Below are 51314 nucleotides of genomic sequence, written 5' to 3' on the forward strand. Positions count from 1 at the left end.
TCCACCAGTTCCAGATACCCGCCTACGCGGAAATGAAGAAACGCGATGCGGATTTCTATGACGGGCTTGAAAAGGCCGGTTTCTGGCTGGACTGGGGCGATGACGACAGCGGCCTCTTCATGAAATACCTGCGCCGGGGTTCGGGGTACTACATCGATATCGGCGCAAGCCAGCTCATCATCGACGGTGACATCAAGTTGAAGCGCGGGCAGGTCACCGAGGTCGTTGAAGACGGCGTGGTGCTGGATGACGGCAGCAAGCTGGAGGCGGATGTCATCGTCTACGCGACCGGCTATGGCTCGATGAATGGCTGGGTCGCCGACCTGATGGGCCAGGACATGGCCGACAGGGTCGGCAAGGTCTGGGGTCTGGGCTCCGACACGACCAAGGATCCCGGGCCCTGGGAAGGCGAACAGCGCAACATGTGGAAACCGACCCAGCAGCAGGCGCTTTGGTTCCATGGCGGCAACCTGCACCAGTCGCGGCACTATTCGCAGTTCCTGTCACTCCAGCTGAAAGCGCGCATGGAAGGCCTCGACACACCGGTCTACGGGCTCCAGGAGGTTTATCATCTGTCGTGATGTGTTGGGAAAAGTCTTCCCGGGCAAGAAAAGTCCGGGGAGACTGCTCACCCCCATCGCTGACAAAGAGTTTCAGAAACGTGGTTTCGATCCTCGATGCGGTCGGCAACGGGTGTTCGATTTCGCTATCGAAGTTTCTTCCGTTCGCACAACAGAACAGCGAGTTCAACGGCACGATCCCATGAAATTCCTTCGCGCTGGTCTAAAGCAAGCGGATGATCCTGATCGTCGTGAATTTGGATCTCGGGGCGCTCTGTTCCCCAATGAACGTTGGTCGGAAGATCAATGAACTTTGCGCCCTCTTTCGTGTAGCCGGGCATCGACACGGTCAACCATCCGAAAGATCCGTCCCCTGTCTGATCTTCGTTGAAAGTCTCGATGTAACGATCGAAGCTTTCCTTGCTCTGAGAGACCCACACACCCCAAAGAAAGCTGTCACGGGTGTCCTTGATCGGCACTTCGAGCGTGGCTCTGATAAAAAATTGCTCCTCGTCAAGCACGCAGAGATCGCTGTTCAACCTGACGCGTTTTTCCTTTTCTTCATCCGGAATTGCTGACGTGTGGCAAGGTTCGTTGTAAGCGAATGAAGGACCACCCTCGCAAATCTCGCCGCAGCAGATGCACTTGTAAGAGAACGTCCGTTTTTCATCGTCGATCGCAATGATCATGTCTCAAAGCCCTTCAAACAGCGCTGTCGACAGGTAGCGTTCGGCGAAAGAGGGGATGATCACGACAATGGTCTTGCCGTCCATGTCGGCGTCCTGGCCGATCCTGATCGCGGCGGTCAGGGCCGCCCCGGAAGAAATACCAACCGGAATCCCCTCGGTTCTTGCGACCTCGCGCGCCATGGCAAACGCGTCTTCGTTGGAGACGGTACGGACTTCGTCATAAGCACCGGTATCGAGCACGCCGGGCACGAACCCGGCGCCGATACCCTGGATCTTGTGCGGGCCGGGCTCTCCGCCGGACAGGATCGGGCTGTCTGCGGGCTCGACCGCGACGACACGAAGATCCGGCTTCCGCGCCTTGAGCACCTCCGATACGCCCGTGATCGTGCCGCCGGTGCCGATCCCCGAAACAAACACGTCGATCTTGCCGTCGGTGTCGTTCCAGATCTCTTCTGCGGTCGTGTTGCGGTGGATCTCCGGGTTGGCCGGATTGTTGAATTGCTGCGGCATCACCGCGCCGTCGATCTCGCCAAGCAGTTCCTGTGCGCGGGCGATTGCGCCCTTCATGCCCAGTGGACCGTCCGTAAGCTCCAGCTCTGCGCCCAGAATCTTGAGCATCTTCCGCCGTTCCACGGACATGGTCTCGGGCATCACGAGGATCAGCCGGTATCCCTTGGCTGCCGCCACGAAGGCGAGCGCAATGCCGGTGTTGCCGGATGTCGGTTCGATAAGCGTCGATCTATCCGGCGAGATATGTCCGTCCTGCTCCATCGCCTCGATCATGGCAACACCGATCCGGTCCTTGACACTGGCAATCGGGTTGAAGAACTCCAGCTTGGCAAGAAGATTGGCTCTGACGTCATGCGCTTTGGCCAGCCGGTCAAGCCGCACGATCGGCGTGTCCCCTATCGTGTCGGTGATCGAAGAATAGATTTTCCCGCGCCCGTGTGTTTTTCGCGTCATGCAGCCTCTCCCTGGCCGGACTTGTCCTTGTCCTTCCTTCCGTCCTAGTCGGTTTTGACCATCCGGTCATCCCAAAATGTCGGAGCACGGGGCGCGGCTGCGTCTGGAAGTCAGCTCGCGTTCAAGAGCAGGCCCGGAAGCTGGTCCATGCGCTCGAAAAGAACGGCGCCGGCGGCCTTGAGCGCATCCCGGTCGCAGACCGGATCATCGACATAGGCGAAGACCCGCATCCCGGCTGCCCGCGCCGCCAGTACACCGGGCAGGCTGTCCTCGATCACGGCGCAGTCTTCAGGGCGGTGGCCCATGGATCTTGCCGCGAGCAGGAACACATCCGGCGCGGGCTTGCCCTTTTCACAATCCTGAGAGGAAAAAAGCCTGTCTTTCAGCCGTGGCAGCAGACCGGCGCTGCCGAGCGTTGAATGCATCTTTTCGTATTTTCCCGACGAGCCGACGCAGTAGGGGATGCCGCGTTCATCGAGCAGGTCCATCACACCGGCAACACCCGGTATTGGAGCGACACCGGCCTTGAAGCTCTCAATATCGCGGGCACGAAGCTGCTGGAGCCAATCGGAGGGCAGTTTTCTACCAAGCTCCTGTTCGACGATTTCCTGCACGGCTTCGAGCGTGCGCCCCATGAACCGTTTCTGGCATTCCGGACCGGTGATCGGATAGCCGCAATCGGTCAGGAGTTCCGCCATTGTCCGGTTTGTCATGCGTTCGGTATCCACAAGCACACCGTCACAATCAAAAATCACGAGTTTTGAGGTCATCTCACGACCTGTCCCTCACGCGCGCCCGGTCGACCCGAAACCGCCGGTCCCGCGCTGCGTTTCGGAAAGCGTCTCGACTTCGGTTATGACGGCCTGAAGGACGGGCGCAATCACCATCTGGGCAATTCGTTCGCCGCGGACAATCTCGAACGGGGCATTCCCGAGGTTGATCAGGATAACCTTCACCTCGCCGCGGTAATCCGCATCAATCGTTCCGGGCGTGTTCAAAACGGAGACGCCATGCTTGGCCGCAAGGCCCGAGCGCGGCCGGACTTGGGCCTCAAAGCCTGCCGGCAGCGCCATCGCAAGTCCGGTCGGAACGAGAGCCCGTTCGCCGGGCGCCAGTTGAAGCGGCACGTCGACCGCCGCGACAAGGTCGAGGCCCGCAGCCAGATCCGACTGGTAGGCCGGCAACGGCAGGCCTTTGGCGTGATCGAGCTGTTTGAGTTCCAGTGTCACTTGCATCTTGGGATCCTTGTTTGCGCTGCCTGACAGGGACGATATTCGATACACCCTGTCAAGATTAGCAATGGCCTGATTTACGACTCAATATTTTTGGCTAACGCCTTGAAGTTTAGGCAATGTCCTGAAACACTTTGACCCATCGTAATGTTGCCATTGTTGGGAGATTTGCAACATGAGACGTATGATTTTCGCATTCGCCACAAGTATCCTGCTTGTGTCTACGCCTGCGGCATTCGCGCAGACGGTCGGCTTCGCTGAAGCGATCAAGATTCTGTCGGCAAGCTGCGGCGCCGACATCAACAAATACTGCAAATCCGCAACGCTCGCCAACAATGGTATCGGCCAGTGCCTCGACCAGAACCAGGCCAAGGTGTCCCAGAAATGCAATGCGGACCGTGCGGTTGTCGCCACGCTGATCCAGGAACGCCTTGCCGCACAGGCAGCGGCTCCGAAGATCTGCCAGCGTGATGCCGCTCAGCGCTGCAAGGGCGTCAAGCCGGGTGCCGGCCACATTCTGCGCTGCCTTCTGAAGGCGCAGCGTTCCGTGAGCAAGAAATGCAATACCGCCATTGATCTGGCTGGCTACCGTTAAGCGCACCCGGGAGATAATTCATGAAAAAGTACCTTTTCGCCGGTCTCTCGGCCGCTGTTCTTGCCGTTTGCGTCTCCGGCGCGAGCGCTCAGACCCAGCTCAACCGCAACGAAATCATCAACTCGCTGCAGGGAGCGCAGCAGAAGGTCGATGTCAGCGCCGATGAATTGCAGAAGGCCGCCTTCGAGAACATCCAGAAGTATCCAGGTGCAAACTCGCCGGGCAATCTGCCGCTCTGGGACAAGCTTGCCTCGCTGCGCCAGTTCAACGTGGAAATCACGTTCGACATCAATTCGGCACGCATCCGGCCCGAATCTTATGAAACCATCGGGCTGATCGCCGATGCGCTGCACACACCCTATCTGCAGGGCCAGACCTTCTTCGTTGTCGGTCACACGAGTGCAGACGGGCCGCGTGACTTCAATCTCGAATTGTCCATCAAACGGGCCAAGTCGGTGCGCGATGCGCTTGTGACGACGTTCCGGGTCCCGGGCGAATATCTGGAGGCCGTAGGCCTTGGAGAAGAGCAACTGCGCGATCCCTCCAAGCCGGATGCTCAGATCAACCGCCGGGTTCAGCTGATCAATGTCGGCTATCGCTGAACATCACAAACCTGAAAAGACCGTTCCCGCCCCGGCGGGAACGGTTTTGTGATTGTTCCCGATTATGGAACAGCCCTTCTCCAAAAACTGACCTTCTGCTGCGCCTGAACCCGCTTATGTTCTGCCAAGACGCATTGTCGGTTGTCCAATGGAGATCCCCTATGTCCGCAACGCAAAGCATCATTCCGCCTGTTTTTTTCGCGCATGGCGCACCGACGCTCGCGGTTGAAGACACGGCCGCGAACCGGTTTCTGAAGTCGTTTTCAGAAAACGGCGTCGAGCCGAAAGCGATCCTGATCCTGTCGGCGCACTGGGAAACCAACGGGTTGAAACTCTCCGCGCCCGGTCCCCTGCGCACCTACCATGATTTCCGCGGGTTCCCGAAGGAGCTCTACGAGATTTCCTATCCGGCCTTTGCGGATGAAGATCATGTCGACGAGACAGCGCAGCTCCTCGAGGAAGCCGGCTACGATGTTGAACTGGACAGCGAGTGGGGTCTGGATCACGGTGCCTGGGTTCCGCTGTCGCTGGCTTTCCCGACAGCCCGCATTCCCGTTACGGCGCTCTCGCTGCCCGATGGCAGCACACCGGAAAGTATCTACCGGCTCGGCAAGGCGGTGGCACCGCTTCGCGAAAAGGGTGTTCTGATCGCCGGGTCGGGCAGCACGACACACAATCTGCGCGATATCAGGCCGCAGGGATCAAGCGCACCCGACTGGGCCGAAACATTCGATCAATGGCTGGATGAAGGTCTGAAGGCCGGCTCGATCGACTATTTCAAGGACCTCGAAGCGGCCCCGGACTTCCGCCGCAATCACCCGACCGAAGAGCATCTTTTGCCGCTGTTCTTCCCCTTTGGCGCTGCCGGTGAGGACGCACATGTGGAACGCCTGCACCGAAGCTACGAATACGGCTCCATCAGCATGAGCTACTTCCGCTTCGCTGCATGAGCGACGCTTATCGGGGTCCGTAGTCTCCCTCCCCAAGGCAACCCGCCTTCCCCCTTGTCTCTTCAAACGTCATGCCATGGCTCGACCATGGCATGGATTGCCGGATCAAGTCCGGCAATGACTGAGGGGGAGATTGTCCATTGGCACTCTCACTTCCAAACATAACCCTATAGAAATTCAGCCTCATCCTGAGGAAGGCCGCAGGCCTGTCTCGAAGGATGCGCGGGCCGTCGACCCGTCTTGGCTCATGACCCCGGTCAGCTGTTGAGGTCTTGTGCGGCCCGTTCGATGATCCTGCGGGCGACATCGGACTTGTTCATTTCGGGCCAATCCTCGATGCCGGACTTGCTGACAAGGCGGATGGTGTTGGCGTCGCCTCCCATGATGCCCGTTTCAGGGCTGACATCGTTGGCAACGATCCAGTCCGCATTCTTGCGTTCCAGTTTCGCGCGGGCGTTATCGATCAGGTTCTGCGTCTCGGCGGCAAACCCGATCAGCAGTTGCGGACGCAGGCTGGTGTGGTGGCCGATCGTTGCCAGAATGTCCGGGTTCTCGACCAGCGCGAGCGCGGGCGGCTGGCCGCTTCCGTCCTTCTTGATCTTCTGGGATCCTTCCGCCGCAACGCGCCAGTCGGCGACTGCAGCTGCCATGATGGCGATGTCCGCAGGAAGGTTGGCCTCTACGGCCTTGAGCATCTCGGCCGCCGTTTCGACATGCACCGTGTTGATATTGGCGGGATCGGGCAGCTCGACCGGCCCGGACACGAGCGTGACGCGCGCGCCCGCATTGTAGGCTGCGCGCGCGAGCGCGTGGCCCTGTTTGCCCGATGAGCGGTTGGCGATATACCGCACCGGGTCGATCGGCTCATGTGTCGGACCGGACGTGATCAGAACGTGTTTCCCGGAAAGCGGAAGCCCGGGACGCTGCATGTCCTGATCCCTCAGGACCGCGTCTGCGGCGGCGGCGATCTCGAGCGGTTCGCTCATCCGGCCGACGCCGGCCTCGCCCTTTTCCGCCATCTCGCCGCTTGCCGGCCCGACAAACCGGACGCCGCGTTCTTCCAGGGTTGCGACGTTGCGCAGGGTCGCCGGGTTCTGCCACATCTTCGGGTTCATGGCCGGGGCGGCCAGAACAGGCTTGTCCGTTGCAAGCAGAACCGCTGTGGCCAGATCATCTGCAATGCCATGGACCATCTTGGCCATGAGATTGGCCGTGGTGGGCGCGATCAGGACCAGGTCGTGATCGCGGGCAAGGCGGATATGCCCGACATCATGCTCCGCTTCCCGGTCGAACAGGTCGGTAAAGACTTTTTCGGCGGACAGCGCGCCGACGGCAAGCGGCGTGACGAATTCGCGCGCACCATCCGTCATGACCGGGATCACGCGCGCACCGCGTTCCTTGAGCCGCCGGATCAGGTCGAGCGACTTGTAGGCGGCAATGCCGCCGCTGATGATCAGGACAATGGCTTTGCCGTTCAGCATCGATGCACTCCTCCCGAAAGGGCAGGTCTATCAGAAACCGGTGCGGAAATCTCGGGGTGCCGGCGAAACCACTTCGGTTCCGCGGCCCGTGATCTGATAGACGGCGAGGCCGCGTTCGTTGAGACCGTTATTGGTGAAGCGGAACAGGCCGTCGATGCCGATGAAGCCGTCGCGGTTGGTCAGGATGCGCTGCTGAAACCGCTGCGGACCGGCTGAGCGGATCAGGCCGGCGGCGAGCGTGACGCCATCGTAGACAAGGCTTGCATTGCGCGGCGGCGGCGTGCCGTATGTGCTCTGATAGCGTTGTGCGAAGCCCTGGAAGCCCTTGTCCTCGGGTCCTGCGAACCAGGCACCGGCAAGCGAGGGACTGTTCTTGATCTGTGCCGAATCCCACTGGCCGGAACCCAGCAGCTTGATGTTGCCGAAATTGGCCCCCTGGCTGGTCAGGGACTGAACGACGAGCGGCGGCACGTTTCCGCCCGCTGGAACGAACAGCGCATCGATGCTGTTGATAACGGATTTCAGAGCGGCGGTTTTTGCGATCAGGTCCGACGTGTCCGAGCCGGACGCCTTGTAGCGTTGGATGGTCGCGATCCGTCCCGCGCCGCGGCCGACTTCCTGCCGGAATGCCGCCTCGGCAACCGCACCGTAGGAATCGTCGGGGATCAGTGCTGCATAGGAGCGTCTCTGCTGACTGTTGGCATAGCCGATGATGCGCTTGACGTCGGTCTCCGGCAGGAAGCTGAGAAGATAGACGCCGCGCGTGGCGACCGACGTATCCGTCGAAAATGCGATGACCGGAATACCAGCAGCGCGCGCGGCTGTCGCGGCACCCGACACGGCCGGTGCGAACACAGGTCCGAGGATCAGCTCCGCACCTTCCGAAATGGCAGCCTGTGCCGCTGCACGGCCGCCCTCGGACGACCCGCCGGTGTCCTTTACCAGCAATTGCACATCCGCATTGGGGAAATTCTGCAGCGCCAGCGCGGCTGAATTCTTGAAAACGGTTCCGATGGACGCATTGCCGCCGGTGCTTCCCAGCGGCAGCAGCAATCCGACGCGCACGCTTCCGGTGCCGATCACTTCGCCGGTTGGCTGCGGCTGTCCCGTCGGTTGAACCTGGTCGCCGGGCAGCGATCCCAGCGAAGACCCGAGGCATCCCGTAAGCGCAAAGGCGCTGCTGCAGACCAGAGCCGTTTTCAGGAACTGGCGCCTCTGTTGCTGTCCGGTTTTGCCCCGCATCGCACTTGCCATTGTTATTTTTCCACTATCGGGAAGACTTACGTATTCACCGGGAGAATGTCCAGTTTTAGCGGCTTTTCGGTGGCATACCTGCCTGATGAACAGTGGATTTACCTTGCAACGGGGGTCTGCTGCGGTTAGCGCAGGACGAAAGACGCTGTCCGGCGGGTATTGATGGGAGCTTTCATGGAGACCGAAACACGTTCGGAAAGGAATCGTTTCAGCCTGTCCGAACACGCCTTCACCGCGCCCAATCTGGAGCCGGCGCTCTATATCGTCTCGACCCCGATCGGCAATCTCGGCGACATCACGGTGCGGGCTCTGGAAACCCTTGCAGCCAGCAGCATCATTGCCTGCGAAGACACCCGCGTGACCGCGACCCTGACCCAGAAGTTCGGGTTGAAAACGCCCCTGATACCCTATCACGAGCACAATGCGGAAAAGCAGCGGCCCAGGATCCTGGCCGAGCTTGAAGCCGGGAAGGCAGTCGCGCTCGTCTCCGATGCGGGCACGCCTCTGGTGTCCGATCCCGGTTACCGCCTTGTGCGCGGTGTCCTGGAGGCAGGCTTCGAGGTGGTTCCGATTCCGGGCGCTTCCGCCCCGCTCGCCGGTCTGGTCGCCTCCGGCCTGCCGAGCGACACGGTGCTCTTCGCAGGCTTTTTGCCGCAAAAGGGCGGCCCGAAATCAAAACGGCTTGAGGAGCTTGCGAAGGTTCCGGCGACACTTGTCTTCTTCGAATCCCCGCATCGCACGGGTGCAACGCTGGAAACGATGGCCGGGTTGCTCGGCGGCACGCGCGAGGCGGTGGTCGCCCGGGAACTGACCAAGCGCTTCGAGACGTTTGAACGCGGCACCTTGAGCGAACTCGCATCCCGGTTCGAAGACGTTTCCGTCAAGGGCGAAATCGTCATTCTCGTCGGCCCGCCGGAAGAGCGGCCAGAGGCGGATGCGTCTGATCTGGATGCGCTGCTTGTCGCGGCGCTTGAAGACATGCCGGTGAGCGCGGCCGCCAAAAAGGTTGCCAAGGCGACCGGGCTCGACCGCGGCGAGGTCTACAAGCGCGCGCTCGATCTGAAATCGGGAGAGCGCTGACATTGGCGCGGCCGGGGCAAAATTCGGAAACCCGCCGCAAGGCGCATGCGCTCGGACTGTCGGCTGAAAGCCGGGCGGCCTGGTATCTGCGGCTGACAGGCTGGCGCATCCTCAAGAGACGCTACAAGACCAGGGCGGGCGAAATCGACCTGATCGCGAAGAAACGCAAGACCGTCGCCTTTGTCGAGGTCAAGGCCCGCGGGACCCGCGAAGCGGCCATGGAAGCCGTGACCCCGGCCAGTCAGAAGCGGATTGCACGGGCGGCGAAAATCTTCGTCGCCGAACACCCGAGGGCGGGGTTCTTCACGCTCCGGTTCGACGTCATCATCATTTGCCCCTGGGCCTTGCCCGAGCGGATCGAAAACGCGTTCGAGGCCTGGGAGTAGGCAAGGGGGCAGCCTCGGAAAAGGAGGCATTCAGATGCAACCTGCCCAAGCGCCCCGTCGGACCTAAAAGCCGCACCGCTAGGTTTCCAGTGTCCTGAGGAAGGACGAGAGTGCTGTCTCGAATGGCACACCGCCAACGCGGGAACCGGCGGCCTGGCGCAGGTGTCGCCCTTCCCCCACTGGACAAAGCGGCATTGCCACCGCATATCTGGACCAACCGATCTATAATCCCCTTGCGCTTTTCGGGCGCGCCCGCCGGGAGTTGCCTCATGGCTTTGAAAGTAGCGGTCCAGATGGACCATATCTCGTCAATCAACATTGCCGGCGACAGCGCCTTTGCGATGATGCTGGAAGCGCAGGCACGCGGCCATGCGCTTTACCACTACACGCCCGACCGGCTCGCGCTTCGCGGCGACGAGGTTTTTTGTGCGCTTGAACCGGTCGAGGTGCGCGACGAGAAAGGCAATCACTTCACGCTCGGCGAGCGCACGCGCATGGACATGCGCGAGATGGATGTCGTCCTCATGCGTCAGGACCCGCCGTTTGATCTGTCCTATATCGCCGCAACGCATATCCTGGAGAAAATCCACCCTGAAACGCTGGTGGTGAACGATCCGGGCGAGGTCCGCAATGCGCCGGAAAAGCTGTTTGTGACCGACTTCGCCGACCTGATGCCGCCGACGCTCATCACCAAGGACAGGGCCGAGATCGATCTCTTCCGCGAGGAATACGGCGACATCGTCATGAAGCCGCTTTTCGGTCATGGCGGCGCGGCGGTGTTCCGGATCACGCGCGACGATCTGAACTACGGCTCCCTCTATGATTTCTTCGATGCCACGTTCCGCGAGCCCTGGGTCATTCAGCAGTTCCTGCCCAATGTGAAACACGGTGACAAGCGGATCCTTCTGGTGGACGGTGCCTTCGCCGGCGCGGTCAACCGTGTTCCGGCCGCAGGCGATCTGCGTTCCAACATGGTGCGCGGCGGCGCACCGACCGACAGCGACCTGACCAACAGGGAGCGTGAGATCTGCGCCCGCCTCGGTCCCTCGCTCAAGGAAAAGGGCCTTATCCTCGTCGGGATCGATGTCATCGACGGCATGCTGACCGAGATCAATGTCACCGCCCCGACAGGTATTCGCGCCATTCGCAATCTTGGCGGGCCGGATGTTGCGGCGATGGTCTGGGACGTGCTGGAGGCCAGGGTCGGGGGGTGATGGACACCCGGCTTTTCGCGATGTGAATCTGCTTCCGGCAAAAAAAAGCCTCCGCGCGAACGCGGAGGTGAAAGTTAGTGTGCTTAGACAATGCAACAGAGGGCCTCACGGCAACCTCTGTGTGTAAAACCCACCGAGGCCGTTGTTCTTCCTCGAAAATTCAAAAAAAATACAAAAAAATAATGCGTGCATAACACGTGATTTAAAAACACAAAAAGAATCAGCTATTTAGCGATTTGATAACAGTAATTCATTCGAAAAATTATTTTAAATACAATTACTTAGTCAACATGAAGTTGTAGCCAATTGTGGCGCTGAAACGGCATTCAGCGGTTCATTTGAAGGCAGACAGGCCGCCTCCTTGAAAGGAAGCGGCCTGTTTTGCTGTGACCGGCACAAAAGGTTGGCGGGTTCCTATTCGGCTGCTTCCGTTTTCAGGATGCCGCGGCGGATCTGGTCCTCTTCAATGGATTCAAAGAGCGCGCGGAAATTGCCTTCGCCGAAACCCTCGTCACCCTTGCGCTGGATGAATTCGAAGAAGATCGGGCCGATCACGGTCTTGGAGAAAATCTGCAAAAGGATCTTTGTCATACCGCCATCGATGACCCCTTCACCGTCGATCAGGATGCCGTGCTGCTTCATCCGCTCCAGCGGTTCATCGTGACCCTGGACCCGCTCATGGGACATTTCATAATAGGTCTCCGGCGGCCCCGGCATGAACTTCAGCTCGTTCGCCGCCAGTTGGTCGGTGCTGTCATAGATGTTGTCGGTCCCCACGGCGATGTGTTGGATGCCCTCGCCGCGATACTTCTTCAGATATTCCTCGATCTGGCTTGTATCGTCCTTGGATTCGTTCAGCGGGATGCGGATCTTGCCGCAGGGGCTGGTGATCGCGCGGCTGACGAGGCCGGTGATGCGCCCGTCTATGTCGAAGAAATGGATCTGCCTGAAGTTGAAGAGCGTGCGGTAGAAGTCCCACCACTTGTCCATGTTGCCGCGATAGACATTGTGGGTCAGGTGGTCGAGATAGTAGAAACCGACGCCTTCCGGCTTGGGGTTGGTTTCGCCGAGCCAGTCGAATTCATCCGAGTAGGCCGATCCCTTGTCGCCATATGTGTCGACGAAATAAAGCAGCGACCCGCCGATGCCGACAATCGCCGGAACGTCCAGCGTCTTGTCGTCGCCCTCATAGGGCGTCGCGCCATTGGCAACGGCGTGCTCGAAGGCATGCTGTGCATTGACGACACGCCAGGCCATGGCCGGTGCGCACGGACCGTGCTCTTCCACGAACGCCATGCCGTGAGTGCCGGGCTCTGCATTCAGGACGTAGGTGATATCGCCCTGGCGATAGAGCGTGATGTTACGGGACTTGTGTCTCGCAACCGGCGCGTAGCCCATTTTCCGAAACAGCGCGTCCAGCTTTTCCGGTTCCGGATGGGCAAATTCCACAAATTCGAAGCCGTCGGTTCCCGCGGGATTCTGCGGCGTGATCTGGGCAGGTGGCGCGTTGTGCGGGAACGGTCCCATGACGTCTCTCCTTCAAATGAGCTTTGTTCAGGAAAGAGTGCCTGAAATGGCGCGCAGGGTGTGTGCAATTCACGTGAATTTGCGTATGGTTCTGCATGAAAAACGCAGGAAAATAGGAAGCGGTGCATGGTTGATGCGTGGGATGGCTTTGATTTGAAACTCCTGACCGCCTTGCAGGAGAACGCGGCGCTGACCAACGCGGAGCTGGGCAAGGTGATCGGCCTGTCTGCAAGCCAGGTCTCGCGCCGCCGCCAGAAACTGGAAGAGGCAGGCGTTATCCGGCGCTACCGGGCAGCGCTTGATCCGGAAGCGCTCGGCCTGAGAGTGACCGCCTATGTTGGGGTCACCCTTGGCGCGCACAGCCGCGAGAACGCGCGCAAATTCCGCAACATGGTTACAGCGATGCCTGAAGTGCAGGAGGCCCATACGCTCACCGGCGATGTCGACTACATGCTCAAGATCGTGGTTCCGGATCTGAAGAAACTCAGCCGGATCATCAACGACGATCTGCTGCCGCAGGAAGCCGTGCAGCACGTGCGCTCGTCCATTGCAATGGAAACGCTCAAGGACGATAACCTGCTGCCGCTCGGGTAGGCGGCCTTGTTTGTGTATGCAAATGTAACGCAAACTTGCGCGTCCTGAAGAAAGCACCATCTGTTAGGGCAATTGCGATTTGCCCCGGAAGGGGCCGTTTAAGGGAGCACTTCATGTTTGACGCAAAATCCTTGCTGGACCAGTTTCTCGGTGGCCAGTCAGGCAATCAGTCCGGCAATCAGTATGGCGGCCAGGGCGGCGCGCAGCGCGGTGGCGGCTCGGGTGATCTGCTGTCCCAGGGCAAGGATTTTCTGTCTTCTCAAGGCGGCGGTCTGGCGCTCGGCGGTCTCGCCGGCCTGATGCTCGGCTCGAAATCGGGCCGCAAGATCGGCAAGAAGGCCGTGACCTATGGAGGTCTCGCGCTGGTGGCGGGTCTCGCCTACAAGGCCTACCAGGGCCACAAGGCCAACCAGCAGAACGCACCGCGTCCGCAATATCCCCAGGACGAGCCGATCCCGCTCGAAGCACCGCGCGGAACGGCCTTCGACCCGGCGCAGCAACCGGGCGGAGAGAATGCGTTTGCGGTCGCCTTGTTGACGGCCATGGTCTCCGCGGCCAAGGCCGACGGGCATATCGACCGAGAGGAACAGGACCGGATCTTCGCCAAGATCGACGAAGCCGGCCTCGACAGCGAAGCCAAGGCCTTCCTGATGGACGAGTTGAGATCACCGCTCGACCTGGACAAGGTCGTCGCCAGCGCAACCTGCCCCGAAACGGCGGCAGAAATCTACGCAGCCTCCCGTCTTGCCATTGATCCCGATCACCCGGCCGAACGCGCCTACCTGCAGATGCTGGCCGCGCGCCTCGGCCTCGAGCAGGGCCTGATCGACGAAATCGAACTGGCCGTGCGCGAAGCCGAAATGGCCGAATAGCCTTTACGCTATCTTCAGTCCGGCAGGCAACACGGCCCGAAATCAACGCCCGGGTCATGTCAGGCGAGTACGGCGAAAGGACTGGAGCAACTTGCCGTCCGGCGCCGGTCAGTCCGGCATTGGCCCTGCATAGTGCGACGCCGGGCGGATGAGTTTTCCGGTGTCCTGCTGCTCGATCACATGCGCACACCAGCCGGCCGCCCGGCCGGTGGCGAAGAGCGGTGTGAACAGCGACCGGTCAATGCCGATCGCGTCCAGAAGGACGGCGGTGTAAAATTCCACGTTGGTTTCCAGGGGCCTGTCCGGCTTTGCTGTTTTCAGCGCGGCGAGCGCGGCCATTTCGATGTTTTCGGCAAGCTGCACTTTGGGATTGTCCCTGCTCAGTTTCCGCAAACCGTCTTTCAGGACGTCAGCGCGCGGATCCCGGGTCCGGTAGATCCTGTGGCCGAAACCCATCAGGCGTTCCTTGCGTGCCAGTGCCTGCCTGATCCAGCTCTCCGCATTGCCGGGCTCGCCGATCGCGTCGATCATGTCCAGAACCGGGCCGGGCGCACCGCCATGCAAGGGGCCGCTCAAGGCACCCATGGCACCCAGAACAGCCTGCTTCATGCTTGCCTGGGTCGAACCGATCACCCGTGCCGTGAATGTCGACGCGTTGAGACCATGGTCGAGAATGGTGACAAGATAGCGGTCAAGCGCATCTGCGTGCGCACTGACGGGGGTCTCGCCGCCAAGCATGCGCAGAATATCTGCCGCTGTCGAAAGCGTGCTGTCCGGCGCGAGCGTTCTCTGACCGGTCGAGATCCGGTGCGAAGCTGCCAGGAACACGGACAGGGCGCCGACAATCGACACCGCCTCGGGCACGTCCTTTACCGGCTGCAGCGCGGACAGGCCAAGTTGCATGCGCTCGAACACGGACAGGGTATCTGCTGCGCTTTCCAGGAGGGGAACGAGGGAAAAGGCGGCAATCCTTGCTTCGCCCAGGGAGATCTTGAGCGTGTGCACGTCGACAGGCTCGACGTCCTGCCACAGGTGCGAGATGGCCTGTTCGAACGGGACTTTGCCTGCAAGGTCCTCGATCTTCCGTCCGCGCAGGATCAGCGCACCCTTTTGCCCGTCTACCGCGCTCAGGCGCGTCGTCGCCGCGACAACGCCGTCGAGTCCTGCGGTCGGGTCCTGTTTCATCTGAGCCGGATTTGGCACTTCTGTCATGGTCAGCTCCTTCTTTGGGTGCGCTCAGATAGATGAAATAAATTGCATTGATCAATGTTGATGATTACAATCAATACATGAGCACACCCATTTTTCTGTCCGCCAAGGAAGCGGCAACCGAACTTGGCGTTCAGCCCGCAACGCTTTACGCCTATGTCAGCCGCGGCCTGATTTCCTCCGTTGCCGGGCCGGGCAAGAAGCGGCGCTACGACGCTGCGGATGTCCGCCGGCTCAAGGGGCGGCGGCAGGTCGAAGACCACACCGGTGCCCGACCCCTGACCGGCGACCCGGTTCTCGAGACCGAACTCACGCTGATTTCCGAAGTGGGCCCGGTCTACCGTGGCAGGCTGGCGAAGGACCTTGCCGAAACGTCGACGCTGGAAAGCGTTGCAACGCTTTTATGGGCCTCGCCTGACGATCCGTTCGCTGGCAATATTCCAAAAAGTCCGCCGCCGATGCCCGAGGGGCTCGCGCCGCTCGACCGTCTCATGATGGCGCTGGCGGCGTGGCCGCTGCAGGACAGGGCCGCATTCACCCTTGCGCCGCGATTGCTTCAGACAAAGGGCGCGGCCCTGCTGCGCTATTGCGTGGCTGCACTGTTGGATCAGCAACCGGTGGCGGTTCCGATCCACACGCAGATTGCTGATGCCTTCAACGTGTCGGCGAGCGCGAAAAACGTGATCAGGGCGGCACTGGTTCTGTGCGCCGATCATGAACTCAACACCAGTGCCTTTGCCGCGCGCTGCGCGGCGTCAACACGCGCACCGCTCCATGCGGCGCTCCTCTCAGGCCTCGGCGCGTTTGCCGGGCCGCGCCATGGCGCAGCGCCGGACCGGGCGGCCGCCTGGCTGTCTGAGATCCAGTCTGAGACGGACATCGAGCAGGCCCTTGCGGACCGGCTGGCGCGCGGCGAAACGCTGCCCGGCTTCGGACACTCGGTCTATCAGGACCGCGACCCGCGCGCGGATTGTCTGTTGGACATTCTTTTTCGAACCGAGGCGGACAACCCTTTCGTTGCGCGATTGCCGGAGCTGACCACGGCGGCCGACGGTCTGTTCGGTCTGCCGCCGAACATAGATTTCGCCTTGGCGGCCATCCAGCGGACCTATGATCTGCCCAAGGACGCGGCCAAGATCATTTTCTGTTCCGCGCGAATCACCGGTTGGATCGCCCATGCGCTGGAGCAATATGCCGCCCATGAAAAAATCCGCCCGCGTGCGGCGTATGTCGGGGAGCGGCCCGAGTAACACGGTCCCGGCCTTGATCTTGCAGGGTCACGAACCCTAACCTCGGATTGGAACAAGGCTGGGAGAACAGGCGTGACAGGTATCGTTGAACATGTCGCCAATGTCATGGTGCCTGTCCTGCTTTGCGTCCTGCTCGGCTATGCGCTGGCCTATTTCAAGGCACCGTTCGACCGGAAACTCTTTGGCTCGCTTGTCTCCAATGTCGGCTATCCGACCCTGATCCTGTCCCATCTGGCAAAGGAACATATCCAGCTTGAGACCTTTCTGACCGTGCTTGGTGCGGCTGTCGCCATGATCGTGGTTTTCGGAACGCTGGGATTTGTTGTCCTGAAACTGATGCGTATTTCGATCAGGGCCTATCTGGCGCCGATGATGCTGTCGAATGTCGGCAATATCGGCCTGCCGGTCGCGACGCTTGCTTTTGGGGCGGAGGGCGGAGCCGTGGCCATCGCCTTCATCGTGGTCGTCCTGACGGCGATCTTCACGATCGGCATCGCGATCCCGATGGGGCGGCCGGATTTCAAGGCCCTTGCCCGCCAGCCGGTGATTTACGCGGTGATCCTGGCGCTTCTGCTGCTGGCGACCGGCTGGAAGATCCCGGGCCCCATCGACCAGAGCCTGGAGATCCTGGGAGGACTTGCCATACCGATCATGCTGCTCACGCTCGGCCATAGTCTGGAAACACTGAAACTGAACGGCGTGTCGCGCGCGGTCGTCCTGTCGCTGGTCCACGTCGGTATTTCGGCGATCGCGGCCTTTGCGATCACCCATGTGCTCACGCTCGATGCGAAGATCGAGAGCGTGATCGTGCTTCTGTGCTTCATGCCGCCGTCCGTGGCAACTTACCTGGCGATTTCGCAGCATCAGCCGGATCACGCCCACGGCGTGGCCGCATTCATCTTCGTGTCCACTTGCCTGACGCTGGTGACGCTGCCGCTTGTCCTGACCTACTGGGCGACGGGCTGAAACCTGTAAGCAAAGTGGACGATCCGCTTGTCGCCGCGCTGCTCCTCATGGAGTTCCGTCCAGCCGGCGCGTTTGTACCAGGCCCTGTTTTCATGCATCAGCACATTGGTGTAGAGGCGAAGTTCATTGAAGCCCTGCTCTCTCGCACGCTTGAGAGCCCAGTGCAACATCTCCCGTCCGAGACCCTCGCCCTGCCTGTCCGGGTCCACGGCGATGCTTTCGATCAGAAGGTGGTCGCCCTGCGGAACAAGAACAAGGCTCGCGCCAATGCCCGCCGCGCTGCGCATGACCCACACGTCGGCACTGCCGATCAGGGCGGCATAATCCGCTGTCATCGGCAACGGCACCGCGTTCATGATCGGTATGAACCTTTCATAGGCCCGCCGGGCAAGCTCCGTCAGAGCGGTTGCGTCCTCCGGTCTTGCCTGTTCCGGATCTTTGCCGCTGGCGTCCCGGCTCATCCCGTTCAGGGCCGGGCCTTCATGAACGATTCAAAATCGCTCATGCCTTGTGCCCGGTCGAAACACCCGAAGGCGCCGCCGTCTTTCATGTCCTCGGCTGCGGCAACAAAAGCGCCAAGGGCGATCCGCGCCAGTCCTGCGCCGATCGACACCCGGGCGACGCCCATATCCGCAAGTTCCTTCCGGGTCAGGTGAAAGTTCTTGCGCCCCGCAAGGATGTTGACCGGCCTGTCGACGGCCGCAAGCACGGTGGTAATCTGGTCCTTGTCCTTCAATTGCGGCGCATAGAGGCAGTCCGCGCCTGCCTCCGCAAAGGCGTTGAGGCGCTTGATTGTTTCATCAAGCTCAAAAGCGGTCTTGACCGGGCCTTCGCTGCGCGCGGTCAGCACGAAATCGGGTGCGGCACTCATTTTCGCATCGACCGCGGCTTTGATCCGGTCGACGGCCTGATCTAGCGGATAGTACGGGTCCTGCGGATCGGTGGTGTAATCCTCGATCGAACAACCCGCCAGTCCGGCTTCGATGGCGCCCCTGATCGTCTCGGCAACGTCCTCGGGGCTGTGCCCGAACCCGTTTTCAAGGTCACCGTTCACCGGCAGGCTGGTGGCGCTGACGATATCGGCGGCGTGGGCGAGCGCATCGTCGCGGGTGATGTGGCCTTCGGCATCGCGCACGCCCTTGGTCCAGGCGAAACCCGCGCTTGAGGTCGCCATCGCGTCGAACCGCATTCCATCGAGAATGCGGGCAGACCCGACGTCAAAGGGATTGGGCATCAGGAACGCCCGCCCTTTTTCGTGTAGGGCCTTGAAAGCGGCGCAACGGTCGGCGGCGGTCTGCATGGCGCAATTCTCCCTTTGGTTGTTGAAATCGGATTTGTCATCCCAAGTTTAGCACGAGATGCCGTCTCGGGACCGGACGCTTCCAAAACATGTGCCTGGATGCCAGCACCAGTTTACCCAAAAAGAAGGAACCGGTTTGACGGACGAGGCCAACCTCAAAGGAAAAGAAAAAGCTCTAGCCGTCTGCCCGGGTCACCTTCGCCGCGAAACAACCCCGCTTTGCGAAATGAAGGTGCAGGTAATCCACGTCCGGGTTGCTGAAAAAATTGGATATCAGCCCGGCAACCTCGTGTCCGTCGATGACATCGGCATCGATGATTTCATGCGCCGCGTTGAACGCGCGAACCGACAGCAGCCGGCTGGAAATGGATGCGGGCACAGCATCAGGTGCCGGATGGTTCTCCAGTGCGCCGTCGCCGACATAGATCGCATGGCGCGACCGATAAGGTGACTTGCCCGGTTGATGCTCGAAATTCAAAAGGAAAACGCGTTGACCTTCGGCAAGGTCAGTCAGCGACACCCGGCAAGGCGCACCGCCATCGGAAACATGAACCTGAACGTTCTGCCGTGCGAGGTCTTCATCACTAAGCCCGTAGAGATGGGAAAACGCATTTTCGGGAAGGGGATTGATCTGAAACATGGAAAGCCTCCTCAGTGGATCTGAGGCGACCTTATGGACGGCACGCGCGCGCGGCGACCCGATTTGCGAGCCGTTATTGCGCGGCCGTCTGCTGCCGGTGCCAGCCGACAAGCAGGATCATGCCAATGATCACGAGATAGGGCAGATGAAAGCGCGTTTCATAATGCGGGAAAACGACGTACTTGGCACAGATCGAGGTGAAGGCCGCATAGAGCAGCACCCTTGATCTGAGATTCAGACGATCGGCAGAAATGCCCTTTGCAAAAAAGACGACCAGCCCGAACAGGACGGCAATCCAGGTAAAGCCCATGACTGCCCTGACCGTCGACCGGACGAGCATTTCGACATAGGCCGTGATGGAAAAGGGCGGATCGAAATCCTTCAGCGTCGGCACGTACTCGATATGCGTGAACCACATATGCACCCACCAGCCGGGGTGATCCGCACCGCGCGTCAGCCAGACATAAATCCCGAGACACGCTGCAAAGCAGGCCGACATTGCCCAACGTCCAGGCCCGTAGACAGCCGCGAACACGAAGAACACGCCGACAAAGGCAAGGTGATCCGGTCTCACCAGAAAAGCGCAGACAAGCGCGAGTGCGGCGGGCACATCCCATTTTTCCAAAAACAAGAAAGCAGCCAGCAACAGGAAGAAGGTGGCGTAAAGATCCGGCGAAACGAGCTGTGCCGCATAGCCGAAGCTGCACAGCATGAGAAACGCAGCTGCGACGGGCCCGTAGCTGAGTGTCCCTGTCCTGCCGAGCCAGACCAGCAAGACCGCGCCGACGGCAAAAACGGACAGGAGTGATATCAGCCGGAATGCCTCGACGGTGCCGGCAACGCCCGACAGCAGGCGCGCGGTTTCGACATAAAGCACCTTGAGACGGTAGAAGCCGAGCATCGTCTGGAAGGCGTCCGCATCCTTCGCCTGATGGATGCGGTAGGGCCGGTCTTCCGTCAGCGTGACATATTCACCCTCGCTGACATTCGCTTTCACAAGAGCATAGGTCTTTGTATGCAGGTCGGCCGCATCGGCGGTTTCGGGCTCGATCGCGGTGGCCGTATAGGCCAGCATGTCCCAGTTCGAAACCGGAAACACCTGCACCACTGCTGCCGTCATCAGGATAAACAGGCACAGTACCGCCGCACCGATCCAGCTTCGCAAGGGCGCATAGATGCGGCTTGCGATGCCGAAAACGGCCAGGAAAACGCCTTCCAGACTGCGTTGAGCAATGTTGGACATAAATCGAGCCTCGCGTGCAGTACCGTCTCCTTTGTCGCAAGGTCTCGTAAGAATTACGTAAACAGCCTCAGCGGCCGCGCCGGGCCATGCCGAGCGAGGAGGGTGCGGTTTCGCGGAAACCGAACTTTTCATAGAGCCGGTTTGCCGGCACATCCGCGATCAGGCTTACATAGATCGATGGGGGCAACTCCGTCTCGATATGCTCGACCAGCGCCGCCATGATTTTCTGTCCGAGCCCCTGCCCCTGATAATCCGGATGCACGACGATGTCGGTTACCTGAACGAACAGGCCGCCGTCTCCGACAAGCCGTCCCATGCCGACCGGTGTCTCACCGTCGTAAAGCATGACGGAATAAAGACTGTTTTTCAGGCCGATCCCGGCGGCCTCGCGATCGTAGCGACTGAGCCCGCCGGCCGCCCGCAGGCTCAGGTAGGTTTCCGGGTCCGGGGTCGTCGTGATCACGCTGATTGTCATTTCGGTTCCAGGTTCCTTCAATCCTTTGTCCTGCTGCCTTTCAGGGTGTCTTCATCTCTAGTCGGTCGCGAATTTGTTCGCCAGTGGGACCTTATTCATCCAGCGGCTAGTCACCTGAATCTGAAGTTCGTCTCGTTTTACAGCTCGCTCCGAACGAACTTCAGATTCAATAAGGTGACTAGCAAGTCTATGTTTCTGGTGCGGTTTACGAATTTGAAATTCGCTTTGGAAGTCGCTGAAACAATGAGGCGTATTTCAAATTCACCGCACAAGCTTGACCGGGCACCGCTGCTCGTGTCTCCATCCGGAAAACGGATATTGGAGGAATGATGCACGACCTTGGGGCATGGGATTACGTGATTGTCGGCGCAGGCACCGCAGGCTGTGTTCTGGCCAACCGCCTGTCGGAAGACCCTGACGTCAAGGTGTTGCTGCTGGAAGCGGGCAAGAGTGACAACTACATCTGGGTCCATATTCCCGTCGGTTACCTTTACTGCATCGGCAATCCGCGCGTTGACTGGGGCTTCAAGACCGCTCCAGAAACGGGCCTGAACGGCCGGTCGCTGCTCTATCCGCGCGGCAAGGTGCTTGGCGGCTGTTCGTCGATCAACGGCATGATCTACATGCGCGGCCAGGCCTGGGACTACGACCACTGGCGCCAGCTCGGCCTGACCGGATGGGGCTGGGAGGATGTGCTGCCCTATTTCAGGAAATCCGAAGACCACTACGCCCTGGACGATGACAAGCACGGCCAGGGCGGAAACCTGCGTGTTGAAGAGCAGCGCATGTCATGGGAGGTGCTCGATGCGTTCCGGGAGGCTTGTGCACAGACCGGCATCCCCAAGACCACGGATTTCAACACCGGCGACAATTTCGGTTCGGCCTATTTTCAGGTCAACCAGAAATCCGGGCTGCGCTGGAACGGAGCAAAGGCTTTCCTGCGCCCGGCGCAGAGCCGTTCCAATCTCAAGATACTGACAGAGGCACATGCGGAGCGCATCGAATTTGCAAACGGCAAGGCGAGCGGCTTGACGCTTGACGTTGCAGGCGAACCGGCAACCCTGCGCGTGGACGGAGAACTCATTCTCGCGGCTGGCTCCATCGGGTCACCGCAACTTCTTGAACTCTCCGGAATAGGCAGACCCGAAGTCCTGAAAGAAGCCGGTGTCGAGCCGCGCGCGGAAAACCGGAATGTTGGTGAGAACCTGCAGGATCACCTCCAGCTGCGGCCCATCTTCAAGGTCAGGAACACCCTGACGCTGAACCAGATGGCAGGCAACTGGGTCGGCAAGGCGAAGATCGGACTTGAATATCTGCTCAAGCGGTCAGGCCCCATGTCGATGGCACCCAGTCAGCTGGGCGCTTTTGCAAAGACCGATCCCTCGTTCGAAACACCCAACGTGCAGTACCATGTGCAGCCGCTGTCCCTGCCGAAATTCGGGGAACCGCTGCATCCGTTTCCAGCGGTGACGGCAAGCGTATGCAACCTGCGGCCGGAAAGCCGGGGCCATGTCCACATCACGTCTGCGAACAAGGCCGATCACCCGGAGATTCAGCCCAACTATCTTTCTGCGGAAGCCGACAAACGCGTTGCGGCGGATGCGATCCGGCTGACACGGCGGATCATGGCCGCACCTGCCATGCAGCCGTTCGAGCCGGAAGAATTCTTGCCGGGACCGGACCTGACGGACGAAGACGATCTGGTGAAGGCAGCCGGTGAAATCGGCACGACCATTTTTCACCCGGTCAGCACCTGCCGGATGGGAACGGACGAAGCGTCCGTGGTCGACGGCCGCCTCAAGCTGCGGGGCTTTGACAATATCCGCGTGATCGATGCCTCGGTCATGCCGACGATCACGTCGGGGAACACCAATGCGCCGACGATCATGATCGCCGAAAAGGGAGCCGACATGATCAGGGAAGACCGCCGTGCGGCAACTTGATGGCGTTGTTGAAGTCCGCCCGCCGATAAGCTAGTCACCTGAATCCGAAGTTCGCTTCGGAGGTTGCAGGAGCAATGATGCGAACTTCAAATTCACCGCACTGGCCAGTTGACTGATTGCGAGCCTGGGTCACGAATGTACAAGCGTTTTTGTCTGGCCATAGCCTTCATGGCAGCGCTGCTTCCGCCAATTGCAGCCGCGTCCGAACTCACGGTCTTCGCCGCTGCCAGCATGCGCGAGGCGATGGAGCGGATCGCGTCCGAATTCGAAAGTGAGACCGGCATGCGCGTGGTCTTTTCCTTTGCGGGGACCGGGACCCTGGCGCGGCAGGTCGAAGCGGGTGCGCCGGCTGATCTTTTCATTTCTGCAGACAGCGACTGGATGGACTACGTAGCGGAAAATGGCGGCGTCGAACCTGCGAGCGTGCGTCAGATCGCGTCCAACAAGCTCGTCCTGGCCGGTCCGAAGGAGTCTCCCGCGCTTGGCCTGAACGCAGCGGAGATTGCCGGTTTCCTGGACGGTCAGCGACTGGCGATGGCGGATCCGGACACGGTTCCGGCAGGCCGCTACGGCAAGGCTGCGCTTGAAAACCTTGGCCTGTGGCAATCGGTCTCCGGCCAGCTTGCACCGATGGAAAACGTCCGGGTTGCCCTGGCGTCGGTCGCCAGGGGCGACACTCCGCTCGGACTTGTCTATCGCACGGATGCCCAAATCGAACCGAATGTGGCCATTCTGGCGACATTTCCGGACACAAGTCATCCTGAAATCCGCTATCTTGCGGCTGTGACCGAGGTGAGCAGCAACCCGGCTGCGGACCCTTTTCTGGAATTCCTGACCGGCCCGGACGCACAAGAAATCTTGCAATCTCTGGGGTTTGTGACCGATAAGGTGGAGTAGTTTGCCGCCACGGGGATGGTCTTGAGCGGCAAAATGAGCAGCAGACCGGGCGCACGTGAACCTTTTCGACCTTCAACCCGACGAATGGCAGGCACTTCTGTTGACTTTGAAAGTCGCAGCTGTCGCGCTCGCCGTCAGCCTGCCCGTGGCTGTTCTGGTGGCCTATCTTCTTGCACGAACCCGTTTCCCCGGCCATGGGCTGGTGAATGCGCTGGTGCATCTGCCGCTGGTTCTGCCGCCGGTGGTGACAGGGTACGTGCTGCTTTTGATGTTCGGCCGCAAGGGCCCGGTCGGCGCGTTTTTGTCTGACACGTTCGGGATCAGCTTCGCCTTCAGCTGGACCGGTGCCGCGCTCGCCGCCGGTGTCATGGCCTTTCCGCTGATTGTGCGCCCGATCCGCCTGTCTTTCGAAGCGGTCGATCCCAAGCTGGAAGAAGCGGCAAAATCCCTCGGCGCGCGCAGAATTGTCGCGTTTTTCACCGTGACGTTGCCGCTCGCCCTCCCCGGCATTCTGGGCGGAGCCATCCTGGGCTTTGCCAAGGCCATGGGTGAATTCGGAGCCACGATCACCTTTGTCTCCAATATCCCGGGTGAAACCCGCACGCTGGCACTTGCCCTTTACACCGCGACCCAGACCCCCAGCGGTGATCTGGCCGCTTTCAGACTGACGCTGATTGCCGCCTTCGTTGCTTTCGCGGCCCTGATCGCTTCCGAATTGCTGGCGCGCCACCTGCGTTCGCGCCTTGGAGGTGCCGATGCTTGACGTCGATATTGCCGGCACTGTCGGCAGCCTCGAGTTTCAGGCCAGGTTTGCAAGCGAGGGCGGCGTTACATCGCTGTTCGGACAATCGGGCTCGGGCAAGACGACGCTGACCAACATGATCGCCGGTCTTCTGGTGCCGCAAACGGGGCGGATAAGCCTGGACGGAACCGTGCTGTTCGACGCGGCGCAGGGCGTCAACCTGCCGGTCCAGGAGCGGAGGATCGGCCACGTTTTTCAGGATGCGCGCCTCTTTCCCCATCTGAGCGTCAGGTCCAATCTCACCTATGCGCGCTGGGCGGGACGGCGCAAGGGAGATCGGGATCTGGATGAAGTCGTCGATCTCCTTGGACTGTCCACTCTTTTGGAGCGAAAGCCGGGCAGACTGTCGGGAGGTGAGAAGCAGCGGGTTGCCATAGGGCGGGCGCTTCTGTCCGATCCGCGTCTTTTGATCATGGATGAGCCGCTTGCCAGTCTCGACCAGGCGCGTCGCAACGATATCCTGCCCTATCTCGACCGTTTGTGCGGCGAAGCCGGAATACCCATCCTCTATGTCAGCCATTCGATCGAGGAAGTGGCCCGGCTGTCCGATACGCTTGTCATTCTGTCAGACGGCCGTACGCCCGCCTACGGTCCGGTGGCCGAGATGCTGACCAGAACCGACCTTGGCCGGGCAACCGGGCGCCACGAGGCCGGCGCCCTCATCCACGGCAAGGTTACGGGAATGGATGCGGCCTGGGGGCTGACCCTCGTCGATATCGGCGGTGCCGTTCTGCAGATCCCCGATCTGCCGGCCGAAACGGGTGACACGGTGAGGCTCCGGATCAGGGCGCGCGATGTTGCCCTCGCGCTGGAACCGCCTAAGGGTCTTTCGATCCGCAATGCGTTCGAAGCCTCCATTACCAGTATCTCGGAGGAAACCGGCCCGTATGCGGAAATCCTGTGCGTGCTCAACGATCAGACCATCCGGGCGCGCATCACGCGGGCCTCCGTCGCCGATCTTGATCTTGCAGCCGGCAAGAACGTCACCGTGCTGATCAAGAGCGTGGCCATCGACAGGCGGCAGAGAAGTCTGGTGTAGCAAATTTTCCAACCCCGACGATTTTGGTCAATTTCACGGCGGAATTTCGTGCAGTATACTGATCCGATGATGCGCAGACCAAAGCGCCTGGCTTGGCGCAAGTTGAAATTCGGCATTGGTGCCGGTCTGGTCTTGGCCACACTTCTGATCGTGTGGCTGACAGGTCTGGCCAGCCTGCGTATCACACTTGCGGAAACTGAGACCCGCGCGGAGGCGAACCTCGCCGTGCAGACCGCGGTTCTGGAACGCCTTCTGGACAAGTTCCGGCTGCTGTCGCCCCTCTTGGCACGCGGACCGGACATTGCCGGGCTCATCGGCGCCGAAAGGGTCAACGCGGAACCGGGTATTGCGGCGGTCGCAGCCGGCATGTCCGGGGCGGAGGAAATCTGGCTCATGGACGCATCCGGCACCGTGATCGTCTCCAGCCAGGAAAGCGTGCCGGCCAATGCCATCGGAGGGGCCAGGACGATACCGCATGCCTTTGCGCAGGCGAGCCAGGGTCAGCTTGGCCGCGAATTGATCCCGGGCACACCTGATGCCCCTTCCAACTACGTTTTTGCATCTCCGCTGAGGCGCGGCGACACATTCCTCGGCGTGCTTGCCGTGCGCGTCAGCCTCGATGACGTTGAGCAAGCCTGGGCTTTGAGCAAGGACCCGATCCTTGCGCTCGACGGCCGCAATCGCGTGGTTGTTTCCAACGTGCCCGCGTTGAGAGGCAAGACAAGAGACGAACTCGACCCGAGCTGGAATGTCGCCGATCTGTCGCTGGCGGGCCGGATGCAATTGCTTCTGCCTGCCGCCGGGGCGAGCAATTCACACATGCAGCTGACGTCGAACCTGCCGGTACTGGAATGGGAAGTGCGGACGCTTGTCGACATCGAGGATGCACGCCGTCAGTCCGGATGGGCAATGCTCGTCGCCCTTCTGGTCTGTGTCATCGCGGCGGGCGGCATCTGGTTGCTGATCGCGCGGCGCGAAGAATTCGTGCGCGAGGAGCGGCGCAACAGGGCGTCGGCGCTCCGCCTGGAACGCCGCGTCCAGAGCCGGACCGCTGAACTGCGCCGGGCCAACACCCACCTGGAGCGGGAGGTCAGGGAACGCGAACAGGCGGAGGATAACTTGCGCCAGACGCAGGCCGAACTTGTTCAGGCGGCCAAACTCGCAACGCTCGGGCGGATGTCGGCTGCTCTCAGCCACGAGTACAACCAGCCTCTGGCTGCCATCAGGTCCGACGCGGAAATCGCGGAAATGCTGATTGATCGCGACCGGGCCAACGAGGCAAAATCAAATCTGGCGCGCATCGGCGGCATGGTTACGCGCATGGGTGAAATCGCCAAGACGCTCAAGGGCTTCAGCCGCAAGTCGGGAACGGATATCAAACCGGTCTCGCTTCGTCAGGCCATCGACGAGGCCCTTCTTCTGCTTCAACCGCAAATCAAGCAGAGCGGATTTGTGCTCGACCTGAACCTTCCCGACCAGGACATTATCGTCAAAGGCGGGCGTATCCGGCTTGAGCAGGTCATCATCAACCTGCTGGCCAATGCCTTCGACGCGGTGCAGTCCCGCCCGGCACCGCTGGTCAGCCTGTCGCTGGTTCGCGAGGATCGGGAGGCGGTGCTGCAGGTCGCCGACAACGGCACGGGGATCGACGCGGAAACGCTGCCCCAGATCTTCGATCCCTTCTTCACCACCAAGGATGTCGGTGCCGGTCTTGGATTGGGCCTGTCGATCGCCTACAAGATCGTCCATGATTTTTCCGGAACGCTGAGGGCGGAAAACCGGGAAGGCGGCGGAGCGGTCTTTACGATGCGCTTGCCGATCGCGGACAAACAGGTGCTGGCGGCGGAATAGAACATGGATCAGGCAACGGTTCTGTTGATCGACGACGAAGAGGCACTCAGGGGGTCCCTGAGCCAGGGCCTTGAACTGACCGGTCAGGACGTCTTTGCGACCGGAACGCCCGAACAGGCGCTGGAGCGTGTCAATCGTGGCTTCTACGGCGTACTTGTCACCGATATCCGCATGCCGGGTACCGACGGTTTTCAGGTCATGAAAACGGCGTTCGAGATCGACCCGGCCCTTCCCGTGGTCCTGATCACCGGACATGGCGATGTGCCGCTGGCGGTCGAGGCGATGCGTGCGGGAGCCTATGACTTTCTGGAAAAACCCTTTTCCGTGTCCCACCTCGCGTCCGTTGTCGAGCGCGCTCTCGACAAGCGCCGGCTTGTCCTGGAGAACCGCAAGCTGCGTGAGGAGCTTGCCGACAGGACGGGTCTTGAAAGCCGGCTTGTCGGCCGGACATCGGTGATGGACCTCTTGCGCAAGAACGTGACCGCACTGGCCGCAACGGATGCGGATGTTCTGATCCTCGGCGAGACGGGATCGGGCAAGGAAGTTGTTGCCCGCGCCCTGCACGACGAGGGCCCGCGCAAAGTGAAGCCCTTCGTTGCACTCAATTGCGGGGCACTGCCGGCCGAGATCATCGAATCGGAACTCTTCGGTCACGAGAAGGGTGCCTTTACCGGCGCAAGCGGGCAACGCATCGGCAAACTGGAACATGCCCATGGCGGCACGGTCTTTCTGGATGAGATCGAATCCATGCCGCTTGAACTGCAGGTCAAGCTTCTCAGGGTAATTGAAACAAGGACGATCGAGCGGCTCGGTTCCAACAAGGCGATCGACCTGGATGTCCGCTTCATTGCCGCGACCAAGGAGGATCTGGAGGAGGCCGGAAAGGCGGGCCGCTTCAGGCTCGACCTGTTCTACCGCCTCAACGTGGTTCACGTCGCGATACCGCCATTGCGGGACCGGCTGGAAGATATCCCTCTTCTTTTCAGGCACCTGGCCATCGAGGCACGGGCACGCTACCGGCGCGAGATACCGGACATCACCGAAGCCTATCTGGCCGGACTGATGGCACGCGACTGGCCGGGCAATGTCCGGGAACTGCGCAATGTTGCCGACCGCTTCGTCCTTGGACTTGAGCAGCAGGCCGAACCGGCACCGGCGACAGGCGCAAGCCTTTTCGAGCAGGTCGCCGGTTTTGAAAAGGCGCTGATCGCCGCCGAACTGAAACGCAATGGCGGTGCCATCAAGCCCACTTATGAAAATCTCGGGCTGTCCCGGAAGGCGCTCTACGAGAAAATGCGAAAATATGTGCTCGGCAAGGACGAAAGCGAGCTTGTTTAAGCGTTTGGCGTGGTTGCGGTTGTCACGGCATGGATTGCAGGGTCAAGCCCTGCAATGACCGCAATAGAGGTACCATTGTGCGCGGACACCGCCGTCCCCGTCCTGCCATGACTTGATCCACTGCTGTCCGGTTTAGAAGTTGCGGCCGAACTTATGCCGTTGAGAAAGCTTCATAATTCCGATCGACACCAAGTCGGGATACAGACTTGTTTCCCGGATTTGTCGTCCCGGTTTGACGCATATGCGGCAAGACCGGGATCCAGTACGCCGTGTCGCTGGAGGTTAGATGAAGATGGAGAAACAAGAGGGTACTGGTTCCCTGCATTCCGCTGCGCTTCAGCAGGGATGACAAGTTTATCGAACAGGGATCGCCGCAATAAATCAATTCCGGGTTTAACCGGACAGCAATGGACTTGATCATGGCATCCATGCCGTTACAGCGCGAAACCTGTTAGGGCGTTTGGGGTTCACGTCTGCGAAGAGCAATTGACGATGCGCAAAAAAGTTGCGCCGAATGTCACAAACCCGGCTGTCGGTTCGTCGAAGGGATGTCACCCTCTCAAACTTCAAATGGAAGACACCCATGACGACTGAAAACGCAATCAACTATCTCGACCATGTTCCCGGCGTGCTGCAACGCTTTGAGGCGGCCAGCATTGAAATCGGCAAGACCGAGCTCGCGCCCGGACTGCGCCATCTCGTGGAGCTGCGCGCGTCGCAGATCAACCAGTGCGCCTATTGTGTGAAAATGCACACCGGGGAGGCGCTCAAGGACGGCGAGAGCCACCAGCGCCTTGAGCGCATCACGGTCTGGCGGCATGTTGACGACTTCACCGCAGCAGAAAAGGCGGCCTTCGCCTGGACCGAAGCGCTGACCGGTCTCGGCGTCGATACGGACTATGGCGCATTGCGCGCTGACCTGCGCGTGCATTACAGCGAAGGCGAGATCAGTGCGCTGACCTCCGCGGTGGCAATGATCAATCTCTGGAACCGGGTCCAGGTGTCCAATCACTGAAGAAACGCGAGCGCGGTATGGCAGAAACTTCAGACAGCATGACCTTCGAGACCATGAGGGGCCGCCTGATCGGGCTTGCCTACCGCATGCTCGGATCGATGGCGGATGCGGAAGACGCCGTTCAGGATACCTTCGTCAAGTGGCAGGATGCGGACCGGGCGCGGATTGCCAACCCGGAGGCCTATCTCACCACGGTCTGCACCAACAGGTGCCTGGACTACCTGAAAGCCGCTCACCGGAAACGGGTCGACTATGTCGGCCCGTGGATCCCGGAGCCGCTTCAGATCGAAGCCGGAGCAGATCCGGAAACCGACATGGAGCGCGCCCAGTCGCTCACGACGGCCTTTCTGCTCCTGCTCGAACGGCTGACGCCGAAAGAAAGGGCGGCCTATCTTTTGCGGGAAGTGTTCGGCAAGTCCTATGGCGAAGTGTCGGAAATTCTCGGTCTTCGCGAGGCGTCCTGCCGACAGCTGGTCTCGCGCGCTGGCCGGTTCGTGCGGTCCCAGTCAGCACGTGCGACGCCGACGCCGGAACAACAGGACATCTTCCTGAGGGCCTTTCTGTCCGCGATCGAGACAGGGTCTCCCGATGAGCTTGCCGATGTTCTGGCTGAGTCTGTTCAGCTGCGCACAGACAGCGGCGGCAAGGCAGCCGCGATCAGCCGTGTCATTGAAGGACAGGAAGTGGTCAATTTCATCACCAGGGCCATCAGCCGCTTGTGGGACCGCGAGCAGATTGTCGAGCTGCAGATCAACGGGATGCGCGGTTTGGCGCAGTTGGACGACGGCAAGGTCGTCACCGCCATGACGCTGGGCTTCACGGACGAGGGCAAGGTCGATCAGATCTATATCGTTCGCAATCCGGACAAGCTGGAACGTCTGGCGATGCCGACAAGACACGACCCGAGCAATGGAGCGCTCTGGCAATAGGGAGCGATGGGGTTCGCCGATGTGTCGGTTTCGACACATCGGCGGTTTGCATGTGTCGGAACCTGCACATCCCGTAAGAAATTCCCCGGACTGTCTCCCTCGAGCGAGTTTGCTAACCTGCGGAAATCAGCGCTTTTTGGCGGGCCGCTCCCAACTGGCACACGATTTGCGATCAGTTTTGCGACCAGCCTCCGGGCTGTCCGGCCGCATTGGCCGTCATATTGAAATGTCTGGGAGGACATCCGATGAAAAAGTTTGTAATTGCCGCTGCAACGGCAGCTTCCTTTGCCATGACGTCTTCGGCCTTCGCCGCCGATGATTGCTCCGACGGCGAAGTCGTCATCAAGTTCAGTCACGTTGTTGCGGCCCAGGGCCACCCGAAGGGTGAGATGGCAAGCGCTCTTGCCGATCGCATCAACAAGGAAATGGATGGCAAGGCCTGCATGCAGGTTTTCCCGTCTTCACAGCTGTTTGACGACAACAAGGTGATGGAAGCCCTGCTGCTGGGCGACGTCCAGCTGGCTGCCCCTTCCCTGTCGAAGTTCGAGTCCTACACGCTGAAATACCGCGTCTTCGATCTGCCGTTCCTGTTCACCAACATGGACGCCGTGACCACCTTCACCAAGGGTGAGAAGGGCCAGGAGCTGCTCGGTGCAATGTCCGACTACGGCTTTGTCGGTCTCGGCTATGTCTTCAACGGCCTGAAGCAGTTTTCCGCCGACAAGCCGCTGATGCTGCCGACCGATGCCAAGGGCCTGAAGTTCCGCGTCCAGACCTCGGACGTTGCCGTTGCAATGATCGAGGCGCTTGGTGCCAACGCCCAGAAGCTTGCGTTCAAGGAAGTCTACGGTGCACTTCAGACCGGTGTTGTCGATGGACAGGAAAACACCTGGTCCAACATCTACACCCAGAAATTCTTTGAGGTTCAGGACGGCACCACCGAAACCAACCACCAGCTGCTGACCTACCTGGCCGTGACCTCCCAGGAGTGGCTCGACAGCCTGGATGCCGACGTCAAGGACCAGTTCCTGACGATCTTCAATGAAGTCGCCGACGAGTACAATGCGCGGGCTGCGCAGATCAACGAAGACAACAAGAAAAAGATCATGGAAAATGGCGGCGAAGTCCGTCAGCTGACCGCTGAAGAGCGCGATCAGTGGGTTGAGACCATGAAGCCGGTCTGGGACAAGTTCCGGGACGATATCGGCCAGGACGTCATCGATGCTGCGGTGTCGTCCAATCAGGCAAGCTGAGCTGCCTTGATTTGAGTGATGTTTCGAGGAAGGCCTCCGGGCCTTCCTCGTCGATCACCTAACCTCTTAAAAATTCTGAATACTCTCAACGGGGGAGGGTAATATGGGCTCCTGGTTGGCCACATACTGGCCGGTCGTGCTGATTGTCGGGTTTTTCTGCCTCTATGTCGTGCTTGACTACGTAAGACCGAAACTCATCGAGTCGCTGGACGAGACCTTTATCGCAATCATTCTGGCGCTGATGACCCTGGTGACGTTTTCCCAGGTGGTCGCGCGCTATGGCTTCAACTCCGGTTGGGGCGGCGCACTCGAATTCACGCGCGTCCTGTTCGCCTGGCTGATCCTGTTCGGCATGAGCTACGGCATCAAGATCGGCGCTCACCTCGGTGTCGATGCAATCATCAATCTTCTGCCCAAGCGCCTGTTCCGCGTTGCGGCCCTTCTGGGGGCCGCGCTGACAATCCTCTATGCGGCTCTTCTGTTCGAGGCGGCCTGGCTCGGCGCGCTTCTCTCCCTTGAAAACAAGGGCTCCAGCGGCGGCGCCTATGCCTATGTGGCCAGGTTCTACAAGTTGCCGATCGGTATGGAAGACCTGAAATGGCCGGTCTTTATCATCGAGTGGTTCGAGGTGCGCGAGCGCGTTCCACGCTGGATACCCTACATCATCCTGCCGATCGGACTGGCACTGCTGGCCTATCGGTCCGTTCAGGCATTCATCCTGATCCTTCTTGGAAAAAAGGACGCCATCATCGCCGCGCACGAAGCGGAAGAGCTGGTGGCCGAAAACAAAGACGTGTTGAAGGACTAGGCCGATGGAAACCGCATTTCTGTTCATTTTCGTTTTCGGCTTTCTGTTCCTCGGGGTTCCGATTGCCGTCTCGCTCGGCCTGTCTGCCGTTCTCTACATCGCCCTGTTCAGTCATGACTCGATGAGTTCCGTGGCCGTGCAGCTGTTCAACGCGTCGCAGAACTTCACGCTTCTGGCGATCCCGTTCTTCATTCTGGCCTCCAGCTTCATGTCGACGGGCGGCGTCGCCCGGCGCATCATCCGGTTCTCGATCGACGCGGTCGGCTGGATCCGCGGCGGCCTTGCCATCGCCGCCGTCTTTGCCTGCATGCTGTTTGCAGCCCTGTCCGGCTCGTCTCCGGCAACGGTTGTCGCCATTGGCACGATTGCCATCGCCGGCATGCGCCAGGCAGGCTACACCAAGGAGTTCGCGGCAGGTGTCATCGCCAACGCGGGCACGCTGGGCATCCTCATTCCGCCGTCAATCGTGATGGTCGTCTATGCGGCTGCGACCAACGTTTCGGTCGGACGCATGTTCTTTGCCGGCGTCGTACCCGGCATCATTGCAGGCCTGATGCTGATGACCGCCATCTACATCATGGCGCGCGTCAAGAAGCTGCCGGCACAGCCGTGGGCAGGATGGAAGGAGCTGTGGAGTTCGGTGTCGCAAGCCGCCGTTGGCCTGTTCCTGATGGTCATCATCCTGGGCGGCATCTATGGCGGCATCTTCACGCCGACGGAAGCCGCTGCCGTTGCCGCCGTCTACGCCTGCCTGATCGCCCTGTTCGTCTATCGCGACATGGGGCCACTGGCCGGTGTCGGCTGGGTCGAGGAAAAGGACGGCGCACTGGGGCTGACCGGGTTCAAGACCATCACTTACGCGGTTGTTGCCGTCTTCGTCTGGTCGGGCCTTGGCTCCATCTTCACGGAGCGGGCCGCCTTCTTCGGCATCGACAGCGCCATTGTCCTGATAGCGGCGCTGGTGGGCTATCCGATCCTGCGGCATGGTCTTGCGCCGGCCGAACTGCCGGCGACCTACGCGGTCGGCGGCAAGGTCTGGGGCCGGAACCTCGGCATGATCGGCTGGAAGTTTCTGCCTGCCCTGTTCCACAGGGACACCAAGAAGGTACTGACGGATTCGTCGAAGACGACGATCATGCTGATGTTCATCATCGTCAATGCCCTGCTATTCGCACATACGCTGACGGCCGAACAGATCCCGCAGTTCATCACCGACTGGATGGTCGAGGCAGGGTTCAACTGGTTCACGTTCCTGATTGCGGTCAACATCATCCTTCTGATCGGTGGTCAGTTCATGGAACCGTCAGGCCTGCTTCTGATCGTGGCGCCCGTTGTGTTTCCGATCGGTCTGGAACTGGGCGTCGATCCGATCCACCTCGGCATCCTCATGGTCGTAAACATGGAAATCGGCATGATCACGCCGCCGATTGGCCTGAACCTCTTCGTGACCTCGGGGATCACGGGCATGAGCCTCGTTCAGGTGGTGAAGGCCGCCGCACCGTTCGTTCTGGTGTTGTTGCTGTTCCTGGTTCTGGTGACCTATGTCCCGGCGCTTTCGACCTTCCTGCCCTATTACTTCATGGGACCGGAAATCATCATCCGGTAGGCGGGACACGAACAATCTGCAGGCGGCCGGAGTATTCCGGCCGCTTTCGTTTGCGGTGCCGGCGGCTTGTTGACAGGTGAAAGACGACGTTCTTTAGTTTTCAAAGAACAGGGAGAGCCTTTGATGACGAGCGACAAAGATCCGTTTTCCCGGTTTTCCGACATCGTGAAGCGCGCGGACGAGCTTGAGGACATCACTGGCAAGCCGCTGCCGCAGATCGCTGCAAAGGAAATACCGGCGCTCGATTCCATTTGCCGGAATTTCATCGAGCATGCCCCCTTCTGTTTCCTGGCGACCGCAAATCCGGACGGGCATGTGGATCTGTCCCCAAGGGGCGACCCTCCCGGATTCGTGAAGATCCTGAGTGAGTCGCTTCTCGCGATCCCCGACAGACCGGGAAACAGGCGTGCGGACACGTTTCAGAACATTCTGGCGGACCCGAGGATCGGCCTGCTGTTCATGGTGCCGGGCAGAGGCGAGACGCTGCGCATTCGCGGCGAGGCAAGGATCGTCCGCGATCCCGATCTCCTCGCGTCCATGGTGGTGAATGAAAAGGCGCCGAAACTTGCACTTGTTGTCCATGTGCACAGTGCCTTCATGCATTGCCCCAAATGGGTCTTCAGATCGGATATCTGGCAATCGGACAAGTGGCCGGATACCGAAGGCATGGCGGACATGAACGAGGCCATGGTCAAGCACGCCAGGATCGCGATGAGCCCCGAGGACTGGTTTGAAAGCCTGAAGGAAAAAGGCGAACTGGACCTCTGGTAGGATCTGTCAAAGAAGCTCCAGCCCGGGAAGTGGCGGCAGGTAGGCAGGCACGAAAAAGCCGGCCCAGAGGACCGGCTTGACCGTTTGAGCAGCGGGCTGTTCTCAGACGATGCTGCCGAGCTTCATGGCAACGCTCATGTCGCCCTCAACCTGCATTTTTCCGCCCATGAAAGCGCTTGTGGGGTTGAGGTCACCGGAGAGCAGATCGGCGAGGTCATCAGCTGAAATCTTGATCGTGCAGTCGGCTTCGTCGTCGTCGTTGCTGACATCCGAACCCTGCAGGAAGATGACGCCGTCACCGCCCAGGTCGAACTTGACGCTTTCTTCGATGCCGCCACCTGCGACCTTTCCGCGAACACCTTCGGTGAGCTGTTCCAAGGACATGAATTTTCTCCCATCTTGGTCTGGCCGATGCCAGTCTTCACCCCTCTTGAAGCATGACCTTTACGTAATCGTCAAGAGAGAAATGTGCAGCTCTGGAGTCAACGGCAATCGCGTCAGTGGTTGTCCCTCGGCAGCCCTCTTTGATGCGCAACGTCCTGATACTTGACGGCCGGTTCAAGCACCATGCCCTTGTCGAACTGGCCGACAATGCCGCGCTGGATTTCCTGCCACGGGGTCTGGCTTTCGGCAATCTGGAAACCGCCTGCAGCTTCCAGATCCGCCCTGCGTTGTGCCAGTTCTTCGTCCGCAATCAGAATATTCGCGGTCCCTTTCCTGAGGTCGATGCGCACGCGGTCATCGGTTTTCAGGAGGGCCAGGCCACCCATCGCGGCGGCTTCTGGCGACGCGTTCAGGATGGAGGGAGATCCGGACGTTCCGGATTGGCGCCCGTCGCCGATACAGGGCAGCGCGGTGACACCACGCTTGATCAGCGCGGCGGGTGGCTGCATGTTCACGACCTCTGCACCGCCGGGATAGCCGATCGGACCGGTGCCGCGGATGAACAGCATGCAGTGTTCGTCGATGTTCAGGTCCGGATCGTCGAGCCGGTCGTGATAGTCTTCAGGTCCCTCGAAAACGATCGCCCGGCCTTCAAAGGCTTCCGGATCGTCCGGGTTGGACAGGTAGCGGTCCCGGAACTCCTTTGAGATCACACTGGTCTTCATGATCGCGCTGTCGAAGAGATTTCCCTTCAGATTGATGAAGCCGGCCCGCTCCATCATCGGCGCGTCGAACGATTTGATTACATCGGGCAGATCCGTGACGATCCCCTCGCAGTTTTCGGCAATCGTCTTGCCGTTCGCGGTAACGGCATCCGGGTGCGGCAGCTTGCCGTGGCGCAGCAGTTCCGCGACGACGGCAGGCACGCCGCCGGCATGAAAATAATCCTCACCGAGATACTCGCCGGCCGGCTGCAGATTGACCAGAAGCGGTACATCGTGTCCGAGGTTCTGCCAGTCGTCATTGTCGAGTTCGACACCGACATGCCGGGCAACCCCGTTCAGGTGGATCGGCGCGTTGGTGGAGCCTCCGATCGCTGAATTGATCACAACGGCATTCTCGAAGGCTTCCCGCGTCATGATGTTGGAAGGCTTCAGGTCTTCGTGAACCATGTCGACGATGCGCTTGCCGGTCTCGAAGGAAATCGCGCCCCGCTCGCGGTAAGGTGCCGGGATGGCGGCGGCTCCCGGCAGCTGCATTCCAAGCGCCTCGGCGAGTGAGTTCATTGTTGTCGCGGTACCCATCGTGTTGCAATACCCGACGGAAGGTGCTGCGGAGGCAACAAGATCCATGAAACCGGGGTAGTCGATCTCACCGGCTGCAAGCATCTGGCGTGCCTTCCAGACAATGGTGCCCGAGCCGGTGCGCTCGCCCTTGTACCAGCCATTGAGCATCGGACCGACGGACAGCGCAATCGCCGGAATGTTGACGGTTGCCGCCGCCATCAGGCAGGCGGGCGTGGTCTTGTCGCAGCCGATCGTGAGAACGACGCCGTCGATCGGGTAGCCGTAGAGAAGTTCGACCAGCCCGAGATAGGCAAGGTTCCGGTCGAGAGACGCTGTTGGCCGTTTGCCGGTTTCCTGGATCGGATGGACCGGAAACTCGAAGGCAACGCCACCAGCGTCGCGAATGCCCTCGCGAACGCGCTTTGCCAGTTCCAGGTGATGCCGGTTGCAGGGCGACAGATCGGAACCGGTCTGGGCAATGCCGATAATGGGTTTGCCGGATTGCAGCTCTTCACGCGTGATGCCGAAATTGAGATAGCGCTCGATGTAAAGCGCCGTCATGCCGGGGTTTCCCGGATTGTCGAACCAGGCCGCTGACCGCAGCTTCGACGTTGTTTTGTCGCTCATGGCGCCTCATCCCTCACTCATTTCAAGTCTTGGGGCAGGATAAACACCAGGCATTGGACACTGTAAAGGCAGTCCGCGTGCAATCTGGTTCCACCTATTGAGATTCTTGGTTTCGTCTGGGGGCGGGAAAGGCGCCGGCAACGGATATCCGGGCGTAAAGCAGCAGCGCGGCAAGTGCAGCCCCAAACACAATCGGCGCAACAAAGATCGATAAAAGGCCGGTTGCGCCAAGCACCCCGCAACCGGCCCATAGCGCCAACAATGTCCGGCGCGCGCGCAAGGCGAGCTGATCGCGCCGGCTCGCCAGGGCCTTGAGCGCCGGAAAGGCTCCGATATCCTCGCAGTCGCTGACCGCGATGGGGCGGACCTCGTCATCGCGTTCCGGAACGGAGGGTGCGGCCTCGAAGAGTTCCAGCGCCTGTCTGTCCGCCGACAGGGAAAGAACAAGGCATTCACCGGGTTCGAACAGGCGCAACGACGTATCTGCAGCCGTTTCTCCGGGGACGGCATCCGCCGGTGTTTTCATGCCGAGCATGTCCGCCAGCGCTTGCCTCGTTTTCAGGCTGTCATTGGTGTGAAGCCATGGTTCCAGGCCTTCGTTGCGCAGGGCCCGGCCGGCAACCCCGGCATCCTGACGAAGAGTTCCCTCAAGGCCCAGCACACCGACGACCCGTCCCCCGACAGCAACGCGCAGCACGGTCTTGCCGTCCGCTTCCAGCGAACGCGCGATCGCATCGGCGGTAAAGCTGTCGATCTGGAGCCGCTTCAGCAGATCTGGGGTTCCAAGGACGACTGTCTGGCCACCCAAAAGAGCGACGGCCCCAAGACCGGGTTCCGGTTCATACCTGTCCGGTGTTCTGAGTGCGACGCGCCATTGCACGGCGAGTTGCCGCAAGGCGTGTGCGACCGGGTGGGTGGCGTGTGCTTCCGCCGATGCGGCCACTGCAAGCAGGGTCCTGGGCTCGTTGTTGAAGGCCATGACGTTGCTGACCATCAGATCAGGTCCGGACATGATGGCGGCCTTGTCGACCAGGATATGCCGGGCTCGTGTGACCGCTGGGAAGGCGCCGGGGGCCAGGTCTCGGGCGCCGGCCGCCGCCGCCGCACGATAAAACACCCTGTCCGCGAAAGCGTTGATCCCATCGAAGAGACAGGGCCAGGAAAGCAAAAGAGCCGTAGCGAAGGCGATTGGAAAGACAGCCGGGTCAAGGGCCAGCCAGAGCGAGCCGGTGCCGGCAGCGAGCCCGACGGAGCCGGCCGCTTCCGGCAGGCCGCTTCTGTCGCCCCGCGCCGGCAGGAGGGCGATGCCTGCCGAGCGCTGGATCATGAGACATGCACCTGCAACTGCGGGGATGGCGGCTTCATGCATGTGCAGATCGGTTACGGCCGGCAAAACGGCTGCCAGCAAAAGGAGAAACAGGCTCAATCCGCTTGTGAGGAGCGTCATGGGCCGCCCGGCCGGTTCGGTGAGCCGGGAGCTGAGCGCCAGAAACGCAAAGATCGCGGAAAACATGCTGAACACCGGCGCTGAATAGTCGCCGAACATCCTCAACGGGTCTGCAGGGGGGGTATCGACCCATCCGGCGGTCAGAATGGCGCAAATCATGAGACCGAGGGACGCGCACATGAATGCGCACCAAATTATTGCATGTAAGGGCATTGTCGGCATTGTTTGCGGCTTTCGAAACCTGTGTCGTTGTGCATGTTTCGGGGACGCGTCCGACGGTTCCTTCCGTCGGTTTCCCCGGGGCAGTGCTTCAAGCATGTGAAAGCCGGGCAGCGCAGGCAATGTCTGCGAGCCGGTGCGAACGCTCGGGCCGCGCGGGATTGCTCAATTATTGGTCATTATTGCCGAGGATTTGTGCGCAACCGCTCTTGCCAACAAATTGAACCTTAGGGAATATGCGGCTCATTACGAAGTAGAGCGTTAACAATTTTAAGGCTCAATATAGAAATATTTTCTCGGAATGAGAGTGTTTTAAACAAGTGGGTAGCAGGGAGAGCTTTTCAGCTCTCCCTGTTTTCTTTTGGTAAAGAAAAATGCGCACTACATTTTCAGAAAATGGAATAGAGAGCGCGAAGAAAGCTCCGGCAAAGATGTTTCGCCCTGACTAGACTTCAGGAGGGGAGCATCCTGGGCAGATTTTGCCCTTGCCGGACTCGATTGTGGTTATCTCGATCATGGCGTCCGGGAATCGGCGCGGCAGATCGAGTCAAGTTCGAGAGGTACAAAAACCAACAGAATCGTTCCAGCACCAGGCCAGTCCGCAGTCAGCTGATGCAGCGCGCCCTGCGCCGTTCAGCTTGTCTCCAGATTGGCGCGGGACAAAAGCTCCATCGATGGCATGAGATCAAGAAGCTCTCTTGTATAGGGATGCTGCGGCCGTTCGAAAAGGTCGTCGCAATCGGACACCTCGCAAAGCTCACCGTTGCGCATAACGCCGATCCGGTTGCACATCTGCCTGATCACGGCGAGGTCGTGGCTGATAAACAGCATCGTGAGGCCGAGTTCTTCCTGAAGATCTTTCAGAAGATTGAGAATCTGTGCCTGGATGGAAACATCGAGTGCCGAGGTGGGTTCGTCGCAGATCAGGAAGCGCGGCCGCGTTGCCAGTGCGCGTGCGATCGATATCCGCTGCCGTTGTCCGCCCGAAAACTCGTGCGGGAATTTTTGCCCCGCCTGGGCTCCCAGGCCGACGTGATCAAGCAGGTCGTCGACGATCTGCCGGACCTCGGCATTGCCGGACGCCAGCTTGTGAAACTTGATTGGCTCCGCGATGATGTCCCGAACCCGCATCCGCGCGTTGAGCGAGGAATAGGGATCCTGGAAAATCATCTGCATCTGCCGCCGCATCGCGAGGACATCCTTGCGGTTCTTGAGCGACGTCAGCTCTGTCTTGCCGAACAGGATCGACCCGCCCGTCGGGTCATAAAGGCCCGTGATCAGGCGCGCGATCGTCGATTTGCCTGATCCGCTTTCGCCGACAAGACCGAAGGTTTCCCCCTGCTGGATGTCGAAGCTGACCTTCTTGACCGCCTGGAAGTACTTTCTCCGGGACGGGAAAACGCTGCCGCGAACCTCGAAACGCATGTCCAGATCGCGAATCTGGACGAGAGGACCCGAGATCTTCTCGTAGTCCCGGGACTTGCCCAGCCAGTGCGTGGAGATGTCGATGTGTTTCTGGGGCGTGCCCGCCTTTTCGATGTAGTTGACGACCGGAAAGCGTTCCACTTTCACATCTGGCCGTGGCACGGCGGATATCAGGCTCTGCGTATAGGGGTGTTGCGGTGCGCCGAGCACCTGCGTTGTTTCCCCGTACTCGACAAGGTCGCCATGATACATGACGGCGACGTGGTCGGTAATGTCGGCTATGACCCCCATGTCGTGGGTGATCACCAGCATCGCGACGTTGCGCTCCTCGCAGAGTTTTTTCATCAACTCGAGGATCTGGGCCTGGATCGAGACGTCAAGCGCGGTGGTCGGCTCGTCCGCAATGACGAGTTCGGGTTCAGCGCATAGGGCAAGCGCGATCACAACACGTTGCCGCATCCCGCCCGAAAACTGGTGCGGATACTGTTTGATGCGTTCTCCCGGATTGGGAATGCCGACCGCGTCGATCAGTTCGACGGCGCGTTTCTGTGCATCCTTGGCAGACAGCGGCAGGTGGGTGCGGATCGTCTCCACAAGCTGGGACTCCACCGTCTGCAACGGATCGAGCGACGTCAGCGGATCCTGAAAGATCATGCCGATCTTGCGCCCGCGCAGCAGCCGTTTTTCCTTGTAAGGCAGGTTGTCGATGCGTTTCCCGTGAAGGAAAACCTCTCCGCCGGCGATGCGGCCCGGTTCCTGCAAGAGACCGATGACGGCATTGCCGACCGTCGACTTGCCTGCGCCCGACTCCCCGACAACACCGAGGATCTTGCCGGCATCAACGCTCATGTCGACATCGTCGACGGCAACGAACACGGATTTTCTTCCCGGGAATTCGACCGTGAGGTCTTTGATATCCAGAACGTTCATGGCGCCCTCACCGCAGTTTCGGGTTGAGGGCGTCGCGAAGCCAGTCGCCCAACAGGTTGACGTTCAGGACCAGGAGCGCGAGCGCCAGCCCGGGAAAGATCGCGATCCACCATTCGCCGGAATAGAGGAAATCGTTTCCGATCGCGATCAGTGTTCCCAGTGAAGGCTGCGTTGGTGGCATGCCAACCCCGAGGAACGAGAGCGTGGCTTCGGTGACGATGGCGAGTGCGAGGTTGATCGTCGCGATCACCATGACCGGCCCCATCACGTTCGGCAGGATATGGCGCACCATGATGATGACTGAGGGGATACCGATGACGCGCGCCGCCTGAACATATTCCTTGTTCTTCTCCACCATCGTGGAGCCGCGCACCGTGCGCGCATACTGAACCCAGAACGACAGCGCCAGCGACACGATCAGAATGTAGAAGGCGAAAAATTCGCGATCGACGCCGCCGAAGATCCCGGCGGCGATGCCATCGATCAGGAGCGCGATAAGGATCGCCGGAAACGTCAGCTGCACATCGGCAACGCGCATGATGAAGGAATCGACGCGCCCACCCATGTAGCCGGCAACAAGGCCGAGCGATATGCCCAGAACGGCGGCCGCGATGACCGAACAGAACCCGATGATCAGAGAGATCCGCATCCCGTAGAAGATACCCGAGAGCAGGTCCCTTCCCTGGTCATCCGTGCCCAGAATGAACCGGGGATCGGAATATTCCTGCCAGATGGGCGGGACGCGGGCGTCGAGGATCGAAATCGTCGCCAGGTCGAACGGATTGTGCGGCGCGACCCAGGGTGCCAGAAACGACAGCAGGAACAGGATCAGCGTGGCGACGGCTGCAACAACGGTGATCTTTGAGCGCAGGAACGAATGGAACAGGTCGCTGTCCAGAATTCGCGCGACACGGCCTGCCGCGGGCTGTTCGCTCGACCGGTCCTGAACGGCGGCTGTTACTTCTTCGTTGGAGACATAAGGCATTCGAAGTGCCCCCTTACGGCCGTCCGACCCGCAGGCGCGGATCGATATAGAAGTAGAGAATGTCCACGATGAAATTGATCGCAACGAACAGGAATGCGGTCAACAGCAGGTAGGCGGACATGATCGGGATGTCGACATTCTGAACCGCCTGCAGGAACAGGAGGCCCATGCCGGGCCAGTTGAAGACCGTCTCGGTAATCGTGGCGAATGCGATGATGGCACCAAGCTGGAGACCGGTAATCGTGATCACGGGCACAAGCGTGTTTTTCAGGGCATGGCGGAAGTGGACAAGGCGGTCCGGCAGTCCGCGCGCACGGGCGAACTTGATGTAGTCCGTCCGGATGACCTCCAGCATCTCCGCGCGGATCAGCCTCATGATCAGTGTCATCTGGTAAAGCCCGAGCGTGATCGAGGGAAGGATCAGGGCCTTCAGCCCGGATGCGGTCAGAAACCCGGTGGTCCACCATGACCCGATCTGCACGGTGTCGCCGCGCCCGAAACTCGGGAGCCATTGCAGCGTGACGGAGAACAGGAAGATGAGCAGAATTCCGATGAAGAAAGTCGGCAGCGAAATCCCGACAAGCGACACGGACAGGAACAGCTTGGAAATCGGGGATTCCCGATTGAGCCCGGCATAAATTCCCATTGGAATGCCGACGACCAGCGCAAACAGTGCGGAGGTCAGACTGAGTTCCAGCGTTGCCGGGATGCGTTTGGCAAAGAGCTCGGAGACAGGCTGGCGGAACTGGTAGGATGTGCCGAAATCGAATTGCGCGGCCTTGGTCACGAACCGCAGAAACTGGACGGGGATCGGATCGTTCAACCCGAGCCGCTCGCGCAGCGCTTCGCGTTCTTCGATCGATGTTTCGATCCCGACCATCTGATTGATAGGATCACCCACAAAACGGAACATGGTGAAGGCGAGCAGGGCCACCACCAGCATGACAATCAACGCCTGGATCAGGCGGCGCGTCGCAAAACCAATCATTTCGGCTCTTTAGGGTCTGGCATGAAAATACGCTCCCGGCGTCGCCGGGAGCGTTGAGCACTTGAGGCTGAGATCAGTTCTTGTTGATGAAGCGGAACTTGAACTGATTGTCGGCGCGCTGAACAAGCTCGACATTATCCGCAACGCCCCAGGCAAGGCCCTGCTGGTGAAGCGGAATGTAATAGGCATTGTCATGGCTGATCTTGAAGGCTTCGGCGATCAGGCCATCACGCTTTTCCGGATCGATTTCCGTCAGCACCTTGCCGGTCAGTTCGTCGATCTTGTCGTCGCAGAAACCGCCGAGGTTGAACGGCGAGCCTTCGCCGGCGTCGGTACGGCAGTTCATCAGGTTCGACAGAACGTTCCAGCTGTCCAGGGAGCCGGGGGTCCAGCCAAGCAGGTAGAACGACGTATCAAAGCCGCCCGAGGCAAGAACCTTTGCAAAATACTTTGCCTTGGGCTGTGCGTTGAGGTCTACCTTCACACCGACGCGCGCGAGCATCGCCGCAACGGCCTGGCAGATGGACTCGTCGTTGACATAGCGGTCGTTCGGGCAGTCCATGCCGACAGTGAACCCATCCGGATACCCGGCCTCGGTCAGCAATTTCTTCGCGTTTTCCGGATCATAGGCATACCGCTCGAACTCGCTCGACTTTGAGAACAGGAACGGCGAGATCATGATGGCCGACGGCGTCGCGAGATCGCGCATGACCTTGTTCTTGATCGCCTCGATATCGATCGCCTGATAGAACGCCTTGCGTACCTTTTCGTCTTTGAAGGGGTTCTTGCCCTTCACGTCCGAATAAAGCAGTTCGTCGCGCATCTGATCCATTCCAAGGAAGATCGTCCGCAGTTCCGGACCCGTCAGGGCAACCGTGCCGGAATTGTCATTGATGCGCTTGATGTCCTGAACGGGGATTGGATAGACCATGTCCAGTTCACCGGACAGAAGTGCCGCGACGCGGGTCGCATCCGACGGTATGGGCGTGAACTCGACCGTATCGACATTGTGCTTGGCCTCGTCCCACCAGCCGTCGTTTTTCTCGTAGACGGTCTTCACGCCGGCTTCGTGGCTGACGATCTTGAACGGTCCGGTGCCGTTGGCATTCAAGGACGCATAGTTGGGCGTGGTATCGGATGCGGAGGTCACCTTGACCGCACCGTTCTCCGTCGTCCAGTCCTTGTCCATGATGTAGAACGTGTCCCACTCGTAGTGCAGGATCGGGTTCGGGCCGGTCAGGACAATGTCGACCGTGTGGTCGTCAACGATTTCGACCTTTGCGTCGGCCGGAACGCGTGTCGTGAGGTCGGAACCCTCGGAGCGCACGCGTTCGATCGAGAAGGCGACGTCTTCCGCTGTAAAGTCATTGCCGTTGTGGAACTTGACGCCTTTGCGGAGATAGAAGCGCCAGCGGTTCGGATCAACGATCTCCCAGCGCTCCGCGAGCGCGGGCTCGATCGCAAGGTCCGCGCCACGTCTTGTCAGCCCCTCATAGGTGTTGCCAAGCGACGACAGCGTGAAGGTCTCGTTCAGGCTGTAGGGATCAAGGCCGTTCAGGCTTCCCTGAAAGGCAAACTTGAATGTTTCCGCCTGAGCAGCACTACCTGTTCCTGCTGCAAGAAGCGCAGCGAAAATCAGAGTTTTCTTGTTCATTTTCCCCTCGTTGGTTCCGGTTCCCGGAATGACGTCGCAACAGCGGTCGCGATTTGATGGAGTGGTGCGACCGTCCGTCCGTCGGCAACTATGACATTGTAAGTGACCGTGTTCAAACCCGCTCGCGCCTGTTTTTACGATAAACGTCCAATCAGCCGGTCCAAAAATGCGGCGCATCGGTCCAATTCCACAAGTTCTATGAATTCATCTGCTTGGTGGGCCTGATCGATCGACCCCGGGCCGCACACGACCGTTGAAACACCGTGCTCCTGAAAGATGCCGCCTTCGGTCGCGTAGACAACGACGTGGCGGGCATTGTCGCCGGTCAGGCCGCGGGCTTCGGTTTCAGCCAGTCCATCCGCTTCTTCGGAGAGACCGGGAACGTAAGCCAGTTCCTCGACCTCGATGCCGCAATCCCCGGAGATAGCCTGCATGTCGGGCAGCACCTGGCTATCGATGAAGGTCCGGTATGCCTCCAGCCAGGCCTCTTTGCTGTCCCCGGGCAAGAGCCGGAAATCCGTTATGAATTCGCAGTGTTGCGCCGTGATGTTGTGGGCCTCGCCGCCCTTGATGACACCGCTGTGCAGGGTCGTGTAGGGAGGCTCGAATGCGTTGTCCGGGTCCGCCTTCGCCTTGTTGTCCGCGGTTTGCGCGTCAAGCCAGGAAATGAGTTTGGCTGCGGCGGAGATTGCCGACACACCCCGGTGCAGCTGGCTGGAATGTGCCGGGTGCCCCGTGATCGTGGTCTTGTAGACGGCAATTCCCTTGTGTGCGGTGACGACTTTCATGTTCGTCGGTTCGCCAACGATCGCAAAGCTTGGGCGGGGGCCTTTGGCGAGCATATCCCTGACGAGCGGCGGCGCGCCGAAACAGCCCACTTCTTCGTCGTAGGAAAGCGCGATGTGAATGGGCCGCTGAAGATCCGCTGCTATGAAATCGGGGACCTTGGCCAGCACGGTCGCCGCAAATCCCTTCATGTCTGCAGAGCCGCGGCCATAAAGTTTTCCATTCGAAACCCAGGAGGCAAACGGGTCCTGGGACCAGGCCTGACCTTTAACGGGAACCACGTCCGTGTGTGCGGACAGAACAACGCCGCCGTCTTCCGAAGGGCCGATATGCGCATGCAGTGCGGCCTTTGTGCCGGTCTCGTCCGGAACGCGAATGCTGGTGACGCCGTATTCGGCCAGATAGGTTTCCACGAACGTGATGAGGTCCAGGTTGCTCCGGTCCGATACGGTATTGAAGGAGATCAGTTTCTCCAGCATTTCCCGCGGCGTGTAACGTTTGCTCACAAATTCTCCTGTGCCCGATGAAACACGTGTATGTGTGTGTGACCTAGTTTGGCGGGATGTCGAGCGCATCTAAGCTGCTCAAGGCAAAGATTTGCAAGGGCAATTCCTTTCCCCTGATTTTGATTTCGGCGGACTGTGCGCCGGGAACAGCCACGTTTGCCGCATCCGTTACATCCTTTGAGACCACAAGAAAACTCTTGTGGATCTTGTTCTCCGTTTCCAGCCGGCTCGACGTATTGACCACGTCGCCAAGCGCCGTCAATCCGCCGTTTGTGCCGGCAGCGCCGATCCGTCCGAGGATTGCCGGTCCGAGATGCAAGCCGATCCCCAGCCGGATCGGATCCTGGAACTGCGGACCCTTTTCCGCTTCCAGTGCCTTCATGACGTTTTCGATGCGGCGCGATGCGCGCAGGGCCTGGCGGGCGCCGGTTTCCACGTCGCTGTCCATTCCGAAAATGGCCATGATCCCGTCGCCTATGAACTTGTCGACAAAGCCGCCTTCCGCTCGAATGGCCGCCGAGGCCTGATCGAGATAGTTGTTCAGCAGATGCACCACGTCATAGGCAAGCTGGGACTCGGTAATGCGTGTGAAATTCCTCAGGTCCACGAACATCACGACGACATCCTGCTCGACACCCCAATAATAGGCATCCTTGAGATTTTCGGCGGTTTCCGCCTTGGCCTTGACCGGCACGAGCGGCAGCACCTCGAGGTTCTGCTGCGGGCGGATCTGGCAGGCGAGCCTGACGTCCTTGTCTGCCGATATCCTGGCCAGCACCGCTTTTTCGGCCGTTCCGGGTGCGGCAAGATCGGCACTGCCGTCGAGAACCTTGACCCTGCAGGTGGAGCAACGCGCCCGTCCGCCGCAGACCGACGCGATCGGCACGTCGTTGATACGGCTCATCTCAAGCAGGGTTGCCCCGGGTTTGGCCCGGATCGACAGGCTTCCGGGGTATGTGATCGTGAGCTTGCGCGCTGTCAGGTTGAAAACGTAGCGGAGCAAGATGGCCACGAGGCTTGCGGCAATGAGGCCGAAGACGACGGCGCGTGCTTCGATCACGAAGGTCGTCAGCCAGTCGAACTGCTCCTCTGTCACCTTGAGCTTGACATCCTTTGCCAGTTCAAGCCGCCGGGCGCCCTCGATGAACCCCCAGAGCGCAACAACAGGCAGGGCGACGGCAAACCCGAGGGCGGCGTATCGCAAGCGGTGGTACAGGGGATAAAGCCGCAGCCAGAAATGCAGGCCGATCATCGCGTGAGCCCATACCGCCAGCAGCAGCAGGGACTGAGTCACTCCGTGCTGAGGCCATAAAATTGTGAGCATCTGGTGATAGGTCGGTGAAAATCCGAACTGGTTGGCCAGTCCCATGGTCGTGCCCACATGCGGAATGAGCGACCAGGGGATATAGAGCCCGAGAACAAGTTGTGCGAATTCCCATGGCGGCATTTTCAGCGTGCGCCGTTTCCCGGTCCGCCAAAGCGCCAGGAAAACATGGGTAACCACCGCCAGCATCAGCACGGTTTCACCGATCTCGCTGCGCCAGATGCGGTAGTGCCACACCGATGCCTTTTCCATCGCATCGACCGAATAAATACCAAAGGCGTGATTCGAAAAGTGGCTGAGACAATAGGCAAACAGGATCAGGCCGCTCCAAAGGCGCAGCCGCTGCCGCCAGTTGCCCCACGACGGACCCGCCTTCTTTTTGCGTTCTGCAGTCGCCGTCTTGACCGGGGCGGATGCGGATGTGCTCATGCAGTCCTCCCGGTCGGTGTCTTGTGCACGGATTCGTGTTCCCAGTCAGGTTTGGTCTGGAAAATCTCTGACCCGAGATCGGGGCCGGGTCAACCCGAATAGGGGAAACTGTGTTCCGGGACTTGCATCCCTTTGCGGGAACCGTAACTTTCCGCTCGTTGATCCGCGCGGAAGGGAAAATCATGAAGGTCTACGGCATCAAGAACTGCGATACGGTCAAGAAAGCGCGAAAGTTTCTGGAAGAGGCGGGCGTTGCCTATGATTTTCACGACTACAAGAAGGACGGCGTCAACGGTGACCGGCTGGCGGCCTTCGTTGCAGAATTCGGCTGGGAAACGATCCTCAACAAGCGCGGCACGACCTGGCGCAAGCTGGACGACGCCACCAAAGAGGGTGTGACCGATGCAGCATCGGCGATTGACGTCATGATCGAAAATCCCTCAACGATCAAACGGCCAATCGTGGAAGGTGAGGCAAAGAATTTCGTCGGGTTCGATCCCGTGTCGTGGGAGATGGCGCTCGAGCTTGGCGAGCTGAAGTAACGGCGCGCACCGGGTCGCGCCGTCAGGCGTTTCCGGATCACGGCAGAAAGCCAGTCCGGATCACCAGGTTCTGCGCGGACCGGTGTCGATGTGGTAATGGCCGGACGCATAGTATTTGTATCCGCCGACCTCCGGCTGCGATTTCAGGAAGGCAATAATGGTGGAGGGATCACCGCGGACCGAAAAATCCACCGCCTGGCAATTGAGGTGATAGGAATTGCGCGCGCCGCCCTTCCGCCAGTTTTCCAGCCACCAGCGCTTTGTCGAGTGAACAGTGACCTCCCCGTATCGGCTTGCGACGCGGTTGAGAACCTTCTTGAGCTTTCGTGGAACGCACCAGGATGAATCGTCATAATCGATCGAGCTGTGCGAGGCGGTTGCCCATCCCAGTCCGGTGACCCCTGCGACCGTGCCGCATCCTGCAAGCGTGAGGGCAAATCCGATGAAGAATATCCAGGCAAAGAGGCGTCGGGGCATGACTGGCAGCCTTGTTGAATGTGTTGCGATATCCCCCGCGCGAACGTTCCTGCAATTTGATTAAAATTGTGATGAAAAACGTGGTTAACGAAGCTAAGAAACAAATGTTTCAGAGAAGGGAAAAGTCTGATACAAATGTCTCAAATTCGCATCGTGACCACTGCTCGGATTGATATACATGTCTCACGTTTTTCCACGCCACACCAAAGCCAGTCCACCCGTCGCCGATCGTGGAGAGGGTTGTTACATTGTTGATAAGTCGGGGAAAAAATACTTTGACGGATCTGGTGGTGCGGCCGTGTCCTGCCTGGGCCACAGCGATCCGGACGTGACCCGCGCGATCAAGGACCAGGTCGACCGGGTCGCTTTCGCACACACCGGCTTTTTCACCTCCGAACCTGCCGAGGAACTGGCTGACCTGCTCGTCTCGAAGGCGCCGGGAAATCTTGACCGGGTCTATTTCGTCTCGGGTGGATCGGAGGCGGTCGAGGCTGCGCTCAAGCTCGCGCGCCAGTACTTTCTGGAGAAGGGAGAAACCTCCCGGCATCGCGTCATTGCTCGCCGCCAGAGTTACCACGGCAACACGCTCGGAGCGCTGGCAACGGGTGGCAATCAGTGGCGGCGGGAACCGTTCTCGCCTCTCATGATCGAAACCACCCATATCGCGCCCTGCTATGAATATCGCGGTCGCGGTGAAGACGAGACTGCATTTGAATACGGGCAGCGCGTTGCCGGCGAACTGGAAACCGAAATTCTCAGGCTCGGACCCGAGAACGTCATGGCCTTTGTTGCCGAGCCGGTCGTCGGTGCGACGGCTGGCGCGGTCCCGCCGGTGGAGGGGTACTTTAAACGGGTCCGCGAGATCTGCGATACCTATGGTGTGCTTCTGATCCTCGATGAGGTCATGTGTGGCATGGGCCGGACCGGATCGCTCTTTGCGCATGAACAGGACGGCATTACCGCGGACATCCTGTGCATCGCCAAGGGTCTGGGCGCTGGCTACCAGCCCGTGGGCGCAATGCTGTGCACCGACGAAATCTACCGGGCAATCGAAACCGGGTCCGGGTTTTTCCAGCACGGCCACACCTATATCGGCCACCCGACAGCCTGCGCCGCGGCATTGGCGGTGTTCAGGAAACTGAGCAGTGGGCTTGCGGAGCGTGTTTCGCCCATGGGGGACAAGCTCGATCAGGCGTTGCGGGACGCGTTCGGGCAGCATCCCCATGTCGGCGACCTGCGCGGGCGCGGACTTTTCCGGGGTATCGAACTTGTGGAAGACAGGTCAAGCAAAACCCCCTTCGAGCCGGCAGCCGGGATCAACAAGAAGGTCAAGAAAGCTGCCTTCGAGGCCGGTCTCATCTGCTACCCGATGGGCGGGACGATTGATGGGGTCAGAGGCGACCATGTTCTTCTGGCGCCGCCGTTCATCCTCGAGGACACGCATGTCTCGGAAATCGTTGACAAGCTGGACACGGCCTTCAAATCGGCCTTCCAGTGAGACCGTCAAGACAGGGACTGAACAGAAACCGGTCATGATGCCGGAATGATTACGAACGGGTGATCTTTGAATTAAAAAAGCTTAATATTACAGAGAGTTAAATTGAAGCGCGCTTAAGCATGGCCATCTCTGAGTTCACATGAATGAAGGAGATGGACATGGCATACATTACCAACGAGCAGATCGAAGCGGCATCGGACAATCACAAGTCCGGTATCTGGAGCCGGATCGCGGCAGGCTTCGTGTCGGTCACCAACCATTGCTACGAGCAGGCAAAGCATCGCCTGCCGGTCATGCACGAGAGCGAACTGGCAGACAAGGAAGGTGCCGGTAACGAGCGCCTTGCCGATAGCGCTTATGAGAGCGAACTGGATGTGGAGAGGAAGGAACGCTCCGATTCAAGAGGGTATCTGAGCCCGGAGCACTACAACTACATGTACTACTGAGGGAACTGCCCTGGGCCGGCATGAGGC

At 59.9% G+C, this 51314-nt stretch carries 49 protein-coding genes (1 of these 49 only partly in view); 26 read left to right on the forward strand and 23 right to left on the reverse strand.

The features are described from left to right. Positions 1-581, forward strand: partial view of an NAD(P)/FAD-dependent oxidoreductase gene (locus RBB49_RS26115; protein WP_306145887.1) — the end only. 1219 nt of this gene lie to the left of the window's left edge; 581 of the gene's 1800 nt are visible here — the last part of the coding sequence; the start codon falls outside the window, past its left edge; it ends in the stop codon at positions 579-581. Positions 582-706: 125 nt separating this feature from the next. On the opposite strand, the gene RBB49_RS26120 is transcribed toward RBB49_RS26115, so the two are convergent. From RBB49_RS26120 to dut, 4 genes are all read right to left on the reverse strand, one after another. Continuing rightward, a complete protein-coding gene (locus RBB49_RS26120) occupies positions 707-1249 on the reverse strand; it encodes a DUF2199 domain-containing protein (RefSeq protein ID WP_306145888.1) in 543 nt (180 codons plus the stop codon). A 3-nt stretch (positions 1250-1252) separates the two neighbouring features. Beyond that, the gene (gene cysK, locus RBB49_RS26125) at positions 1253-2212 is read right to left on the reverse strand and encodes a cysteine synthase A (RefSeq protein ID WP_306145889.1); all 960 of its coding nucleotides are present in this window, start codon (positions 2210-2212) and stop codon (positions 1253-1255) included. A 110-nt stretch (positions 2213-2322) separates the two neighbouring features. After that, positions 2323-2982: an HAD family phosphatase gene (locus RBB49_RS26130; protein WP_306145890.1), complete on the reverse strand. Its 660-nt coding sequence runs from the start codon at positions 2980-2982 to the stop codon at positions 2323-2325. Between the two features lie 15 nt (positions 2983-2997). Continuing rightward, the gene (gene dut, locus RBB49_RS26135; RefSeq protein WP_306145891.1) at positions 2998-3447 is read right to left on the reverse strand and encodes a dUTP diphosphatase; all 450 of its coding nucleotides are present in this window, start codon (positions 3445-3447) and stop codon (positions 2998-3000) included. 172 nt (positions 3448-3619) lie between these two features. Between dut and RBB49_RS26140 the strand changes: the two genes are divergently transcribed. From RBB49_RS26140 to RBB49_RS26150, 3 genes are all read left to right on the forward strand, one after another. Next, positions 3620-4039, forward strand: a complete 420-nt coding sequence (locus tag RBB49_RS26140) for a hypothetical protein (RefSeq protein ID WP_306145892.1) — start codon at positions 3620-3622, stop codon at positions 4037-4039. Positions 4040-4059: 20 nt separating this feature from the next. Beyond that, entirely contained in the window at positions 4060-4641 is a 582-nt protein-coding gene (locus RBB49_RS26145; RefSeq protein WP_306145893.1) for an OmpA family protein, read from the forward strand. Positions 4642-4802: 161 nt separating this feature from the next. Continuing rightward, a complete protein-coding gene (locus RBB49_RS26150; RefSeq protein ID WP_306145894.1) occupies positions 4803-5591 on the forward strand; it encodes a class III extradiol ring-cleavage dioxygenase in 789 nt (262 codons plus the stop codon). A gap of 257 nt (positions 5592-5848) precedes the next feature. On the opposite strand, the gene coaBC is transcribed toward RBB49_RS26150, so the two are convergent. Together coaBC and RBB49_RS26160 are read right to left on the reverse strand one after the other, a co-directional pair. Continuing rightward, positions 5849-7072, reverse strand: coding sequence for a bifunctional phosphopantothenoylcysteine decarboxylase/phosphopantothenate--cysteine ligase CoaBC (gene coaBC, locus RBB49_RS26155; protein WP_306145895.1), 1224 nt, complete (start codon positions 7070-7072; stop codon positions 5849-5851). A 30-nt stretch (positions 7073-7102) separates the two neighbouring features. Then, complete coding sequence (locus RBB49_RS26160; protein ID WP_306145896.1) at positions 7103-8326, reverse strand: penicillin-binding protein activator; 1224 nt, start codon at positions 8324-8326, stop codon at positions 7103-7105. A gap of 174 nt (positions 8327-8500) precedes the next feature. Between RBB49_RS26160 and rsmI the strand changes: the two genes are divergently transcribed. From rsmI to gshB, 3 genes are all read left to right on the forward strand, one after another. Continuing rightward, entirely contained in the window at positions 8501-9406 is a 906-nt protein-coding gene (gene rsmI, locus RBB49_RS26165) for a 16S rRNA (cytidine(1402)-2'-O)-methyltransferase (protein WP_306145897.1), read from the forward strand. 2 nt (positions 9407-9408) lie between these two features. Further along, positions 9409-9792, forward strand: a complete 384-nt coding sequence (locus tag RBB49_RS26170; RefSeq protein WP_306145898.1) for a YraN family protein — start codon at positions 9409-9411, stop codon at positions 9790-9792. 269 nt (positions 9793-10061) lie between these two features. After that, positions 10062-11006 (forward strand): glutathione synthase, encoded by a 945-nt coding sequence (gene gshB / locus RBB49_RS26175; RefSeq protein ID WP_306145899.1) that lies wholly within the window; start codon positions 10062-10064, stop codon positions 11004-11006. Positions 11007-11420: 414 nt separating this feature from the next. On the opposite strand, the gene hppD is transcribed toward gshB, so the two are convergent. Further along, complete coding sequence (gene hppD, locus RBB49_RS26180; RefSeq protein ID WP_306145900.1) at positions 11421-12533, reverse strand: 4-hydroxyphenylpyruvate dioxygenase; 1113 nt, start codon at positions 12531-12533, stop codon at positions 11421-11423. A 126-nt stretch (positions 12534-12659) separates the two neighbouring features. Here hppD and RBB49_RS26185 point away from each other — a divergent pair, with 126 nt between their 5' ends. Together RBB49_RS26185 and RBB49_RS26190 are read left to right on the forward strand one after the other, a co-directional pair. After that, positions 12660-13127, forward strand: a complete 468-nt coding sequence (locus tag RBB49_RS26185) for an Lrp/AsnC family transcriptional regulator (protein ID WP_306145901.1) — start codon at positions 12660-12662, stop codon at positions 13125-13127. A gap of 113 nt (positions 13128-13240) precedes the next feature. Then, positions 13241-13999: a tellurite resistance TerB family protein gene (locus tag RBB49_RS26190; protein ID WP_306145902.1), complete on the forward strand. Its 759-nt coding sequence runs from the start codon at positions 13241-13243 to the stop codon at positions 13997-13999. 108 nt (positions 14000-14107) lie between these two features. On the opposite strand, the gene RBB49_RS26195 is transcribed toward RBB49_RS26190, so the two are convergent. Further along, entirely contained in the window at positions 14108-15211 is a 1104-nt protein-coding gene (locus RBB49_RS26195) for a citrate synthase/methylcitrate synthase (protein WP_306145903.1), read from the reverse strand. Between the two features lie 77 nt (positions 15212-15288). Between RBB49_RS26195 and RBB49_RS26200 the strand changes: the two genes are divergently transcribed. Next, a complete protein-coding gene (locus tag RBB49_RS26200) occupies positions 15289-16458 on the forward strand; it encodes a citrate/2-methylcitrate synthase (protein WP_306145904.1) in 1170 nt (389 codons plus the stop codon). 72 nt (positions 16459-16530) lie between these two features. Next, positions 16531-17424 (forward strand): AEC family transporter, encoded by an 894-nt coding sequence (locus RBB49_RS26205; RefSeq protein ID WP_306145905.1) that lies wholly within the window; start codon positions 16531-16533, stop codon positions 17422-17424. Here the strand turns inward: RBB49_RS26205 and RBB49_RS26210 are convergent. From RBB49_RS26210 to RBB49_RS26230, 5 genes are all read right to left on the reverse strand, one after another. Beyond that, positions 17406-17885: a GNAT family N-acetyltransferase gene (locus RBB49_RS26210; RefSeq protein ID WP_306145906.1), complete on the reverse strand. Its 480-nt coding sequence runs from the start codon at positions 17883-17885 to the stop codon at positions 17406-17408. The genes RBB49_RS26205 and RBB49_RS26210 overlap by 19 nt on opposite strands. Before the next feature lie 5 nt (positions 17886-17890). Then, a complete protein-coding gene (locus RBB49_RS26215) occupies positions 17891-18724 on the reverse strand; it encodes an oxaloacetate decarboxylase (protein WP_306145907.1) in 834 nt (277 codons plus the stop codon). A gap of 175 nt (positions 18725-18899) precedes the next feature. Then, positions 18900-19364 carry a DUF1203 domain-containing protein gene (locus RBB49_RS26220; RefSeq protein ID WP_306145908.1) on the reverse strand — a complete coding sequence of 155 codons (465 nt, stop codon included), beginning with the start codon at positions 19362-19364 and terminating at the stop codon, positions 18900-18902. A 73-nt stretch (positions 19365-19437) separates the two neighbouring features. Continuing rightward, positions 19438-20607 carry a hypothetical protein gene (locus RBB49_RS26225; protein ID WP_306145909.1) on the reverse strand — a complete coding sequence of 390 codons (1170 nt, stop codon included), beginning with the start codon at positions 20605-20607 and terminating at the stop codon, positions 19438-19440. A 67-nt stretch (positions 20608-20674) separates the two neighbouring features. Then, entirely contained in the window at positions 20675-21082 is a 408-nt protein-coding gene (locus RBB49_RS26230) for a GNAT family N-acetyltransferase (RefSeq protein ID WP_306145911.1), read from the reverse strand. A gap of 329 nt (positions 21083-21411) precedes the next feature. Here RBB49_RS26230 and RBB49_RS26235 point away from each other — a divergent pair, with 329 nt between their 5' ends. The 12 genes from RBB49_RS26235 (at position 21412) to RBB49_RS26290 (ending at position 35334) form a co-directional block, all read left to right on the forward strand. After that, positions 21412-23025 carry a GMC family oxidoreductase gene (locus tag RBB49_RS26235; RefSeq protein ID WP_306145942.1) on the forward strand — a complete coding sequence of 538 codons (1614 nt, stop codon included), beginning with the start codon at positions 21412-21414 and terminating at the stop codon, positions 23023-23025. Between the two features lie 135 nt (positions 23026-23160). Continuing rightward, the gene (modA, locus tag RBB49_RS26240) at positions 23161-23922 is read left to right on the forward strand and encodes a molybdate ABC transporter substrate-binding protein (protein WP_306145912.1); all 762 of its coding nucleotides are present in this window, start codon (positions 23161-23163) and stop codon (positions 23920-23922) included. Positions 23923-23977: 55 nt separating this feature from the next. After that, positions 23978-24685 carry a molybdate ABC transporter permease subunit gene (gene modB / locus RBB49_RS26245; protein ID WP_306145913.1) on the forward strand — a complete coding sequence of 236 codons (708 nt, stop codon included), beginning with the start codon at positions 23978-23980 and terminating at the stop codon, positions 24683-24685. Then, complete coding sequence (modC, locus tag RBB49_RS26250) at positions 24678-25763, forward strand: molybdenum ABC transporter ATP-binding protein (RefSeq protein WP_306145914.1); 1086 nt, start codon at positions 24678-24680, stop codon at positions 25761-25763. The genes modB and modC overlap by 8 nt, the downstream gene beginning before the upstream one ends. Positions 25764-25811: 48 nt before the next feature. After that, positions 25812-27614, forward strand: coding sequence for an ATP-binding protein (locus tag RBB49_RS26255; protein ID WP_306145916.1), 1803 nt, complete (start codon positions 25812-25814; stop codon positions 27612-27614). Positions 27615-27617: 3 nt separating this feature from the next. After that, positions 27618-28952 carry a sigma-54 dependent transcriptional regulator gene (locus RBB49_RS26260; protein ID WP_306145918.1) on the forward strand — a complete coding sequence of 445 codons (1335 nt, stop codon included), beginning with the start codon at positions 27618-27620 and terminating at the stop codon, positions 28950-28952. Between the two features lie 583 nt (positions 28953-29535). Next, positions 29536-29967, forward strand: a complete 432-nt coding sequence (locus RBB49_RS26265; RefSeq protein ID WP_306145919.1) for a carboxymuconolactone decarboxylase family protein — start codon at positions 29536-29538, stop codon at positions 29965-29967. A gap of 17 nt (positions 29968-29984) precedes the next feature. Continuing rightward, the gene (gene sigJ, locus RBB49_RS26270; protein WP_306145920.1) at positions 29985-30896 is read left to right on the forward strand and encodes an RNA polymerase sigma factor SigJ; all 912 of its coding nucleotides are present in this window, start codon (positions 29985-29987) and stop codon (positions 30894-30896) included. A gap of 245 nt (positions 30897-31141) precedes the next feature. Then, positions 31142-32149, forward strand: a complete 1008-nt coding sequence (locus RBB49_RS26275) for a DctP family TRAP transporter solute-binding subunit (protein WP_306145921.1) — start codon at positions 31142-31144, stop codon at positions 32147-32149. Positions 32150-32252: 103 nt separating this feature from the next. Continuing rightward, on the forward strand, positions 32253-32957 hold the full coding sequence (locus tag RBB49_RS26280) for a TRAP transporter small permease (RefSeq protein ID WP_306145923.1): 705 nt from the start codon (positions 32253-32255) through the stop codon (positions 32955-32957). A gap of 4 nt (positions 32958-32961) precedes the next feature. Then, on the forward strand, positions 32962-34563 hold the full coding sequence (locus RBB49_RS26285; RefSeq protein ID WP_306145924.1) for a TRAP transporter large permease: 1602 nt from the start codon (positions 32962-32964) through the stop codon (positions 34561-34563). A 123-nt stretch (positions 34564-34686) separates the two neighbouring features. Continuing rightward, the gene (locus RBB49_RS26290; protein WP_306145925.1) at positions 34687-35334 is read left to right on the forward strand and encodes an MSMEG_1061 family FMN-dependent PPOX-type flavoprotein; all 648 of its coding nucleotides are present in this window, start codon (positions 34687-34689) and stop codon (positions 35332-35334) included. Between the two features lie 102 nt (positions 35335-35436). On the opposite strand, the gene RBB49_RS26295 is transcribed toward RBB49_RS26290, so the two are convergent. The 9 genes from RBB49_RS26295 to RBB49_RS26335 form a co-directional block, all read right to left on the reverse strand. After that, positions 35437-35718 carry an SCP2 sterol-binding domain-containing protein gene (locus RBB49_RS26295; protein ID WP_306145926.1) on the reverse strand — a complete coding sequence of 94 codons (282 nt, stop codon included), beginning with the start codon at positions 35716-35718 and terminating at the stop codon, positions 35437-35439. Between the two features lie 113 nt (positions 35719-35831). Further along, on the reverse strand, positions 35832-37631 hold the full coding sequence (locus RBB49_RS26300) for an IlvD/Edd family dehydratase (protein ID WP_306145927.1): 1800 nt from the start codon (positions 37629-37631) through the stop codon (positions 35832-35834). 94 nt (positions 37632-37725) lie between these two features. After that, positions 37726-39258, reverse strand: a complete 1533-nt coding sequence (locus tag RBB49_RS26305) for an HAD family hydrolase (protein WP_306145928.1) — start codon at positions 39256-39258, stop codon at positions 37726-37728. Between the two features lie 672 nt (positions 39259-39930). Then, the gene (locus RBB49_RS26310; protein WP_306145929.1) at positions 39931-41652 is read right to left on the reverse strand and encodes an ABC transporter ATP-binding protein; all 1722 of its coding nucleotides are present in this window, start codon (positions 41650-41652) and stop codon (positions 39931-39933) included. A 7-nt stretch (positions 41653-41659) separates the two neighbouring features. Next, a complete protein-coding gene (locus tag RBB49_RS26315; protein ID WP_306145930.1) occupies positions 41660-42637 on the reverse strand; it encodes an ABC transporter permease in 978 nt (325 codons plus the stop codon). Positions 42638-42650: 13 nt separating this feature from the next. Next, on the reverse strand, positions 42651-43625 hold the full coding sequence (locus tag RBB49_RS26320) for an ABC transporter permease (protein WP_306145931.1): 975 nt from the start codon (positions 43623-43625) through the stop codon (positions 42651-42653). A 73-nt stretch (positions 43626-43698) separates the two neighbouring features. Next, positions 43699-45279, reverse strand: a complete 1581-nt coding sequence (locus RBB49_RS26325) for an ABC transporter substrate-binding protein (protein ID WP_306145932.1) — start codon at positions 45277-45279, stop codon at positions 43699-43701. Between the two features lie 134 nt (positions 45280-45413). Then, positions 45414-46571, reverse strand: coding sequence for an acetylornithine deacetylase (gene argE, locus RBB49_RS26330; protein WP_306145933.1), 1158 nt, complete (start codon positions 46569-46571; stop codon positions 45414-45416). A gap of 43 nt (positions 46572-46614) precedes the next feature. Further along, entirely contained in the window at positions 46615-48324 is a 1710-nt protein-coding gene (locus tag RBB49_RS26335) for an adenylate/guanylate cyclase domain-containing protein (RefSeq protein ID WP_306145934.1), read from the reverse strand. A gap of 182 nt (positions 48325-48506) precedes the next feature. Here RBB49_RS26335 and RBB49_RS26340 point away from each other — a divergent pair, with 182 nt between their 5' ends. Further along, a complete protein-coding gene (locus RBB49_RS26340; protein ID WP_306145935.1) occupies positions 48507-48866 on the forward strand; it encodes an ArsC family reductase in 360 nt (119 codons plus the stop codon). Between the two features lie 60 nt (positions 48867-48926). Here the strand turns inward: RBB49_RS26340 and RBB49_RS26345 are convergent, their stop codons facing one another. Next, positions 48927-49343, reverse strand: coding sequence for a D-Ala-D-Ala carboxypeptidase family metallohydrolase (locus RBB49_RS26345; RefSeq protein ID WP_306145936.1), 417 nt, complete (start codon positions 49341-49343; stop codon positions 48927-48929). 178 nt (positions 49344-49521) lie between these two features. Here RBB49_RS26345 and RBB49_RS26350 point away from each other — a divergent pair, with 178 nt between their 5' ends. Continuing rightward, positions 49522-50841 carry an aspartate aminotransferase family protein gene (locus RBB49_RS26350; RefSeq protein ID WP_306145937.1) on the forward strand — a complete coding sequence of 440 codons (1320 nt, stop codon included), beginning with the start codon at positions 49522-49524 and terminating at the stop codon, positions 50839-50841. 158 nt (positions 50842-50999) lie between these two features. Next, entirely contained in the window at positions 51000-51287 is a 288-nt protein-coding gene (locus RBB49_RS26355) for a hypothetical protein (RefSeq protein WP_306145938.1), read from the forward strand. Positions 51288-51314: the final 27 nt, after the last annotated feature.

This window comes from Roseibium sp. MMSF_3412, from assembly GCF_030733265.1.
GTDB lineage: Bacteria > Pseudomonadota > Alphaproteobacteria > Rhizobiales > Stappiaceae > Roseibium.

Bases quoted from the DNA above. Each gene is read 5' to 3' on its own strand.
- RBB49_RS26120 (WP_306145888.1), bottom strand. From the start codon at position 1,249: ATGATCATTGCGATCGACGATGAAAAACGGACGTTCTCTTACAAGTGC.
- cysK (WP_306145889.1), bottom strand. From the start codon at position 2,212: ATGACGCGAAAAACACACGGGCGCGGGAAAATCTATTCTTCGATCACC.
- RBB49_RS26130 (WP_306145890.1), bottom strand. From the start codon at position 2,982: ATGACCTCAAAACTCGTGATTTTTGATTGTGACGGTGTGCTTGTGGAT.
- dut (WP_306145891.1), bottom strand. From the start codon at position 3,447: ATGCAAGTGACACTGGAACTCAAACAGCTCGATCACGCCAAAGGCCTG.
- RBB49_RS26140 (WP_306145892.1), top strand. From the start codon at position 3,620: ATGAGACGTATGATTTTCGCATTCGCCACAAGTATCCTGCTTGTGTCT.
- RBB49_RS26145 (WP_306145893.1), top strand. From the start codon at position 4,060: ATGAAAAAGTACCTTTTCGCCGGTCTCTCGGCCGCTGTTCTTGCCGTT.
- RBB49_RS26150 (WP_306145894.1), top strand. From the start codon at position 4,803: ATGTCCGCAACGCAAAGCATCATTCCGCCTGTTTTTTTCGCGCATGGC.
- coaBC (WP_306145895.1), bottom strand. From the start codon at position 7,072: ATGCTGAACGGCAAAGCCATTGTCCTGATCATCAGCGGCGGCATTGCC.
- RBB49_RS26160 (WP_306145896.1), bottom strand. From the start codon at position 8,326: ATGGCAAGTGCGATGCGGGGCAAAACCGGACAGCAACAGAGGCGCCAG.
- rsmI (WP_306145897.1), top strand. From the start codon at position 8,501: ATGGAGACCGAAACACGTTCGGAAAGGAATCGTTTCAGCCTGTCCGAA.
- gshB (WP_306145899.1), top strand. From the start codon at position 10,062: ATGGCTTTGAAAGTAGCGGTCCAGATGGACCATATCTCGTCAATCAAC.
- hppD (WP_306145900.1), bottom strand. From the start codon at position 12,533: ATGGGACCGTTCCCGCACAACGCGCCACCTGCCCAGATCACGCCGCAG.
- RBB49_RS26185 (WP_306145901.1), top strand. From the start codon at position 12,660: ATGGTTGATGCGTGGGATGGCTTTGATTTGAAACTCCTGACCGCCTTG.
- RBB49_RS26190 (WP_306145902.1), top strand. From the start codon at position 13,241: ATGTTTGACGCAAAATCCTTGCTGGACCAGTTTCTCGGTGGCCAGTCA.
- RBB49_RS26195 (WP_306145903.1), bottom strand. From the start codon at position 15,211: ATGACAGAAGTGCCAAATCCGGCTCAGATGAAACAGGACCCGACCGCA.
- RBB49_RS26200 (WP_306145904.1), top strand. From the start codon at position 15,289: ATGAGCACACCCATTTTTCTGTCCGCCAAGGAAGCGGCAACCGAACTT.
- RBB49_RS26210 (WP_306145906.1), bottom strand. From the start codon at position 17,885: ATGAGCCGGGACGCCAGCGGCAAAGATCCGGAACAGGCAAGACCGGAG.
- RBB49_RS26215 (WP_306145907.1), bottom strand. From the start codon at position 18,724: ATGCAGACCGCCGCCGACCGTTGCGCCGCTTTCAAGGCCCTACACGAA.
- RBB49_RS26220 (WP_306145908.1), bottom strand. From the start codon at position 19,364: ATGTTTCAGATCAATCCCCTTCCCGAAAATGCGTTTTCCCATCTCTAC.
- RBB49_RS26225 (WP_306145909.1), bottom strand. From the start codon at position 20,607: ATGTCCAACATTGCTCAACGCAGTCTGGAAGGCGTTTTCCTGGCCGTT.
- RBB49_RS26230 (WP_306145911.1), bottom strand. From the start codon at position 21,082: ATGACAATCAGCGTGATCACGACGACCCCGGACCCGGAAACCTACCTG.
- RBB49_RS26235 (WP_306145942.1), top strand. From the start codon at position 21,412: ATGCACGACCTTGGGGCATGGGATTACGTGATTGTCGGCGCAGGCACC.
- modA (WP_306145912.1), top strand. From the start codon at position 23,161: ATGTACAAGCGTTTTTGTCTGGCCATAGCCTTCATGGCAGCGCTGCTT.
- modC (WP_306145914.1), top strand. From the start codon at position 24,678: ATGCTTGACGTCGATATTGCCGGCACTGTCGGCAGCCTCGAGTTTCAG.
- RBB49_RS26260 (WP_306145918.1), top strand. From the start codon at position 27,618: ATGGATCAGGCAACGGTTCTGTTGATCGACGACGAAGAGGCACTCAGG.
- RBB49_RS26265 (WP_306145919.1), top strand. From the start codon at position 29,536: ATGACGACTGAAAACGCAATCAACTATCTCGACCATGTTCCCGGCGTG.
- sigJ (WP_306145920.1), top strand. From the start codon at position 29,985: ATGGCAGAAACTTCAGACAGCATGACCTTCGAGACCATGAGGGGCCGC.
- RBB49_RS26275 (WP_306145921.1), top strand. From the start codon at position 31,142: ATGAAAAAGTTTGTAATTGCCGCTGCAACGGCAGCTTCCTTTGCCATG.
- RBB49_RS26280 (WP_306145923.1), top strand. From the start codon at position 32,253: ATGGGCTCCTGGTTGGCCACATACTGGCCGGTCGTGCTGATTGTCGGG.
- RBB49_RS26285 (WP_306145924.1), top strand. From the start codon at position 32,962: ATGGAAACCGCATTTCTGTTCATTTTCGTTTTCGGCTTTCTGTTCCTC.
- RBB49_RS26290 (WP_306145925.1), top strand. From the start codon at position 34,687: ATGACGAGCGACAAAGATCCGTTTTCCCGGTTTTCCGACATCGTGAAG.
- RBB49_RS26295 (WP_306145926.1), bottom strand. From the start codon at position 35,718: ATGTCCTTGGAACAGCTCACCGAAGGTGTTCGCGGAAAGGTCGCAGGT.
- RBB49_RS26300 (WP_306145927.1), bottom strand. From the start codon at position 37,631: ATGAGCGACAAAACAACGTCGAAGCTGCGGTCAGCGGCCTGGTTCGAC.
- RBB49_RS26305 (WP_306145928.1), bottom strand. From the start codon at position 39,258: ATGTGCGCGTCCCTCGGTCTCATGATTTGCGCCATTCTGACCGCCGGA.
- RBB49_RS26310 (WP_306145929.1), bottom strand. From the start codon at position 41,652: ATGAACGTTCTGGATATCAAAGACCTCACGGTCGAATTCCCGGGAAGA.
- RBB49_RS26315 (WP_306145930.1), bottom strand. From the start codon at position 42,637: ATGCCTTATGTCTCCAACGAAGAAGTAACAGCCGCCGTTCAGGACCGG.
- RBB49_RS26320 (WP_306145931.1), bottom strand. From the start codon at position 43,625: ATGATTGGTTTTGCGACGCGCCGCCTGATCCAGGCGTTGATTGTCATG.
- RBB49_RS26325 (WP_306145932.1), bottom strand. From the start codon at position 45,279: ATGAACAAGAAAACTCTGATTTTCGCTGCGCTTCTTGCAGCAGGAACA.
- RBB49_RS26335 (WP_306145934.1), bottom strand. From the start codon at position 48,324: ATGAGCACATCCGCATCCGCCCCGGTCAAGACGGCGACTGCAGAACGC.
- RBB49_RS26340 (WP_306145935.1), top strand. From the start codon at position 48,507: ATGAAGGTCTACGGCATCAAGAACTGCGATACGGTCAAGAAAGCGCGA.
- RBB49_RS26345 (WP_306145936.1), bottom strand. From the start codon at position 49,343: ATGCCCCGACGCCTCTTTGCCTGGATATTCTTCATCGGATTTGCCCTC.
- RBB49_RS26350 (WP_306145937.1), top strand. From the start codon at position 49,522: ATGTCTCACGTTTTTCCACGCCACACCAAAGCCAGTCCACCCGTCGCC.
- RBB49_RS26355 (WP_306145938.1), top strand. From the start codon at position 51,000: ATGGCATACATTACCAACGAGCAGATCGAAGCGGCATCGGACAATCAC.